The organism is Flavobacterium psychrolimnae, from assembly GCF_003312425.1.
GTDB lineage: Bacteria > Bacteroidota > Bacteroidia > Flavobacteriales > Flavobacteriaceae > Flavobacterium > Flavobacterium psychrolimnae.
This window is the reverse complement of record NZ_QNUX01000007.1, coordinates 115,343-173,013: the sequence shown is the minus strand read 5'-3', so window position 1 is coordinate 173,013 and position 57,671 is coordinate 115,343. Positions and strand designations below refer to the sequence as shown.

The following is a 57,671-nucleotide window of genomic DNA, read 5'->3' as shown; positions in this document are numbered from 1 at the left end:
ATTGATATCTTATGATGCGCCCGATGGACAACATTTACAGGGAATACTTTATTATCCAGCCGGATACGAGCCCACAAAGAAATACCCTTTGATTGTGCATATTTACCAAAAGCAATCGCACAATTACCATCAGTATCATAATCCTTCGACAGCCAATAATAGAGGCTTTAATATCACAGATTATACAGCGCGTGGCTATTTCGTTTTGCTAGCTGATATTGTTTATGAAAAAGGAAAAGTGGGGATGTCTGCAGTTGAATGTGTTAGCTCGGCAGTCAAAACTGCCCTTAAGGAAAAAGCGATAGACGCCGACCGTCTGGGATTGATTGGTCATTCCTTTGGAGGGTATGAGACGAATTATATCATCACACAAACCAATTTATTTGCCACAGCTGTTTCGGGAGCAGGCATAAGTGACCTGGTGAGCAGTTACCTGTCTTATAATACTAATAATAGTATGTCTAATATGTGGCGTCTGGAAAGTTTTCCCTACCAAATGGGCGGATCTCTTCATGAAATCACCAACGTTTATTTAGAAAGCTCACCTGTGCTGCATGCCAAGGATATTACAACACCTTTGTTGTCATGGTCTGGCGAAGCAGACAATCAGGTAAATGCATTTCAGTCTATTGCATTTTATAATGCTTTAAGGAGATTGGGAAAAAAGCATATCATGCTCCTTTACCCCAAAGAAGGGCATGTACTAATGAATAGCGGCAACAGGAAGGATTTGAGTACTAAAATAAGAGAATGGTTCGATTATTACTTAAATAACGCTTCTGCAGTTGACTGGATGGAACCTGATTTTACACCCAGATGAAAATAAAAAACAATGCAGTCCATGTTGGACTGCATTGCATTTGTTTAAAGAAACCGATTACTGGTTTTTAAACAAGCGAACTGTACATTTGTTTGCAGGATTTTTGCCAAAAACCTGTTCTGATCCTGTAGTACAGAGATCACCTTCGATGTTAGAACACATGATGGATTCATCACAGTCATCTTCTGTCAACACATGAACATAGCCTTGTACCGGCGCGGTATCAGCTTTTTTATTCATTGCGCTTGTTGACAAAGCAGAGCCGGTGGCAAGCAATACAACTGCTACAGGCATAATTAATTTTAAAAAATTTGTTTTCATAATAAATAAAATTAAAATTAGCGACCTACTCTTTTTTACAGGTTTTCGGTCTTCCCCTGGCGTCCGGCACGCACTAATTATGTTTGCTATTTCGCTTGAGAAATAATTTTATCACTAATCTTGTAACTGACGATATTGCTCCCGATAATACCATACAATTTGTTACCTCGTACTATAAAACTTCTGAGCTTGGAGCCATCCACATCATAAATGTAAAAACTAGAAATGTATGATCGCTTCTTTAGATTATACACATCAATAATACTAGCGTCATTCCACATTGATTCGGGTTCGTACCGCCCAATAAGTCCTGCATTTACAAAGAGAAGGCCATTATCCGCAGCACTTCCTTTATTGACTATCAGTGGTGGTTTAGACATTTTTTTCTCGCCCCGGCTTTTTACTTCTGCTATTGAAATTTGTGCCTTTGAGATAGTATCAATGGTATTTCCGCGATACTTGACTTTCATCATGCGATCTGCAACTGTATATTGGTTCCGATAGCGGTATAGGAATATGAATTGCTTTGTTTTTTGGTCGTAATGCAGAGATCCATCGCTGTCAAAATTGCCATCTATTTGTTGCTGCAATATGTTGTTCCCGTAATTGACAACATTAGTCTTGAAATTAAGGATACCAACTGTACTTTTCCCAGTATTGGTTTGTGATCTGAATGCGATTGTAGTAGAATCAACGATTTGCGGATGTGAAAAATAAGTGTTGCTTTTCCAAAGGAGCGAAGCTTTCCAATCGCTACTATTTCCTCGAAAAACACAAGGAACTGTTCCATCTATCACATAAAAATATGGTGGATTAATTTTTACGCTTACCGAACGAAAAGGCAGTGATGTATCTGTTAAAGTAATCCGTTTTGTTTTATGGATTTTAAGGGAGCTATCCATACTAATTCTTCGTTGTTTTTCTATGCTTTTTCTTTAAGGGCGGGGGTGAGGAGTGGTGAGAAGAAGATTTGATTTTCGTTTTACCCCGACCCTAAAGGGAGCCGAAAATTTGGAAGTTGTGTTATCAAGACATTATAATTTTCGTTGTACCCTAGCCCTAATGGGAGCTGAAAATTAAGAACGTGTATTTTAATTTTCATTTTACCCAAGTACCAAAAGGAGTCGAAAATTTAGAATTTAAATCGTGTATGAGAGATTAATGGATTAAATCAAAAGCAGATGAAAAAAGCTTCCTGTGTGTCAATGTTGTCGATTGATTGTTAATTATTGCTATTATTTATAAAGGAATAGTATATTCGCTGAAAAACAACTCTTATTGACAAATGGACTTCGCCTTACTACTGTTAGTTAGAGTCGCGAAGCGTATCCGGAACTTTCGTTTTTGGCCTTCGTAAATATTAATTGAAGAGGAAATTTGTCAACATAAATACAATACGACGTCATTTTTTAAGTAAATAAAAAGTACGAATTATTTATATTTGCGTCGAAATCAAAGCATTTAGCGACATGTTTGATAAAACACAACCAAAACTAGGATTTTAGCATAAACCAATGAACCAAGCCGAACAAACCAATATCACGTGGCTGTTTGAAATAACACCCAAAAATAAATTCTTCTCCCTTAACCTCAAAGAAGTTTGGCAATATCGTGATTTGCTGGTGCTTTTTGTGAAAAGAGATGTGGTAACGGTGTATAAGCAAACCGTTTTAGGACCATTGTGGTACTTGATTCAGCCTTTGTTTACCTCCATTACTTTTACGATTATTTTTAATAATTTAGCGGGAATTGATACTGGGACAGTGCCTCCATTTTTGTTTAATTTGGCGGGAATCACGGTTTGGAACTATTTTACGGCTTGTCTTAACGGAACCTCAAATACCTTTGGTGCTAATGCTGGAATTTTTGGGAAGGTATATTTTCCAAGGATTATTGTGCCTATCTCCATAGTGATTTCTAATTTGATTAAATTTGGAATTCAATTTCTGATATTTATAGCCTTTTATATTTTTTATTATCTAAAAGGTGCTACTGTCGGGCTGAATGGTTCCGTTGTATTCTTTCCTTTTTTAATTGTACTGATGGGTGTTTTAGGATTGGGATTAGGGATGTTTATCTCTTCCTTGGTTACTAAATACCGGGATTTTAGTAATTTGATAGGTTTTGGTGTGCAATTGTTGATGTATCTCTCTGCGGTTATGTATCCCATGGTTTTGATCAAAGAAAAATTACCTTCATATGGGTGGTTGGTGCAATATAATCCATTGGCTTATATAATAGAAACTACCCGTTATATGTTATTGGAGGTAGGACAAATTTCCATTTGGGGATTGGGCTATACGTTTTTGGTAACTGTAATCGTATTTTTTGTAGGTGTACTGATTTTTAATAAGACAGAGAAGAATTTTATAGATACGGTTTAGTGATCAGTGTTCAGTAAAAAAAAAGTGGTCAGTATTCAGTGATCAGTATTCAGTGATCAGTATTCAGTTTTTAGTGATCAGAATCAGTTTTTAGATTAAAATTTATTATTATCTATTAATCGATTAGAAGATTAAGCGAATAAGCAATTACACTATTAAATTATTTCAACTTTGAAAAAAGATATTATATTAAAAGCCGAAAATATCTCGAAGCAATACCGATTGGGGCAGGTAGGTACGGGAACACTGAGTCATGACTTTAACCGTTGGTGGCATCAGATTCGCGGTAAGGAAAACCCATATTTGAAAATTGGAGATGCCAATGACCGCAGTACCAAAGGCGAGAGTGATTATGTATGGGCCTTGCAGGACATTAATTTTGAGGTGGAACGTGGTGAGATTTTGGGGATCATAGGTAAGAATGGAGCGGGGAAATCTACCTTATTAAAGATATTGTCACGGGTTACAGCTCCCACTACGGGAAGTATAAAGTTTGGGGGGCGCGTGGCTTCTTTACTTGAAGTGGGTACCGGTTTTAATGGTGAAATGACGGGTCGTGAAAATATATACCTGAATGGTGCCATTTTAGGAATGACGAAAAAAGAAATCACCTCTAAGATTGATGAAATCATTGATTTCTCTGGTTGCGAACGTTATATTGATACGCCTGTAAAGCGTTATAGTAGTGGAATGTATGTGCGTTTGGCTTTTGCTGTTGCCGCATTTCTCGAGCCTGACATCTTGATTGTCGATGAGGTTTTAGCGGTGGGCGATGCCGAGTTCCAAAAGAAAGCCATAGGCAAGATGCAGGCTATTTCTAGAACGGGAGGGAGAACCGTATTGTTCGTGAGTCATAATATGGCGGCGGTGAAAAGTTTATGTACAAGGGGAATCTTGCTAGAAAACGGTAAGATTAAAGATATAAATAACATTAACACTATAATTTCTAATTATTTATTATTGAATGCAGATTCTAGTGCTGAATGGAAAAGAGAAACTGAAACTGACAGCCAATTATTTTTTGATAGAATTTATGTTTCAAATTCAAATTCAAAAATTACCAATCAAATTGCCTCAGGGGAAGATTTTACAATAAATATTTTTTTGAATGCTCTCAACAGCATTAGTAATTCTACAGTTTCAATTAAGTTTGTAAATGCTGAGGGTATTGCTGTTTTTACAACTTCTTTACATGATTATGACAATGATTTTGAAGTTGTTGAAAAAGGTAAGTATAAATTAATTACTAACATATCAAAAAACATTCTTACACCCGGAAGTTATAATTTAGTTATTGCTTGTTTCGTTTCAAGAATAAAACTTTTTGATATTGTAGAAGATAAAATATCAATTAATATTGAGGATTTAGGTATTAAAAAAAGAGATTTAGACCGAGAAGGGTTTGTTGTGCCAAACTATAAATGGGATTTTTTAAAACTAGAATAACTTACAAATGAAAATTAATATCTATCATAGCCTAATTTATAATTTTTTATTAAAGACTTATAAATTAAGAGACAAGCAAGGTGTTTTGGGGAAATGGTGGTTGATGCTTTGGGAACATTCATCTGAAATTTTTGCAGGTGCAGTATCAACTACCATTCATGGTTTTGAAGTTAAAGTTAATAATGGAAATTCATATGCGCTTTATGCAAGATTGTTTCCAAATTATAACAATCCATTATTGCAACTTGTCGGTTCGGTTTATGAGTTATATAATCGAGAACTCACCATAATTGATATTGGCTCAGCTGTTGGTGATACTAATTTATTTTTGATAAAGAATTTGCCTGGTAAAATTGAAAAGTTTTACTGTGTCGAGGGTGATTTTGAGTTTTTTGAATATTTAGAAGATAATAAAAAATACTTCCCAAAAAGTCACTTGTTTAATGCCTTATTAAGTGAATCTGATCATAGCAAAATCAATAGTTTGGTTAAAACGCATTTAGGGACGGCTAGTGCCATTGGAGAAGAAAAAGTTAAATCAATAAGTTTAGATACACTTCTGTTTGATAAATTAGATGGAAGAGTTGACATAATAAAAATAGATGTTGATGGTTTAGACGGAATAATTTTAAAAGGGACAGAAAAATTATTACAATATCATAAACCTTTTGTTATTTTCGAATGGCATCCAATTATGATAAAAAAAACTCAAAATGATTTTCATGAACATTTTGAAATACTTAACAAATGTGGATATAATAGATTCTTATGGTTTAATAAATATGGCGATTTTAGTCATTTTAGTTTAAATGATGATTATCTAAATAGAGTGGAATTAAATAAAATATGTTTAAGAAATAAACATGATTTTGATTTTCATTATGACGTAATTGCAATTCATAAAGATTCAAATATAGATATTCTGAAACTCGCAGAATTGAAAGAGGCTAAAACAAAGCAGTCAAGTTACTAAATAAATGAAACATAAGAAAAATATAATATGGATTTCACACGGAAGTACTTTAAATGGTGCTGAAAGAGTATTGATAGAAGGAGTTAAAGGGCTTAAAAATTTAAATTATGAAGTAAATGTTGTTTTTCCTTCGAATGGAGAATTGTTGGAAAAATGTAACCAATATGCTGACAATATTTCAATCACAAATATTCCGTGGTGGATCGATAGAGGTGTAAGAATTAATTTTATTTCTAAAGTAATTTTACTTCTAAAAATTTTTAAATCAACTTTCAATATTTTAAAGGAAATTAGAAAATTAAAAAGTGATACAGTAATCTCAAATACTATTGCAATACCAAGTGGAGCAATAGCCGCTTTTATATTAAGAAAAAAACATATTTGGTATATTCATGAATTTGGAAAAGAGGATCATAATTTTAATTTCGTATTTAATGAATGGTTGTCATGTAAAGTAATTTCATTGTTATCAAATAAAGTGATTTTTAATTCTATTGCTGTTAAAAATAAATTTGAAAAATATATAAGTAATAAAAAAACTACTATTCTTTATAGTGCTGTTGATATTAATTCATTTTATAGAAAAACATATACTAATTTTATTTTTAATGAAAACAAACCTTTAAAAATTGCGATTATTGGGAGAGTGTCGAAATCTAAAGGACAATTTGAAGCAATAAAGGCAATCGAATATTTAATTCTAGAAAAAAAATATAATATTATTCTTAAAATTATTGGAGGATCAAACGATGAATATACTCTACAATTGATTAAATATGTTATCGATAATAAAATAGAAAAACAAATTGAAATTATAAACTTTATTTCTAATCCTATTGATTATATGAAGGAGAATGATGTATGTTTAAATTGTTCTAAACAAGAAGCATTTGGTCTGATTACATTAGAATCTATGAAATTAGGTATTCCAATTATAGCTTCAAATACTGGAGGAAATCTTGAATTAGTTGAAAATAATAAAAACGGAATGCTATATATTCAAGGGAATTATAAATCCTTAGGTGAAAAAATCGAATATTTATATTTAAATCCAAATGAAATAAAAAGAATGGGTAGTTATGCCTATGAATGGTCAAATAAAAATTTTAATATGACAAAATATCAAGATGAATTAAACAGAGTTATCTTGGATTTATATAAAAACATTTAGATGCAAAATAAAATAAAACCAATTGCAATTTATCTTCCACAATTTCATCCTATTCCGGAAAATGATAAGTGGTGGGGTAAAGGATTTACAGAGTGGACAAATGTAACCAAAGCCCAGCCACGATTCGAAGGGCATTACCAACCGCATTTGCCTGCTGATTTGGGGTTTTATGATTTGAGATTAGAGGAGGCAAGACTTGCTCAGGAAGCAATGGCCAAAGAATATGATATATATGGTTTTTGTTATTATCACTATTGGTTTAATGGTAAAAAAATTTTGCAGGAGCCGTTGGACAGAAAATTGAAAAACCCAAAAGAAGATTTTCCGTTTATGCTTTGTTGGGCAAACGAAAATTGGACAAAAGCGTGGGATGGTAATTTTGAAGATGTTCTTTTGAATCAAAAATACAGTTTAGAAGACGATTATAATCATATTCTAGAATTGATAACTTTTTTTAAGGATGATAGGTATATAAAAGTGAATGGAAAACCTGTTTTTATAATTTATAGACCAAAGTTTTTTCCGGATATCGAAAAAACAATTGAAATATGGAGGGAAGAAGCAAAAAAGGCTGGTTTTCCGGATTTGTACCTTGGTTTTTCTCAAAATTTTGAACATCAATTTGAACCAAAAACGAAAGGATTTGATTTTGCATTTGAATTCCAACCTAATTTTTCGAATACACCCGCGAATATACATTACCCAAGAACCTTTTTTGAGAAAGTAATCCGAAAGATTAAAAAGAGTATAAAAATTAAAGTAGTAGATTTAAATTATTATTTTGGATATTCTGGTTTTGTTGCCAAACAAATAAAGGTAGGGTTCAAAAAAGATGTCTATCCTGGAATAACTCCTATGTGGGATAACTCAGCTAGGCGTAAGGAAAATCCTTTTATCCTTCACGATTCTACTCCTGAAAAATATAAAAGCTGGTTAGAACATATAAAAAACAACTATCCATGGCAAGAAATGCCTGATGCTTTTTTATTTATCAATGCATGGAACGAATGGGCAGAGGGGAATCATTTAGAACCATGTCAAAAATGGGGAACGTCTTATTTGGAAGCTACAAAAGAAATACAAGAATAAATGCTGGCGATTGTTATACCATACTACAAACTCAATTTTTTTGAAGAAACGTTACAGTCGTTAGCCAATCAAACCAATAAAGAATTTAAAGTGTATATTGGAAATGATAGCAGTCCGCAAGATCCTTTGCCACTATTGGAAAAGTACAAAGATCAATTCGATTTTGAGTATTTTACATTTGAAGAAAATTTAGGGAGTATTTCCCTGGTACTACAATGGAAACGTTGCATCGATTTGACTGGAAGCGAAGAATGGTTAATGATTCTTGGAGATGATGATTATTTAGATTCCGCGGCTATTGAAAATTGGTATAAGAATTATAATCTTTTTTATAAAAAATCTGAAGTCATCCGGTTTGCTACAAAATTGATAGTTGAGGAAACACAAACGGTTTCGAAAGTTTATTCTCATTCTGTATGGGAACGCGCTACAGATTCGTTTTATAGAAAATTTGAATATTTAACAAGGAGCTCCTTGTCAGAGCATATTTTTTCCAGAACTGCTTATGTCAAATATGGCTTTTATGATTACCCTTTGGCCTGGAACAGTGATGATCGGGCCTGGCTAGAATTTTCGGATAATAAACCTATTTTCACCATTAATGAAAGCGTTGTTTTTATTAGGATTTCAACGATTAATATTTCAGGAAAAACAGATAATTTTTATGAAAAGGATTTAGCAACTCTTGAATTCTATAAATTTATAGTTTTAAAAAAATTAAAATTTTATAATAAACAGCAACGCCATAGATTGCTTAATAAATATGAAAATGTAGTCAAAAAAATCAGAAAGCTCTATTTGTCCGAATGGTTTTTACTTCTGTTTTCCTATGTGAAGTATTTTGATTGGTATTTGTTAAAAAAGGTTTTGAAAAGATTTATAAAAAGTATTTTAAATTATGAATAATCCTTTAGTCTCCATCATAGTTCCCTGTTACAACCAAGCTCAATACTTGGATCAGGCTTTACAATCAGTATTAAATCAAACATATGACAACTGGGAGTGTATTATAGTTAATGATGGGAGTCCAGATAATACAAAGGAGATTACGCATAAATGGATTGTTACTGACAATCGTTTTGTTTATTTATATCAAGAAAATTCAGGGGTTAGTAGCGCACGTAATTTAGGTATTGCTTTTTCAACAGGAACGTTTATCCTTCCTTTAGATGCAGATGATAAAATTTCACCAGACTATGTGGCATTAGCTGTCGAATCTTTTCAAGCTGAAAAATCTTTGAAAGTAGTTTATTGTAAAGCCGAAAAATTTGGAGATGAGGTAGGCATGTGGAATTTACCCTCCTTTACACTCAAAGAATTATCTTTGGATAATGTGATTTTTTGTACGGCTATGTTTAGAAAAGAAGACTGGAAATTAGTGGGAGGCTATGACAATAGGATGGTTTCTGGATGGGAAGACTGGGAATTTTGGATTGCCCTTTTAAAGGATGGTGGCAAAGTGAAGTGCCTGGAAACTGTTGGGTTTTATTATAGAATAAAAGATATATCTAGGCAAAAACAAATGATTTATGATAATATGAAACATTTGCTTGAATACCTGAGTGTAAAACATGCTGATTTTTTTGTTGCACAATACGGTTCATTCATTCATTTAAATAACATTATAAAACAGACCCAAAAAGAAAAATTTTATAAATTAAGAAGCAAAAAATTTGTTGTTGATGTTTTTTGCAAGACTTTTTTCGGATTTTCTATTTTCGGAATATATAAAAAAGATTTATAGTTATGCTAGCCATAGTTATTCCTTATTACAAACTCTCTTTTTTTGAAGCAGCACTAAAGTCTTTATCATTACAAACAGACAAACAATTTAAAGTGTATATCGGTGACGATGCTAGTCAGGAAAACCCAACCGATTTACTTGAAAAGTTTAGAGATAAATTTGAATTTGTATATCATCGGTTTGATAGTAATATTGGTCAAAAATGTTTAGTTAAACAATGGGGACGTTGTATTGCTTTAACAGAAGATGAAGAATGGATTATGATTTTGGGAGATGATGATGAGTTGAGTGAAAATTGTATTGAAGATTTTTACTCGAATTTACCAGAAATAAAACATTATGATTGTAATGTCGTGCGATACGCTACTATAATAAATGATGTGGTACACAAAAAATTATCTATAACTTATACTCATCCATCTTTAGAAAAATCGACTGATTTTTTTTACCGACGTTTTACTAATCAAACTAGGAGCTCACTTTCAGAATATATTTTTAAAAAAAGTGCTTGGAAAAAACACGGTTTTTATAATTATAATTTGGCTTGGCATGCAGATGATAGAGCCTGGCTTGAATTTTCGGAGTTCAAATATATCTATTCTATCAATTCATCTCATGTAATTTTCAGGCTGAGCAAAGAAAATATCTCGAGAGGTGGCTATAAAATCAAAGAAAAACAAAAGGTTACTTTGCAGTTTTATAAATTTTTTATAGTCAGACATCTTTATCGATTTAGTCGCTACCAGCGAAAAGATTTCCTGTTGTATTATGAGCAATTGATTTACAAGAATAATAAACGAACATTGTTCTTTTGGATTTTGCTCTTTTTATTATTTTTAGCTAACTTTTATATTGTTCAAAGTATAAAATTTACGAGAAGATTTTTAATCAATAGGAGAAGAGATGGAGAGTAAACCCAAAATAACAATTATAATACCGGTTTACAATCGTGCTCAATTGCTGTCCTATACCCTAAACAGTATTTTGGAACAAACTTTTATCGACTGGGAATGCATTCTCATTGACGATCAGAGTATCGACGATTCTTTCCTTGTTTTAAAGGCATATCAAAAAAAAGACCCGCGTTTCAAAGTCTTTAGGAGACCTGCAGAATTAAAAAAAGGAGCTAATTCATGTCGTAATTATGGATTTTTGCAGGCTATCGGTTCTTATATTAAATGGTTTGACAGTGATGATATTATGTTGCCGAAACATCTGGAAATAGCTTACCATACTATTCTTAAAAATAAATTGGATTTTGTGGTGACCGATACTCTAAATTTTAATCATGAAAATGGAGAAATAGTAAATAAACCCTACAAATTTGATAGAAAGGAAGCCATAATTACTGCTGAAAATTTTGCATTGAACCAAATAGGATGGATAACAGATGATTTTTTAGGGTCAAGAGAAATCGTAGAGAAAATAAAATTTAATGAGAAAATTATAGATGGTGACGAATATAATTTTTTTATAAAACTTATGCAATTACCTTTTAATGGTAATTTTATAGATGAAGTATTAACTTACAGAAGAATCCATGAAAATTCTGTAACAGTTAAAAATAAAAAAAACGAAACTAATTATCTATCGATAATTGCAACTTTAAAATACCAAACAGCACATGATTTAGTTATTTATAATAATGTTTGGTTAATTCGGTGGTTTTTATCGGGGTATATGCTATATTCTTTTAAACTTGCTGGTGAGAATGAGTCTGTTCCTTTTTGGCAACCAGCTTTTAAGCTTATTTGCATCTATTATTCATTCTCTAAAGGATGTGCTTTTATTGTAGCTTTGGTTACTGCTAAGTATTATAATAAAGGATACAATATTATGAAATATGCAAGAAAATAAAATAATTATGAAACAGCTTGTCTCAATCATCATTCCCTGTTATAACGATGGGCAATACATTGAGCAATCAGTAAATTCAGCATTAGCACAAATCTACTCAAATATAGAAGTGATTGTAGTTGATGATGGTTCAAATGCAGTAACTAAGGATGTTTTAAAAAAAATTGAGCCAACTATCACCAAATTAATTACTCAAAGTAATCAAGGGCAAAGTACTGCCAGAAATGTAGGGATCCGAGCAGCAAATGGAGAATATATTTTAGTATTAGACAGTGATGATTTTTTTGAACCTACTTTTTGCAGTAAGGCGATAGCAGTTTTTTTAAACAAAAAAGAGGTGAAAATTGTAACCTGTCAGGCAAATTTACTTTTGGAAAATGGCTCAAAAGTTGTTTATACTCCAAAAGGGGGGACAATCTCAAATTTTATGATTTCTAATAGCGCTTTAGGAACTTCAATGTTTAAAAAAAAGGATTGGAAAGTCTGTGGTGGTTATGATGAAAACATGAGAAAAGGTTTTGAGGATTGGGAATTTTTTATTCGGCTTTTAAAAAACGGTGGTGAAGCAGAAGTTATTGAAGAACCTTTATATAATTATAGGAAAAAAAATAACTCAACAACGGTAAAAGCTAATCAAATAAAATATGAGTTATTACAATATATTTATGTTAAACACATAGAATTATACAAAGAAAATTGCGAGTCATTAATTAGGCATTTTTTAAGAAAAATTGAGGGAGAAGAAATAGAGAAATTAAAAAATTTAAATAGAATTGAATATAAAATTGGATTTAATATTTTGAGACCATTTAGATTTATCAAAAGAAAATTTAAAATAATTAAAATAAAGTATGCAGCAAGTCATTTTAATTACTGCTTATAAAAATTATAATCACTTAGAAGAAATTATATTATTCTTTGATGTTGATTTTGAGATATATATTCATATTGATAAAAAAAGTAAAATTACAAAGGATGAATTAAATCAATTAAAAAAATATAGTCAGGTAAAACTCGTGTCACAAAAATATAAAGTCAATTGGGGAGGGTTTAACCATTTAAAAAGCATTCTTTTTTTGGCTGAAAAAGCATTAAAAAATTCACAAAATTATTATTTTCATTTGTTGAGCGGGCATGATTTTCCTATTAAAAAATTAACCGAATTTAAAGAGTATTTTGATAATAACAGAAAATTAGAATTTATAAATTACTTTGATGTTCCTAAAATCGGTTGGGTTGATAATGGAGGAATGGATCGAATAGAATATTATAATTTATATGATGCATTAGACGCGAAGATTCCAAAACAAAATGGTTTGATTAGACGCTTAATTGCCATTCAAAAAAGATTGACCTTTAAAAGACCAATTTCCTCTAAATTTCCAAAACTTTATGGAGGGTCGACATGGTGGAGTCTGAGTAGAGATTGCTTACAATATGTTGTCAATTTTACTAAAAACAATAATTTTGTTCTTAAAAGATTCAAGTACACATTGTGTTCAGAGGAATTTTATTTCCAAACCATAATTATGAATTCTCACTTTAGTTTAAAAGTAGCCAATAATAATTTAAGATATATCGACTGGGTTGCTAGAAATGGTAATAATCCAGCTATTTTAGATACGAGTGATTTTGAAAAACTAGTAGCAACTGATGCTTTTTTTGCACGTAAATTTGAATATCCTCTTTCTATTGATTTAATGAATCAGATTAAATCCATTACAAAATGAAACCAAAAATAACTATAATTATGGCGACCTATAATAGGGCTCATTTTATTATGGAAACCTTAGAATCTATACAAAATCAATCTTTTAAAAACTGGGAATGTCTTATTATTGATGATGGTGGAACCGATGATACAAAAAAAATTTTAGTTCCAATTCTGGAGCAAGATGATAGGTTTCAGTTTTTAAAACGTTCTTATAAATATAAAAAAGGTTTGCCGGGTTGTCGCAATTGTGGCTTGGATATAGCCAAAGGAGAATTTATTGTTTTTTTTGATGATGATGATCTGGTACATCCCGATAATTTAAAAATAAGTCTTGAAGTTATTGAAATCAATAATATCGACTTTTGTCATTATCAAAAAATGTCTTTTGTAGAGGAACGACCCATCATTAAAAGTAATCCAATTGCAATAGTAAAATCGCTAAGCAAATCGGATATAGAAAAAATAATTACTCAAGAAATAGGTTTGGCTTCTTGTACTGTATTGTGGAAAAAACAATGTTTTGATTTCATACGATTTAACGAAAGTCTTTTGTATGCTGAAGAATGGGAGTGTTATACTAGAATTATTGCAGAAAATTTCAAAGGAATAATAATTGATAATGTTTTATATTACAATAGAAAACATCCTGACTCCAATACTGGCGAGTTTTACAGGAATAATTCCATTAGGCGGGAGTCATACACTAAAGCTGTTTTGCTAGTGATTAAAAATCTCAAAGAAAAAGAATTGCTTTCGGCTTCCTTAAAGCGTTATTTTGTAACCCTTTCAAAAAATTTTACTGAATATAATTTATTTATTGCCATTTTAAATGTTCTAGATTTGACTATATTTGAAAAAATAAAATGGCAACTTTTTTATATATCCTATCCTATCCGTTTACCCATTTATAAAATCAAAAAAGCATTACAAAAGTAGCAAGCAATGAAAATTCTAATCGTTTTCGGTACACGTCCCGAAGCCATCAAAATGGCACCACTGTATCACGAACTATGTCAGTCAGAGCTTAGCTTGTTCCAATCCTATCAAGGGGTTGAAGACTCAAAAAACAAATTTGAAGTAAAGGTTTGTGTCACGGCACAACATCGCAAAATGCTAGATCAGGTATTAGATTTTTTTGAAATTGTCCCAGATTATGATCTCAATTTGATGCAACCTAATCAAACTCTAAATGGTTTGAGTGCTAATATTCTTCTTAAGATGGATGAAGTTTTGATCCAAGAAAAACCCGATTTAGTTTTGGTTCATGGTGATACAACTACTTCATCTATGGTAGCCTTGGCGGCTTTCCATCTAGGGATTAAAGTAGGTCATGTGGAGGCAGGATTACGTACCTTTAACAAGCATGCTCCATTTCCGGAAGAAATCAATCGCCAAATAACCAGTAGAATTGCCGATATTCATTTTACTCCTACTGAACAAGCTAACCGAAATTTGTTAAAGGAGGGAATACTTCAAAAAAATATTGTAGAAACTGGAAATACAGGTATTGATGCTTTATTCTGGACTCTAAACAAAATGGAGACTAAAAATTATACTAATCCTGAAATTGAACAATTAAAAAATAGTTTACCTACTAACAAAAAAATAGTGTTGGTGACAGGACATCGCCGAGAGAATTTTGGAGAAGGCTTTCAAAATCTTTGCCAAGCTCTTTTGAAAATTTCTGAAAGAGAGGATGTGGTAATTATATATCCTGTACATTTGAATCCTAATGTTAAGGAAATAGTATATGAATTATTGTCCAACAAGGTAAATATCCAACTTATTCCGCCAGTTTCTTATCCCACTTTTGTTTGGCTGATGCAACAATCTTATTTAATAGTTTCTGATTCAGGAGGTATACAGGAAGAAGCACCATCACTAGGAAAACCCGTTTTAGTCACCCGAAACGTTTCCGAAAGACCAGAGGGGGTGGCAGCAGGATTCTCTACCATAGTAGGTACTGACAAAAATGAAATTATAAAGAACATTCAGGATATCATGGATAATTTTGAAGGTTTTGGTTTACAAAAAAACCCCTATGGTGATGGGAATGCATCAAGAAAAATCATAGAATATTTATTAAATCAAGCTTAAAATGAAAATTCTTGTTGTAGTTGATTCTATTAATGTGAATGATAGTAGTGGCTCAAAAGCCAATGTATCACTAATTCATAATCTGGCAAAAGCGGGTTACGAAGTATTAGTATATCATTATTCAAGAAAAAATATCCAATTTCAGGGTGTTACTTGTGTGTCTATCAAAGAAAGAAAGTTTTCTTTATTTTATCTACTAAGTAGGTCACAACGAGAGATTTCAAGAATTACTAAAATTAATTTTAATTCAAAAATAGAATCTATTTTTGGTTTTTCTTTCACATTTTTTAATGATTCTAATAGCATTAAAGAGGGATTGAAAAAAGTTCAAAACTTTGAATCTGATTGGGTTTTAACGCTGAGTATGGCTTCAAGCTTCAGGCCGCACAAGGCACTTCTGGGTTTGCCTGAATGGCATTCTAAATGGTTAGCTTATATACACGATCCCTATCCGATGCATAGTTATCCAAGGCCTTATGATTGGGTAGAGCCGGGGCATCAATTCAAAAGAGATTTTTTCTTGGAAATAATCGAAAAAGCTAGATATGTGTTGTATCCAAGTAAATTCTTAGCGGATTGGATGCAAAGTTATTATCATAATCAAAAAGGAAAAGAGATAATTGTCCCGCATCAAATTGCTAAAGAAACAATAGATCTAAGTTTATTGCCAACTTACTTCAATCTGAATTATTTTAATATCTTGCATGCAGGTAATATGATGAGTGCAAGAAATCCAATAGCACTAATCGAAGCTTTTGAGAAATTTGTAGAACAAACGCCTAAAGCTAAAAATCATTCAAAACTTTACTTTATTGGAAGCCCTTCTTGTTTTGATGAACAAATAAAGGAAAAACAAAAAATGATGCCTCAACTTTTTTTAAGCAAGGAATATGTGCCTTTTCAAACTGTTTTGGCAATGCAATATTTGACCTCTGTTAATGTTATTTTGGAAGCATTGGGACCGCTAAGCCCCTTTTTACCCGGAAAGTTCACGCATTGTGTTCAAGCTAGAAAGCCTATTCTTTTGTTGGGGCCTTTTTTTAGTGAATCAAAACGATTGTTAGGAAATGATTACGCTTATTGGAGTGCAATAGATGATGTAGACCTTATTCATTCTCATATTAACGCGTTATATTATCTTTGGTTAGAAAATAAAAATCACCTAATAATGGATAGACCTGATTTGATGTATTATCTTTCTGAAGCGCATCTACAAAAAACTATAAATGAATTGAAACCGTAAACCATGATTACTCTCGTATTTACTTATCGTAATCGATCAATCCATATTGTAAAGAGATGTTTGCAATCGTTGAAAGAACAATCTAATTTGAACTTTCAAGTTGTTTTAGTCAATTATGGAAGTACTACGATTTATACCCAGCAAATTGAAAAATTACTCGAAAATTTTCATTTTGTAACTGCTATTAATTGTGAAGTTTCAAAACAGCTTTGGAACAAATCAAAAGCCATTAATATCGCTTTAAAAAAATGCGAAACATCACATTTTTTTGTTGGAGACATTGATATGATATTTCGTAATGATTTTATTGAAAAACTTAATTGGCTTAAAAGTGATAATGAAGCTATTTATTTTCAGGTTGGTTTTTTAAGTGAATCAGAATCTAAATTAGACAAATCATTTGATAACTATAAAATCAAACATAAAACCAATGAAGAAGCCACGGGAATGACTTTATATCCCACCAAACTTTTAAAAAAAATCAGTGGTTATGATGAATTTTATCACGGTTGGGGAGCAGAAGATACCGATGTTCATTGTAGATTGAGAAATGCGGGAATAAAAGTTAATTTTTTCGATAAGACAATATTATTATTGCATCAATGGCATCCTAGATCCTACCGTTCTATGGAAAGTATCGCCCCATTTCATTCCAGTTTGGAACAAATCAATCACCAATACATTCAGAAAATTGTTCAAAATAAAATGGTGTTGGCAAATACAATTTTTGATTGGGGTTTAATTCCCAATTCAATGGATTTTACTTCAAATGTGATACAATCTTTTCAAATGACAAATCAAGAAAGTGAAGTAAATGCAATGTTGTATGGATTATGGGATAATTATAAAGGACACTATTTGATTATAGACATAAAGCCTCATTCAGAATATAAAAGTGTAAAAAATAGTATAAAAAAAATTATAAAAAAAAAACATTTTGTTTTTTATGATTTTCAGAGTCTAAATGATTTAATACTAATTCATTTGATTACTCGATTTAGAAACCAGTACTATGAGTATGAATGGGATAAAGTTATAAACACAATTCAATTAAAAATAGTCTTGTAAGATGAAAATTTTAATGGTTTCCATGCCTTCTCTACATTTTTTCCGTTGGTCAGAACAGCTTCAGGATTACGGTCATGAGGTTTATTGGTTCGATATTACAGATGGTGGAGCAAAAGTAGAACGTTTGCACTGGGTAAATCAAATAGTGGGTTGGAAATTGTGTTGGGATTTTCCGGGAAGGATTTTTTTAAAAATAAATTTTCCAAAATTATATATTCTCATTCAAAAATTTAATGAAAGAAATATAACAAAAGTATTTGAGCAAAAAATGTTAGAAATTCGACCTGATATTGTACATAGTTTTGCTATACAAATTGCTTGCATTCCCATTCTTTCGGTGATGATGAAACATAAAAAAGTCAAGTGGGTTTATTCTTCTTGGGGAAGTGATATGTTTTATTTTATAAACCTGAACATTAAGGAAATTACTATGAATCAAGCTTTGAAGCGTATTGATTTTTTAATAACTGATTGTAATCGTGATTATGAAATTGCAAAAAAAATAGGTTTTAATAATAAATTTTCAGGTGTTTTTCCTGGAAATGGAGGTATTGATTTTCCGATAGAAAAAGAACAATTATTGATGCCCAAAGATAGAGATACTATTTTAATAAAAGCTTATAGTGACGAGATTGGAAAGGGTCTTGAAATAATAAAATCTTTTGATGAGGAATTAATTTCTTTGTTAATGGAATTTAAAATTGTGCTTTTTGGGGCAAATCAGGAAATTGTTGATTATATAAAAAACGATAACAAATTAAAACAATTGAATTTTATTGTCTATTTAAAAAACCGACCGATACGCAATGAAGAACTTTTAAAACTGATGAACCACAGCTATATTTATATAGCAAATAGCTTGTCTGATGGTTTACCTAACGCCCTTTTGGAAGCTATGGGAATGGGATGTTTTCCCATTCAATCTAATCCAGGAAACGTGATGAGTGAAATTATTGAACATAATAAAAATGGCTTTTTAATTACTAATCCTTTAGATTTAAACGAAATTAAAAAATGGCTTTTAATCGCATTACTGGATAAAAATTTAATAAATTATAGTTTTGAAGCCAATGTAGATACTATTAGAAAAAAGTGTAACAGAAAAGATTTAAAAGATCAAATTGGTAGTATTTATGAAGAAATATATAAAAATTAGATTGATACAATTGTTTGATTTTGCTTTTAAGAATAAAAAACAAAATTACTTGGAGGTCAAAACAATAGCATTGAAAGCACAAAAAAAATCCGATATTGAAAGATGGTCTGTAAATAATTCTTTATATGAAAACTGGAATCAAAGAACAGCGCTATTAGCTACTTTTTTATCTGAAACAGCTAAAATTATTGAGTTTGGTGCAGGAGCTATGTACTTAAAACAACTCATAAAGCCTACTCAGACTTATGTCGCTTCAGATATTGTTAAACGATTTCCTGAGACACTTGTTTTTGACTTAAACGGACAATTAGATATAGATTTGTCTTTATATGATACTATAATTTTTAGTGGTGTACTAGAATATATATATGATATTGAAAGGCTATTTGAAAAAATGAAAAAGGAAAAAATAAATCAAATAATCCTATCTTACTGTTGCTCTGATGTAATGAAAGTTTCAAGAGAGAAAAATGGATGGTTAAGTGATTACACCCAAATACAATTAGAATCGATTTTCAAGAAAAATAATTATAAAATTGTTAATCATCAGATTTGGGAAAAACAAACAATTTTTAATTTAATGTTTGATTAACATAGAAAAGATTTTTTTAACAATTTTAAATTTTATCTATGGCTATAAAATTATATAAAGTGGCTAGTTTTACCTATATTGCCTCCGATAATATTGATGATTTAGAGTATTTAAAAAACAACAACAGAGAAATCGCCAACACAATATTAGAGTCAGACATTATTATATCTCAAAATTACAAACACATAAAAAAAATACTTTTGGAGCGCTATTTTTAAAAAGAAGTTTCTGACATGGACTTTAGAACCATGATTTGATACTAATTTTACCACCGAAAATTTTTTTTTTTTTTGATTATTCAAATAGAATATAATGAATGTATTCACCAATGATGTTTTTGTTTCAAATATTACTTTTATAACGCATATAATTTCTAAAAAAATAGATTTAGTAGTTGACGATTATGAAACAAAATCTTGAAAAATAATTTAGTTGATGTCGTATTACAAATGGGTTAATGAACCAAAATTGTTAAGGCAAGGGGATAATGTTGATTTAATTGGTTTGCGTTCAAAAATTGCACTTGTGGAAAATAAATTAGGAATTTTGGATGTTTAAGACAAAGGTTGGCCTAACGGTGTTTCTAAAGAAGATTCAAGAGATGGAGATTAATTGCAATAAAGCTTTGTTAATCCTATTGAAAGATATTAGGGGAAATAATTTTATTATTAATCTAAAAAGGGCAAACACTCATTAATCCCTTTTGCAACGATTCAATAATTTCTGTTCGAATAAGAATACTTTTTTCATTAATCAAATCAATCAATTGAGCTTCTGATTTTTTATTGTCAAATAGAAAAGGTGTAGCATTGAAAACCCCAACTGATTCAAAATAATCTTCAAATTTGATATCATCACCAAAGAGTTTATCCGAAAATTTTACCCAAACGGCAGAAATTCCATAAGCATGTGAAACAATAATACCGTGCAAAGAAGAAGAAATAATGTGCTCACAGCTCCTAATTTCATCGATTACGGTTTCTACGGAGTTATTTAAAAGATTAATAATTTTAATTTCAGAACTGTTAATATACCAATCTGATACCAAAGGATAATCTACAAAGTGAGGGATAATTCCAATTTTATATTTTCTTGGTATTTTCGAACTGTAGTATTTGGGCAAAAGCAAAGCGGGATCTCCATATACTTCTGGAACATTATAGTTTTGGAGTATTAAATTTTTTCTGGTTTTTGGACCTCTTACTGCTAAGAAAGTTGCCCTGGCTACTTTTGTGTCATATTCAATTATACCACTTCCCCAAACAATACTTTTGTTGTCTACATGGGCTAAAATACTTCCTGCGGTAACATAAATAGTAGTGAAAAAATCATACCATTTCCTTTTATTTGGTTGTACAAATCGAACTTCTTTTCCGCATATTTTTTTAATTAAATAAGGACCAACGATATCTCCAAAATTTTCTAAATTATTTTTTCCAAATTTTTCGGATGCCCACCAAAAAAGTGGAATAGTTTTTTTAGAAGACATGTTTTTTTGTCAAATATAAACTTTTTTACAAATCTATTTTTAAGCGATTGTTAATATAAACAAAATAGGTGTCAACTGTATAATATTAATAAACAGAAATTATACCTATTTTTGTCTAAATAAAGAAATTTTAGCCATGTTTCTAAAAAAAACATCTCCATATTTAATAGCTGAAATTGGTCAGGCGCACGAAGGCAGTTTGGGCATTTTGTATTCCTATATTGAAGCCATTGCACTAACTGGTGTTGATGCCGTGAAGTTTCAACTGCATATAGCTGAGGCAGAAAGCAGTGAACACGAACCTTTCCGGGTGAAATTCTCTTTGGAGGATGATACCCGTTTTGACTATTGGAAACGAATGGGTTTTTCTTTAGCGGAGTGGAAAGGGATTAAGCAACATTGTGATAGTGTGGGGCTTGACTTTATATGCTCCCCTTTTAGCAATTTAGCAGTAGATTGGCTGGAGGAAATCGGAACTAAATATTATAAAATAGGCTCAGGTGAAGTTACTAATTTCTTGATTTTAGAGAAAATTGCACAAACTGGAAAACCTGTGATTTTGTCTTCAGGAATGAGCTCATATGCTGAATTAGATCAAACCGTCAATTTTCTGAAAGAAAGACAGGTTAATTTTTCTATTTTGCAATGTACGACTGCTTATCCCACTATCCCAGAGCAATATGGATTGAATGTGATTCAAGAATTAAAGGAGCGATATAAAGTTCCTGTTGGTTTTTCAGATCATTCTGCCCGAATTGAAACCTGCATCGCAGCAACGGCTTTGGGTGTCAGTATTTTGGAATTTCATGTTGTTTTTGACCGACAGCTTTTTGGCCCGGATGCGAAAGCGTCTTTGACTATGCAAGAGACTAAAGATTTAGTAGTAGCCGTTCGAAACATAAGTGTCGCTTTGTCGCATCCTATTGATAAAAACAACAATACTAATTTTTCGGAACTCAAACAGATTTTTGAAAAATCATTAGCAGTCAACAAAAAATTGCCTAAAAATCATGTTATTACTTTTGGTGACTTAGAAGCAAAAAAACCAAAAGGGTTTGGGGTCGATGCCCTGCGATTTCAAGAAGTAATCGGGAAGGTTTTGAATCGGGATTTGAATCAATGGGATTTTTTGACTGAGGGGGACTTCGACAAGCTGAGTCTGACGGAGTGAGGTCTTCGACTCTTCGATAAATACTCAGGGCATAAAGGGTCTTCGACGCTTCGATATAAACTCAGGTAAGGTTCTGCTCAGAAGGACAAGTGTAAGTTGAGGACTTCGACCCTTCGATAAAATACTGAGGGCAGGCTCTGCTCAGATTGACAATCATTTTTATAATTGTGTTTAGTGGTTTATCGAAAAGTCTTTAATAATCTTGTCAAAATTAATTGTTGTCGCGATGTCACACTGAGCCTGTCGAAGTGCTTTTATATTATTAATAACATGAAATTCTACTACGTCTATATCGTCAAGTGCTCAGATAACTCTTATTACACAGGAATGACCAATAACATCAATAGAAGAATATTTGAGCATAATTCTGGAAAGAATCAGGATTGTTATACTTATAATAAGAGACCTGTTGAATTAGTTTGGTTTGAAACTTTTTCAGAACCTACACAAGCAATTATGGTTGAGAAAAAAATTAAAGGCTGGAGTAGGAGAAAGAAAGAAGCTTTAATAAATGAAGATTGGGATAAACTAGTGAAGTATTCAAAAAATTATACTGAATTTGGAAAGGACGCCCTTCGACAAGCTCAGGATGACACGTCTTCTACAAGCTCAGTCTGACAAATTCAAGTTTTATAGAAGATCTGTGACTCTTCTATAAAAAATCAGGACATAAAAGGTCTTCGACAAGCTCAGACTGACAAGTGCTAATTAGTATGTATATTTTATAGAACTAGGTTTCCGCTTTGAAGAACTTACTCAGTCTAACATCAGAATGTTCTATTTGATAAAAATAACGTTTTCACCTGTCCGCTTTTTGCCTACTTTTAAACCCAATAATAATAAATTTAAAATGCCGAAAAGAAAAATAGTTGTAGTAATAACGGCGCGTCCTTCTTATAGTCGCGTAAAAACGGTTTTGTCTGCTATACAAAGGCATCCTGATTTGGAATTACAATTAGTGGTTGCCGCATCTGCCTTGTTAGATCGTTACGGTTCTGCTGTGAATTATATTGAGAAAGATGGTTTTACGATTGCTGCCAAAGTATTTAATGTATTGGAAGGAGAGAATCTGACTGCAGCGGCGAAAACAACAGGAATTGGAATATTGGAATTGTCGACCGTTTTTGATAATTTAAAACCGGATATCGTTGTGACCGTCGCGGATCGCTTTGAAACAATGGCCACTGCTATTGCGGCTTCTTATATGAATATTCCTTTAGCACACATACAAGGGGGAGAAGTAACCGGAAATATTGACGAAAAAGTACGTCATGCCATCACAAAATTGGCAGATTATCATTTTGTAGCCTCCGAAAATGCTAAAGAAAGAGTCATCAAATTGGGAGAGGATCCTGAAATGGTTTTTAACACCGGATGCCCTTCTATTGATTTGGCAGACGAAGTAGTATTGAGTGAAATGCTTCCTTTTGATCCATATGAGAAATATGGTGGAGTGGGAGCAAAACCAGATTTGGCTGATGGCTACTTAGTTGTTATGCAACATCCGGTAACTACTGAATATCTAGATTCCAGAAAACATATTGAAGCTACTCTGGAAGCAATTCATAAATTAAATAAGCCCACGCTTTGGTTTTGGCCGAATGTAGATGCCGGCGCAGATGGAACCTCTACAGGGATTCGTGCTTTTAGAGAGCAACACCAGTTACCCAATGTTCATTTTTTTAAGAATATGGAAGGCAAAGATTTTTTACAACTTCTGTACCACAGCGATTGTTTAATTGGAAATTCAAGCGTAGGTATTAGGGAATGTGCTTTCTTAGGGGTTCCTGTTGTTAACATAGGATCTCGACAAAATAGAAGAGATCGAGGCGGCAATAGTGCTGACGTTGATTATTGTCAAAATAGTATTGAAGAAGCCATTTTAGACTCCGTGCAAAGAGGTAAATCAATCTCTTCCTCTATTTATGGAGACGGAAAAGCAGGTACGCAAATAGCCGAATTATTGCTACATTTACCTTTGCAGTTTCATAAAACAATCATGTATTAAAGGCTTCGACTTTTCGATAAAAACTCAGTGCAGGCTCTGCTTAGTCTGACAGGACTTCGACAGGCTCAGTCTGACAATCCATTTTTACTGACAGTTGATGTTGTAATTTATCAAAAGACCAGAATAGTTAAGAAATGAAAAATAAATTTAAAATAAAACCTAGTTTTAGTATAAATAATACCAACATAAAATGCGAATTTTAGGCATCATACCTGCTCGTGGAGGTTCAAAAGGTATTCCTGGGAAAAACATTAAACTGTTGAACGGGAAACCGTTGTTGCAATATACAGCTGAAATTGCTTTGGGATCACAGTATTTAACAGCTGTGATTGTGTCCAGTGAGGATAACCAGATAATTACGGTGGCCAAAAGCTTGGGAATTCAAGTACCTTTTTTACGACCAGAGGAATTAGCCCAAGACACAACACCCACTATAGATGTCATTATTCATGCGTTGAAATGGTTCGAAAATCAGGCTATTTTCTTTGATGCCGTTTGCTTGTTGCAAGTAACCAGTCCTTTTAGAACCCTTGCTTTTTTAGATAAAGCCATCGAAAAATTTATAGCAAGTGGTAGTGATTCTTTGGTTTCGGTGCAAAAAGTACCCCATGAATACAATCCACATTGGACTTTTGAAGTTAATCCCGAAGGAAACTTAAAAATTGCCACCGGAGAAGAAAAAATCATCAGCAGAAGACAGGAGCTTCCTGAGGCCTATCATAGGGATGGAATTATTTACATAACGAAAACTAAAGTGCTGTTGGAACATCATTCTTTGTTTGGTAAAAGTATTTCATTCATTGAGTCTTCTCCTGAATTTTATGTAAATATAGATACGTTAGCCGATTGGGAAAAGGCGGAACAAATGATTAAAAACAATCAAAAATAATGTGTGGTATTGCAGGAATAATTGGAGCTTTCGAAACCTATCAGTTGGATGCCATGCTTTTGAGTCAGCACCATAGGGGTCCGGATGCCACGGGGAAATATATTGACAGGGATTTTGCTGCCTTAGGTCATAATCGATTGGCTATTATTGATTTGTCTCCAGCATCCAATCAACCTTTTTTGGATCCTTCTGGGCGGTATGTTTTGGTTTTTAATGGTGAAATCTATAATTATATAGAGTTAAAAACTGAAATGAAAGGACTGTATTCTTTTAAAACAGATTCAGATACCGAAGTTTTACTAGCTTCGTTTCTTGTTTACGGGCACGACTGTCTGCAAAAATTGAACGGGATGTTTTCTTTTGCTATTTGGGATAATCAAGACAAAAAGTTATTTGCTGCAAGAGACCGATTTGGTGTCAAACCTTTTTTTTACTGTACAGAAAAGGACTCGTTTTATTTTTCATCAGAAATAAAAGCGATTCACGCTGCGGGTATTTCACGGATTCCATTCGAGAAAGTCTGGGCTTCTTATTTTGCTTATGGTTCTTATGGAAATCCTGATGAAACTTTTTGGGAGGAGATCTTGCAATTGCCCGGCGGCCATTTTTTAGAATTTCAAAACCAGCAATTGGTCCTAAAAAAATGGTATTTTTTTGAAGACGAAGTTGCCAAGCAACCTAAGAATTTAACTTTTGAGCAAGCCAAAGAACATTATGTTGTTCTTTTAAAAGACAGCATTAATTTGCGTTTCAGGGCTGATGTCCCCATTGGTTTCAATATCAGTGGCGGGTTGGATAGTTCCGTATTATTGGCTTTAGTCAATGTTCAAGAGGATAATTCTAAAATAAATGGTTATACTTTTTATACGAATAATCCTGACTACGATGAATTGCCTTGGGTAGAAATGATGATTGCCAAAACCAAAAATCCTTTGACGAAAGTGCTGCTTCAAGTAGAAGACGTTCCTGATTTTGCACAAAAAATGGAAGGACAGCAAGATGAACCTTATGGAGGAATTCCCACTTTGGCGTATGCCAAAATTTTTGAACAAGCCAGAAAAGATAATGTGTTAGTATTGCTTGATGGACAGGGTATGGACGAACAATGGGCTGGGTATGATTACTATACTCAAGAAAATGATGCTACTATTCAAGGAGTTATGGATTCGCCATTCAAAATAAATTTGCTTTCAGATAGTTTTTTGGAAAAAGCCGAAAAACCAAACTATCCCAAACCCTTTGTCGATGCGATTTTAAATAAACAATACAGGGATTTATTTTATACCAAAATCCCACGAGCACTTCGATTTAATGATCGAATTTCCATGCTGTTTTCCACGGAATTACGGGAGCCTTTTTTGGATTATCGATTGGTGGAATTTGCTTTTTCATTACCGCTGGATTTTAAAATAAAGAACGGAACAACCAAATTTATGTTGCGAGAAATCGCCTCAGAATATTTGGCCAATGATTTAGCCTTTGCACCTAAAAGACCCTTACAGACCCCACAGCGGGAGTGGCTTGCAGAAGATTTGAAAAACTGGGTTAAGGAATGTTTTTCAACTGTTGAAAAATCAAAATATGGGGTGTGGTTTGATAAAGCAGCATTGGAAAAAGAGTTGGAATTGTACTTTGGGGGTACTATTCAATCCAGTTTTCATATTTGGCAATGTATAAGTTTGTACGAGATGATACAGAACATTAATTGATTTACCGTAAATTTAAATTAGAAAAAACGATATTTGGGAAATCTAAATATTATTGTATACAGAGAGAAGATGCAAATCAAGAAGAATAATATATTTAATGTCGCAAAATGCTGACCGTTAGTAATTACCATTATATTCGTGAGAATTTCGATGCGCCATTTTTAAGTATTTTTGGTGTAACTCCTAAATTATTCGAAAAGCAATTGTTATTGCTAAAGAAAACGGGTACATTTATTCACCCAAATGATTTAATCAGCAATCCTGATAAAATTATAAAATCCAAACAAAATTATATTCTAATTACTTTTGATGATGGATTGAAAGAACAGTTTGAATTAGCGAAACCAATTTTAGATCAATTAAAAATACCAGCTTTGTTTTTTGTTAATTCTATAAACCACATTGAAAAAAAGGTTTCTTTAGTGCACAAAATACATTTATTGCGTTCCCAAATGTCTCCATCAAAATTGTTAAGTACATTTGCTGCCGCAGGCCCAAAATTTATCATTGCATTATCTACGCTTGAAAAGAGAAAAGCGATATTGCATTATAATTATGATAATGAGGAAAGTGCTTATTTGAAATATATATTAAATTTCAAACTAAATATAGCCGAGCAGTCAAAATTAATAGATAGTATTTTTGATCATTTTTTTAATGAAAAAAAAGTAATAGAAACGCTTTATATGGCCGAAAACCAATTAACAATATTGGCTAAAGAAGGAATGTTAGGAAGTCATACGCACAGTCATATGGCGTTGGGATTATTAGAACCGGAATTAATTGAAGATGAGTTATCAAAAACAAAGCATTATTTAAAACAATTAACTAATACTAATATAGTTAGTATTAGTTATCCCTACGGTAGTATTGAGGCTTGTGCGAAGCCAGTTTCTGAACTAGCTCAATCATTGGAATATACTATTGGTTTTACAATGGAAAGAGGAATTAATACAGGAGATGAAAATAAATTACTTTTGAAGCGATTTGATTGTAACGATTTGCCAGGAGGAAAAAACGAAAAATTTTTTAAAGATGAATATAGCTTTATTTACAAGTAATCATTTACGACACAAGTATATTGCTACTGAAATAGCGAAGACGCTTTCTTTGAAATTGATTATTTGTGAAGAGAAAAATGAAGCTATTCAAGAGACTTCTTCATTTATTGATGCTGATGCAAAAGTGCTGGAAAATCATTTTACAAATAGAAGAGCTTCTGAACTGATTTTTTTTGAGAATTGCCAAGATTTTCCTCAAGATGTTGAATTAGTTGAAATTAATTATGGAGAAATAAATAGCCAAAAGTCGCTGAATTTATTAGAAAAATCAGAAATTGATTGCATTCTTCTTTTCGGGACATCGATGATTAAACCAATTATTCTTGAAAAATTTCCAAATAGAGTAATTAATTTACACTTGGGATTATCACCTTACTATAAAGGGTCTGGAACTAATTTTTTTCCAATTTTTAATAATGAATTTGAGTCTATTGGTGCAACAATTCATTTGGCCGATGATAAAGTAGACAGTGGGGTAATATTGCATCAGTTTCGTCCTGATTGTATTGATGAAAACGATAGTATTCACTCAATTGGAAATAAAGTAATACAGAAAGCAGGTTTTATTTTTCCCAAAATAGTTGAACAATATTTGCTAGGAAAAATTATATTACATCCACAAAAAGAAAGCGAAATAACAAAAGAGTTTCGATTAAAAGATTTTACTCCCAATTCTGTAAGAAAAGCAAACGAAATTATAAGAGATGGTGGGATATTAGACTATTTAACAAATAAAGCACAGCGACTGGCTTTAAAACCAATTGTTTCTAATTATGAAGAATAAAAAAATTTTTGTTTTATTACCTGATGGAGTTGGATTACGAAATTTTGCTTTTACCCAATTTTATGATATTGGGATTAGAGAAGGTTTGGATATTGTCTATTGGAATAATACTGTATTTGATTTATCCTCATTGGGATTTAAAGAGATTAGAATTCAGAATTCGAAGCTTCATTCTTTTACAGATTTTTTAAAGAATGTAAAAATACAAATTGGATTAAATCAGTTTATAAAGAAAACTAATGACAAGGTATATGATACTTATCGTTTTTCGTCTAGTAATGAAACAATAAAATCAAAATTAAAGTCTTTTTTTACAAATATTTTAATTAAATATTTTGATTCGGAAATTGGATTGAAAAAAATAAGTCAGCGTATAGAAAATTTGGAACGTAATACTCTTTATTACAAGGACTGTATGAAGACTTTAGAAAAAGAACGACCCTCTTTTGTCTTCTGTACCAATCAACGTCCCGTTGTTGCAATTGCTCCTTTATTGGCAGCTCAAGATTTAGGAATACCAACAGCAACATTCATATTTTCATGGGACAATTTGCCAAAAGCCACAATGATAGTTGGCGTTGATTTCTACTTTGTTTGGAGCGATTTTATGAAAAAAGAAACATTGTTTTACTATCCTTATATTAATGAAAATCAAGTTTTAGTTGTAGGTACACCCCAATTCGAACCTCATTTTGATAAATCTTTGATTTTGGGCAGGAGTGATTTCTTTAAAAAGTATGGTTTAGACCTAGATAGAAAATATATTTGTTTTTCTGGAGATGATATCACTACTAGTCCTCATGATGAACAGTATTTAGAAGATGTAGCACATTCGATTGAATCCTTAAATAAAAATGGACATAATTTAGGAATTATTTTCAGAAGGTGTCCAGTAGATTTTTCTAATCGATATTGCGGTACTTTAAAAAAATATCAAAATATAATTACCTCAATTAATCCTTTGTGGAATCAAAACGGAGATTCTTGGAACACTGTGATGCCTACGGCTGAAGATTTAAAATTGCAAGTAAATATAATTGCTAATTGTGAGATGGTTGTGAACATAGCTTCGTCTATGGTATTTGATTTTGTAGCATTTAAAAAACCTTGTTTGTATATCAACTATAATGCTGAAAACAAAAAAAAGGATGATTGGAGTTCTCAAACGATTTATAACTTTGTCCATTTTCGTTCGATGCCACATGAAGCAGCTGTAGTTTGGATAAACGATTCAAATGAAATTGCATCGAAAATTGAAATGATGCTTAAAGATTCTAAAATAACGGTTAATCATGCTAAAGAGTGGTTTAAAGTAATTAATAAACATCCACCCCAAGATGCGTCCAAACGAATTTGGGACAGCATTAAAACAATAATTTCATAAAATTTACTTATCAGCATGTTTTTCAATTCGTTTTCCTTTGCCATTTTCCTGCCTATTGTATTTGTGTTGTATTGGTTTGTTTTTAATAAAACCAAAAGCACTCAAAATGCAGTGCTCATTATAGCGAGCTATTATTTTTATTCTTGTTGGGACTGGCGCTTTTTGTTTTTGCTGATTTTCTCTACTTTTTTAGATTATTACACCGGTATTAGGATAGAAAAGACCAAGACGGAACTGGGACGAAAATTTTGGTTTTGGTTGAGTATTAGTGTGAATTTGGGTTTCTTAGGAATCTTTAAATATTATAATTTTTTTGCAGATTCGTTCTCGGAGTTGTTGAATGGGTTCGGGCTTCAAACAAGTCCTTTATTGCTGAACGTGATTCTGCCGGTGGGTATTTCTTTCTATACTTTTCATGGGTTATCGTACGTAATTGATATTTATTTAAAGCGTATAAAAGCAGAATATAACTTTATCGATTACTCTTTGTTTGTCAGTTATTTTCCATTGCTTGTCGCGGGTCCTATTGAAAGAGCGACACATTTATTGCCACAGGTAAAAGTGAAACGCAGTTTTGATTACCAAAAAGCCAAAGAAGGAATCTTTCAGTTTGTTTGGGGATTGGTCAAAAAAGTGGTAATTGCCGATACTTGTGCGACTTATGCCAATGCGATTTTTGATAATTATGAATCGATGAACTCTTTGTCACTGCTTCTTGGAGCGGTTTATTTCGCTTTTCAAATTTATGGGGATTTCTCCGGTTATTCGGATATGGCATTGGGAATGTCAAAACTGTTTGGAATCGATTTACTGCGCAATTTTAATTACCCGTATTTCTCCCGTGACATTGCCGAGTTTTGGCGTCGTTGGCACATTTCATTATCTTCTTGGTTTCGGGATTATTTATACATTCCATTGGGAGGGAGCAGTGGTGGTACGGCAATGAAAGTCCGCAATACGTTTATCATATTTTTAGTGAGTGGTTTTTGGCATGGCGCCAATTGGACTTTTATTGCCTGGGGTTTTATTAACGCTTTGTATTTTTTACCGTTATTGCTTTTGAAACGTAATCGGTCTAATATGGAAACAGTATCCTTGTATTGGGATTTGAACTCCGTTAAAGTTTTCTTTAGTATTGTCAGCACGTTTGCATTGACCTGCTTGGCCTGGATTTTCTTCCGAGTAAAATCGATAGGAGAAGCTTTTGAGTATATTGGGCGTATTTTTACCAATAGAATTTTTGAATCACAGTATTTGGAAAACGAGCGTTACAATTATGAAATCATTATTTTGATACTTGCTTTTATTATTGTGGAATGGAATAGCCGCACGAAAGTAGATCCCATTTCCGGGAAATATAGTTATTTGAAATTAACGTTCTGCCTTGCCGCGATTGTAGCATTGGGAACGTATTCCGATTATAAAGAATTTATTTATTTTCAGTTTTGATATCAGTATGGGAATCGATTAAGGCTTAATGGAGTCCTTCGTCTACGCTCAGGAAAGGCTATAGTCGAGTTGTCAAATCGAGTCCTTCGTCTACGCTCAGGACAGGCTATAGTCGAGATTAGTTTTGGAATATAAGGCGTCTCGACTGCGCTCGACGTGACAAAAGATCTCGAGTTGTGAAATCTAGTCCTTCGTCTACGCTCAGGAAAGGCTGTAGTGGAGTTGTCAAATCGAATCCTTCGTCTACGCTCAGGAAAGGCTGTAGTGTAGTTATCAAATCGAGTACTTCGTCTACGCTCAGGACAGGCTATAGTCGAGATTCGTTTAATTTTAAAAAAGCGATATGAAATTCTATTATGTATATATTCTTCTTTGTAACGATGATTCGCTTTATGTAGGAGTAACTTCTGATATTGACAGGAGAGTTATCGAGCACAATGTCGGTAAATATCCAGAAGCCTATACAAATAGTAGAAGACCTGTGACGTTAGTTTTTTATCAGGATTTTACAGATCCGAATCAGGCTATTGAGTTTGAAAAAAAATTAAAAAAATGGAGCAGGGTTAAAAAACAGGCATTAATTGATGGGAATTTTGATAAATTACAAGATTTATCAGAATGTAGAAATGCAACGCATCATAAATACAAATCGGATTTTGAAGATATAGAATAATAGTTTGACTAAGCGTCTCGACTGTACTTCGACTCCGCTCAGTATAAACTTCTGACGTGACAAAGAGTAGTTTAATTGTCAAATCGAGTCCTTCGTCTACGCTCAGGACAGGCTTTAGTCGAGATTAAATTGATTATTAAAGGCGTCTCGACTGCGCTCGACGTGACAAAAGATCTCGAGTAATCAAAACGAGTTTTTGGTCTACGCTCAGCACAGGCTGCAGCCGAATTGTCAAATCGAGCGCAGTCGAGATTCATTGAGACATAAAAGCGTCTCGACTGTACTTCGACTCCGCTCAGTGTAAACTTTCGACGTGACAAAGAGAGTAGTTTAATTGACAAATCGAGTCCTTCGTCTACGCTCAGGACAGGCTTTAGTCGAGATTCATTAAGACATAAAAGCGTCTCGACTGTACTTCGACTCCGCTCAGTATAAACTTCTGACGTGACAAAGAGAATAGTTTAATTGTCAAATCGAGCTGTCAAATACAATACATTAAAATACTAGAATAATAATACAGAATAAAACAATAATGAAGCAGTTTTTAATTTTTACCGTCAAAACCCTTGTGCTACTATTTTTACTGTTAGTGGTATTGGATTTTTTGTATACAACTGTTTATTTACAGTCTTCGAATAGAGGAAAAATTGATTATGTTTACAACTCAGTAGAGCGGGATTACGATGTGGTTATTTTAGGTTCTTCCAGGGCTAATAATCATTTTGTGGCTCCTATGTTTGCTGAAAAAGGATTGAAAACGTTTAATTATGGAATGAGCGGCGGCCATTTATTTGAAGCTTCATTGCTCTTAAAGCTTATGGTGGAACGAAAGTATACGATAAAGAATGTGATACTGGAGACTGATTTGAATTTGTCGAATGAGAAACGAGCAGAGGGAATTGCTGCAAAATTTTTACCATATATTCATAATTCGGAAATAACAAAAAATCATTTCTCTACAGAAAAAGACTTTAATGAATTGTATTATATTCCTTTTTACAGATATGTCGCATTTGAGACTCGAATTGGTTTTAGGGAGATGTTTTTTAATGCCATTCATAAAAAGACAAATCATTTACTGAATATGGGGTACTCGCCACTGGGAAATGGTAAGGGTAACATGAAAAATAACATTAGCAATTTAAAACCGTTGCGTAACAAATATTATGAAGAAATTAGACAACTTTGTAAGGACAATAATATCAATTTAATCTCAGTAATGACACCGATGTGCAGTAATACCAAAGGATTGAATTATTTTGATAAAGTGCAACAGCTTTATCCTGAAATTCATAATTATGAAAAAGCGGTAGAGGGAGATCAGTATTTTTCTTCCTGCGGACATCTAAATGATACTGGAGCACGACTGTTTACCAGTGTAATTATAAAAGATTTTTTTAATAAATAACCATGAAAATAGCTTTTTTAACGCCGGAATATCCACATCCAAAAACAGGAGGTTCGGGAGGAATAGGTACCAGTATTAAAAATCTGGCGATGGGACTTTTGGCGGAAGGCTGTTCGGTTCGGGTTTTAGTGTATGCCCAAAAAGAAGAAGGTGTTTTTTATGATAACGGTATTTGTATTCAACAAATCAGAAATATAAAATTTAAGGGATTGTCTTGGTATCTCACCCGAAAAAAACTTGAGAATAACATTAATACTTTATATGACAATAAAGAAATTGATTTGGTAGAAGCGCCAGATTGGACGGGAATTACGTCATTTATATCCCCTAAAAAATGCCCTGTTGTGATACGATTAAATGGTTCCGATACTTATTTTTGTCATTTGGATCAGCGCCCCGTAAAATGGGTAAATCGGTTTCATGAAAAAAGAGCTTTGAAAAATGCTGATGGGTTGCTTTCTGTGAGTCAGTTTACAGCTGATACTACAAATGAGGTATTTCATTTAGATAAAAAGTTCTCCATTATTCCGAATTGTATTGACATGGATGTGTTTAATAATAACAATATCAATTGCAATAGCAATAACAATGTCAATGAAAATTGCCATAATAATGGCACTGTCAATGGTAATAATATCAACAATAAAAACACCATACTGTATTTCGGGAGCTTAATCCGTAAGAAAGGACTATTGGAACTGCCATTTATTTTTAATGTGGTGGTCGCTAAAAAACCAGAGGCGAAATTAATTCTGATAGGAAAAGATGTTCCAGATATTATTTCGGGGCATTCTTCCACTTGGCAGATGATGCAAGGCTTATTCTCTCCAGCTGCCTTGCTGAATGTGACTTATTTAGGGGCTGTGCCGTATGATGAAATAAAAAATCAAATTAGCAGAGCGACGGTTTGTGTATTTCCTACTTTTGCTGAAGCCTTACCCGTTTCCTGGATTGAAGCCATGGCATTGGAGAAATCTATTGTAGCCTCGAATATTGGATGGGCACCGGAAGTTATTGATGATGGTGTCAATGGGTTTTTAGTGCATCCAAAAGATCATTTGCACTATGCTGCTAAAATTATTCATTTGATGGAAGATAGTGACTTACAAAAAGAGTTTGGATCAGCGGCAAAAAAGAAAGTTAGCGAAAAATTCAGTATCCAAAAAGTAGCACTACAGAGTTTAATTTTTTATCAATCTTTAATACAGTAACTTTTGATTGTAATCTATCATTTGGGGAATAAAATTACCGATGTAGTAAGCATGGATAATCAAAAAATTAAATTTGATTGTACAGGTACAATTTCGGCGGGCTTGATTCAGTTAGCGGCTGTATTTCCTGATGAAAAAATAGTTTGGTGTCATTCCAATTATAAAGAACATCTTGCTCTTGAAAAAATTAATACGCTTCATCATCATAATAAAATGATGCTTTCGTTTCGACCGGAATCAAATAATTTTTTTGATAATTCCATCGGATATGTAGAGGAATCTTTATTTATTAACGTTAATAAAATGGTGTCGTATCCCACGTGGCAAATGAGTAGTTATGTTGGGGTTATTCACGCTTCTGTTTTGAATGCAATAGGTGATAAAATAATTTGTGAACCCTATTTTGATTATTATTTGAGTTCACTGGCTAAGTTATGCATGCCGTTAGGATTATTATGCTATTCCGAACCACAGCTTTTGAAGTCGGTAGAAATAATGGATTCAACTGCTACAGCATCCAGCGTTACACTTTTTCGTTTTGTGAAGCAACATTATAAAACGCGATGGGTGTTTTTGTTAGCGTTGAATTTGCTTTTATATGAACGTAAAATTTTGTTTTATCCTTTTATTTCCGCACTTTTTTCTAAAAGAAGATTTAATAATAAAATAAATATAAATGATATTGTCGTTCAATCATCAAGAGTGATAGCAGATAAAGGAACCATAGATGTTATAATTCCAACAATTGGGAGGAAAAAATATTTATATGATGTGTTAAAAGATTTTTCAAAGCAAAGTCTTTTACCTCAGAAAATTATTATTGTGGAACAAAATCCAGAACCATTTAGTAAAAGTGAATTGGATTATATAGAAACTGAACAGTGGCCTTTTGAAATACAACATATTTTCACGCATCAGGCAGGAGCTTGCAGTGCCAGAAATGTGGCTCTAAAACAAATTAAAAACAAATGGGTTTTCTTTGCTGATGATGATATCAGAATTGGCGGAGACTTTATCGAAAAAACCTCTGAAAATATTGAAAAATTTGGAGTAAAAGCAGTTTCATTATCTTGTTTGCAGGAAAAAGAAGTGCCCACTTTTAATACTGTTTTTCAATGGGGAAGTTTCGGTTCTGGTTGTAGTTTTGTTGCAAGTGACATTTTAAAAAACCGTAGTTTTAATCTTGGTTATGAATTTGGTTATGGGGAAGACAGTGATTTTGGCATGCTATTGCGAAATCAAGGGTATGATGTTTTATTTTTGCCAGAACCTTCAATATTACATTTAAAAGCGCCAGTTGGAGGATTTAGAACGAAACCAATATTGAAGTGGCATGATGAACTTATTCAGCCAAAGCCTTCTCCTACAGTGATGCTGTATTTGATTACGCATAACACCAAACAACAAATCTTAGGGTATAAAACCGTTTTGTTTTTTAAGTATTATAAGCATCAAAAGAGTAGGGATCCTTTTCAATATTTCGCAGTTTTTAATAAGCAATGGAATCAAAGTGTCTATTGGGCTAATCAATTAAAAATAGATTCATGAAATTTTCATTAATAATTTGTACGTACATGCGTGCTGAGCCTTTATTACAACTATTAAAGTCTGTGAAAGAGCAAACAATATATCCAGATGAAATTTTAATTATCGATGGCTCCACTAATCAGGATACGACGTTAATTTTAGAGAATAATCCATTTGATCATTTAAATTATTACTCCGTTCCACCAGAATATCGTGGTTTAACAAAACAACGTAACTATGGAATTGAAAGAGTTGCAGCTGATTCAGAAGTTGTATGCTTTTTAGACGATGATATCGTTTTAATAGCTACTTATTTTGAAGAACTATTAAAAACATATCAAATATTTCCAGAGACTTTAGGTGTTGGAGGGTATATTATTGATGAAACTAAAATTGAATTTGTTGGAGAGAAATATCAGCCAAAAATGGATGAGTTTTATTTTGACGGATGGAAAAGAAAAGATGGTAGCCGATTTGTGTTGAGAAAAAAATTGGGATTGGATAGTGATTGTCCGCCTGGATATTCTTCCTTATATTCACATGGTCGCAGCGTGGGGTTTTTGCCTCCCAGCGGGAAAACGTATGAAGTAGAGATGTTGATGGGTGGAGTCTCTTCGTTTAGAAAAAAAGTATTTGATACGTTGCATTTTTCAACTTATTTTGAAGGCTATGGGCTGTATGAAGATGCTGATTTTACTTTAAGAGTTGCTAAAATGGGTACATTATACTTGAATACCGCTGCAACATTGTACCATTATCACGATGCATCAGGTAGACCTAATAAATATCAATACGGAAAAATGGTCGTGCGTAACGGTTGGTATGTATGGAGGACTAAAAATCCTAAGCCAACATTTATACATCAACTAAAATGGCATGCTATTACTTTGCTTTTGACCGGTATTCGATTTAGTAATACTTTAACTGGGAGTAGTAAAAAAGAAGCTTTTACGGAGGCAGTAGGCAGAACTGTAGGTTGGTGGAGTTTGTGGTTAAATAGCCCCAAAAAAAATATATAAATTGAATTTTAAATATGAAGTTTGTTATCATCACCCATGTTCCTCACATAAAAGAAGAGAACAAATATTATGCATATGCTCCTTATGTTCGTGAAATGAATGTTTGGGGAAACTACGTAGAAGAGGTTTTGATAGTAGCACCAATAGCATCAAAAGATAAAACCGCTATCGATTGTGCTTATAATCATCCTCATATCAAATTTAATGCGATTACTAATTTTGATATACTGAACTTTAAAAGCATCTTCAATGCTTTTTTTAAAATTCCGGGGATTTGTTGGCATATTTTTATTGCTATGAAAAATGCCGATCACATTCATTTGCGTTGTCCAGGAAATATCGGGTTGTTGGGATGTATAGTTCAAATTTTATTTTCCAATACTCCCAAAACGGCCAAATACGCCGGGAATTGGGACCCTAAATCGAAGCAACCTTGGACGTATCGACTTCAAAAATGGATATTGAGTAATTCCTTTTTGACCCGAAATATGCAGGTTTTAGTTTATGGCGAATGGGAGGGTAGTTCCCGAAATATCAAACCTTTTTTCACTGCTACGTATTCGGATTACGAAAAAATGGCGCTAACGCCAAAAGCGTTGGCAGGCAGAATTGATTTTGTCTTTGTGGGTACTTTAGTCAAAGGAAAACAGCCGTTGTATGCCATTCAGTTGATTGAAAGACTGCATAAAAAAGGTTATTTGGTTCGTTTGCGTATGTATGGCGAAGGAGTTCAGAGGAAAATACTTGAGGATTATATTATAGCGCACAAGTTGGAGTCCATTATTACTTTAGAAGGGAATCAATCCAAGACTACCGTACAGCAAGCCTATCAAGACAGTCATTTCGTAGTATTGCCCTCCGATAGTGAAGGGTGGCCAAAAGTGATTGCCGAAGGAATGTTTTGGGGTTGCGTTCCTATTGCTACTTCAGTTTCGTGTGTCCCTTTTATGCTGGATTATGGGAGTAGAGGGGTTTTGCTGGGAATGAATTTAGAGCATGATAGTCTACTAATAGAGGCTGTTTTACAGAATCAAACGGATTTTGACAGTAAACTAAATAAGGCTGCGGACTGGTCTAGAAGTTATACGCTGGAAGTATTTCATACGGAGATTAAAAAATTGATTTTACCATGAGAGTATTACAACTAATAGATTCACTTGAAGTTGGTGGTGCTGAGCGACTAGCCTTAAACTATGCCAATGCCCTTTCTGAAAGTATAACTCTATCTGCTTTAGTGGTTACAAGAAGAGAAGGTGCTCTAAAAAAGCAACTTAACGATAAAGTTTCCTATTTATTATTAAAAAAAAAAAACGTTTTAGACTTTAGGGCACTTTTGAAATTAAAATCATTCGTAAAGCGTTATAAAATAACAATAGTGCATGCGCACGGAACCTCATTTTTCACTGGGGTATTATTAAAGTTGATGTATCCCAAAATTAAACTAATATGGCATGAGCATTATGGGGCAAGGGCTGAAGAATCTATATGGAATAATTTGATATTATTATTTTGTTCCAGTTTTTTCTCTTGTACATTTGTTGTTAATCATCAATTAGAAGTTTGGGCTACTAAAAACTTATGGACCAAAAAAAACTATTATATTCCTAATTTTGCTGTTTTTGACGATACTATTTTAAAGGAAACTTTTTTAAAAGGAGAAAAGGATAAACGAATTGTATGTTTGGCAAATCTAAAAGAACCTAAAAATCATATAACTATATTGCGGGCCTTCGCAAAAATGAATTTAAAGGAACTAGGATGGAGTTTACACTTTATAGGCAAAGATTATAAAGATGATTATTCTGTTGTTTTGAAGGAATTTATAAGTAAAAATAATTTAGATAAATTTATTTTTATTTATGATTCAAGGAATGATATACAGCACATACTTTCTCAAGCAACAATTGGCTTATTAGCATCAACATCCGAAGGATTTCCTGTAACATTATTAGAATATGGTTTGGCAAAATTACCGGTATTATCAACAAATGTAGGGTATTGTCCATCGTTCATAAAAGATGATTTTAGCGGATTATTGTTTAATCCATTAGATGTTTTTCAGCTTCAGCTTCAATTGTACAAAATGATTTCTGGAGAATCTTTAAGAATTAGTTTTGCACTACATTTGCAGGAATTAGTTTTAGATAATTATTCAAAAGAAAAAGTGATTGATCTATTAATTATGAATTACAAAACACTTTCTAATTCAACATAGTTACAAATGAAAAACGAGAATCAATCCTATCTCTATTTAATTCTTTTCCATGTGGTGGTTGGTGCATTGGGCTTTTTGTTGCCTTTTACAGCTAAGATTTACGGGTATTCGATTTTTATTTTTGGAATTTATTACATCATCAAAAAACAAAATAGAAATAATGAAGCGTTAATTGCCGCGGCATACGTAGTAGGGAGTGAAGTTTTTTTGAGGATGACCGGTGGGAATCCATTGTATGAGATTTCTAAGTATGGGGTGATGGTCTTTATTTTTATTGGAATGTATTACAGCGGATTTTCTAAAGGAGCAGTGCCTTATTGGATATTTCTACTGTTATTAGTCCCCAGTGTTATTATTTCGACGTTTACATTAAACTTTGATACGGATATTCGGAAGGCCATTGCGTTTAATATTTCCGGTCCCGTTTGTTTGGGGCTTGCTTCCTTGTATACGTTTCGCCGAAAGATTGCTTTAGCAGAAATCAATAGTGTATTGCTGAGTCTGGGATTGCCTATCATTACTTGTATGGTGTACCTTACTTTTTATACGCCCAATGTTCAGGAGGTTATTACCGGAACCGAATCTAATTTTCAAACTTCCGGTGGTTATGGACCCAATCAGGTGGCTACGATTTTAGGTTTGGGAATGTTTATCTTTTTCTCCCGAGTGATATTGGATTCTAAGACAAAATTTCAAATTATCCTTAATCTGATAGTTGCATTAAATATCACGTATCGCGGGATGCTTACCTTTTCCAGAGGTGGAATGATTACTGGATTTCTGATGATTGTTTTGCTTCTGGTGTTTCTATATTTTAAATCCAATTATGGTGGCAGGGTCAAATTGAATTATATCATTGTGCTATTAGTGTTTGCCATGTTCGCCACTTGGACGTATACTTCTTTTCAGACAGGTGGTTTGATTAATAAACGGTATTCCAATCAAGATGCTGCCGGAAGGGTGAAAAAAAGTCAGTTTACTGGTAGGGAGGATGTGGCCCAAAACGAGATCGATACGTTTTTGAAGAATCCTATTTTTGGGGTAGGTGTTGGAAAAGGGACCGAAGTTCGTGAGGAAGAGACAGGAATTTCTGTTTTGTCTCATGATGAAATTACGAGAATGTTAGCGGAACATGGCTCTTTAGGTGTAGTAGCATTGCTGATTTTGTTTTTTACACCGTTGGTTTTGTATTTAGAAAATAAGTTCAATATGTTTTTGTTATGCTTTGTTGCCTTTTGGTTTTTAACCATTAATCATGCTGCCATGCGTACAGCCGCACCTGCCTTTGTGTATTCGTTGTCGTTACTCAATGTGCAGTTGGGATTTTCCAGAAAAAAGATTCTGGGAGAGGGAGAGTAAGGAATATAGATTATAGAAAAGAGAATATAGAGTGAAGAATATAGAATATAGAGACAAGAATATAGAGACAAGAATATTGATAAAAGAATCAAGATGCAAGAATCAAGATGCAAGAATCAAGAGATAATTGCTCTATTCTTCGTTTTATTCGAGCCCTAAAGGGAGCCTAAAATTACTGTAATTGCTGAATGTTGTCATTTTAGTCCAATAACAAGATTCCAGAGGTCTTTGTATATAAAAAATGTCTAAATTTTGTTTGTGAAGCATTTCATTAATACTAATTGATTGTAAATAAAAATTACTTTGCTAAAAAGGAAAATTTGTTAAAAAAATTAACATATCTTAATTTTATTTTGGTACAAAAGCACTAAATTGCGCCTATAATACTAAATACCACCCATGTTTTCAGTTGACAAAATGCATTTTGAAATATCAGAACGAAAGTCGATTCTTCGGCTTTTTGATGTTCTGTTTGTTTTGACGGCATTGTATCTGACTGGTAATGTGTTTGATTTTGATTATTTCGCATTATCAGCAACTAATTATTACTGGACAATTGTTCTGGCCGTTTATCTGAATGTATTTGGCACTATTTTCGAAATGTACAATCTTCAGGTAGCCAGCAACCAATTTCAAGTGTTGAAAAGCACTTTGATTACCGTTTCGACCACTGTTTTAGTATATTTACTTACTCCGTTTTTTTCACCGCAACTGCCTTCCAACCGATTTCAAATTTTGCTGTTTTTTGTGGTTATATTTGTTTCATTGTTTACTTGGCGCATGCTGTATGTTGCCTTTTTGGCTTCTACTAGATTTTTTCAGAAAGCTATCTTAATTTGTGATCAGGAACAGGTACAAGAATTGATTCTTGGCTTGGAAAATATAGATCCTCATTACAAAATAGTTGGTTTTGTTAACACAGATGGCGTCGAAGAAGAAATGGAAGAATTCCATTATGTGCAACACATCAAAAGAGATGATCTGTTCTCCTTTGTAAAAGAAAATGGGATTTCTGAAATTGTGATTGCTTCTCAAAAAACAGAAGGAATTACCGCTGATTTATACCAACAATTGTTGCATTTATTAGAGTCGGGAAATATTATACGAGAGTATACTCAGGTTTATGAAAGTAAAACACAAAGAATTCCCGTGCAGTATATGTCGCGAGATTTTTATCGTTTTTTCCCCTTCAGTCGAAGCAATCAGAATAAGTTATACCTGTTAACCGTCCGTGTTTTTGAGATTGTAGTTTCCTTATTTGGTCTTGTTGTAGGGTTTGTTCTTTTTCCAATTATATTGGTTGGAAATGCAATAGGAAACAGGGGACGTTTGTTTTATTCCCAGGAGCGCGTTGGAAAAGATGGTGTTGTTTTTGAAATTTTGAAATTCCGCACGATGGTGAAAAATGCCGAATCGAATGGTGCGGTTTTTACTGCTACAAATGATACTCGTGTGACTGTTTTTGGCAAATTTTTGCGTAAAACCAGAATGGATGAGTTTCCGCAGTTTATAAATATTTTAAAAGGAGAAATGGCTGTTATCGGTCCACGTCCGGAGCGTCCGGTTTTTGTTCATGAAATTGCCGAAATAATGCCTTTTTATGAGACGAGACACATCATTAAGCCGGGACTTACCGGTTGGGCACAAGTTAATTATTCGTACGGGGAAACGATTGATGATAGTTTAATCAAGCTACAGTATGACTTGTATTACATCAAGCACCGCAGTATTTATCTGGATTTGAACATTGCTTTCAAAACTATAACTACCGTATTGTTTTATAGGGGGCAGTAATTATTATTATTATTATTATTAATTGTTATGGCAATGCTTTATTTCTTTGCCACAGATTTGCACAGATTTAAACGGATTATAGAATGAGTTTTTTTAATTTAGGACATTTTGTAACGACCAATAAATAATTATTTTAGCTACGAATTACACAAGTAATACCTTTAAAAAATTAGCTAATTAGCGGTTAAAAGGCTTAATGTCAAGAGTAATTTAAGTTAAAGTAATAGAAGAAGTCCTTATATTATGATTGGAATTCTTTTTTTGTTTTGAATGGCCAGTCTCACTAAAACAACCCCGCTGCAAACTACCAATGGCAGTACTAATACTAAATGTGCTTTGTTGATTATAAAAAAGAAATAAACCACTACTGATAGTATATTGAATAGCGCCAAATTGTAAATTACTTTTTTGTTTTTCGTCCAATAAAAATAAAGTAAGCCTATTAAGGTTGGATTGAATAATAAAATATTGTAGTTGTATCCTAATTCCAGATGTAACGAATAAAATCCTGCAAACGAAAAGAAAATCCCAATTATGGCCATGATGCTGAGGTAGAACAAATCGATGCTTTTTTTGTTTATAAACACGATGAAACTAAGCACTATGAAGTACGTATAAGGATTATTCCACCAAGACATAGGAACTTCATTTTTGAATTCGATTATGGTTTTGTTTTCAAGTGCCAGCGGACGGTTTTGAAAAGAAACTTTCTCGAGGCTTTTTTGTAATTCAAATGGTAGAAAAATTTGCGTGCCTAATTGATCTACTTTTTTACCGAAGATAATGCTGGTGCCTAATTTTTCATAAAAATGACCGTCAAAATACGGGTACAATATGGTTCTGTAGGTGATGTCTGTATCGGTATTTTTTACGATGGCAATTGTGTCCAGCGTTTTATTGATGATGTCAACTACCATCGATGTACAATTTTTGTCGATGAATTTGTAGGTATAATGACTTTCTCCCGAAGCCAAAGAAATATTCAGGTTGTCAAATAATTTTTGTTTTAAATCAACCGGAATGTTTAATTCCTGCTCATAAACGGATCTTTTTTCATACTGATATTGACTGATAAAATCAGCATAGGAATGCGCAACAGCAAAGTATTGCAAATCTCCTTTTATGAATTTCATTACAAAATTTGGCGTATTGAAGTCAAATGCGCCATAATTATAAACTACATCAATGGCGTTAGTTGTATCCTGTACTCGTATTGCCGTGTGTCCAAAAAGCGAATACGATTCATTACCCGTTCCACAAGTGATTACGCTAACATGCGTGTTTTTTGATAATTGTATGTTTTGCCCGAAACTAAAATTTACCGTTGAAAATACGAGGAGGAGTAGCGCTATTTTTTTGAAAAATGATGTATGCATTCGTTTGCTGTTAAAAGGGTATAAAATGTGATTTTGTTTTAAAAAAAAACTCCTTTTCGATTTCATTGATTAAATTTGTCTGACAAAGATACTCAAAGAAAGAAAAATGGCGCACAAAGTTTTTCTGTTAAAGAAAGGGTTGTTATTTAAACGGTTTGATACAACTTGGAATGAACTTCGGAAAAGTGGACAGTAATTCCATTATGCTATTTGATTTTAAATCTCCTCCTCTATTAATTTCTAAACATTCCTAAATCCACCTTTACCGAAAAAATATTGGAATATAAAGCAGCGCTTTGATTCCCTAAATCGGTTAACGCATAATCAATCTGAATCCCTTTGTATTTGAATCCCAAACCAATATTTGGTTGGAAACCTACTTTTTCGGTGCTGTCTAATTGCTGTACATTCTGAAAATTTCCTACTCCGGCACGAACGAAAACCAAATCAGTGTATCCAAATTCCAATCCCAAAGCTGGGTCGATACTGACAAAATCGGTAGCAATTACATCATTGGTTCTGGCAAAACGCATGTTTACATTGGCTGCAGCCTGAATGCTGTAATCGTAACGGATGATGAACTTTTTAGCAATACCCAGCTGTGCTTTTGGAGCTGTGATCTCAGTGCTTTCCGGTAAGTCTTGATTTTCACCGGGTATAGCGTTTGCAATTTTCTGATATTCATCTTCGTCAATATTCCACACATTATAGGTAGTGGTGATGTCGCGGAGCATTAATCCAAATTGCCAGTTGTTTTTTTCGAATTGGATTCCGGCATCAAAACCAAATCCCCAAGAATTGGCAAACTTCCCAATAATGCGTCGGATGATTTTTGCATTCACACCGTATTGAAATCCAGGAACCGGTAATTTTCGCGCATAAGAAAAAGTAAATCCGTAATCAGCAGTCGAAAAAAGGCTGATTCGGTTGTAGTCTATATTTCCTTGACTGTCGATTAGTTCGGTAGTGTTTAGGATATCATCTACCCCAAAACGGATTAGTGAAATTCCCCAAGCACTGCGATCATCTATTGGACTGGCATATGCCAAGTAATCGTATTGTGCAATATTCGCAAAATAATTAGCATGCATGAAAGACACTTGGTGGTCTTCCATACGGATAAGTCCCGCAGGATTCCAATATCCGGAATTGACATCATTGGTGGAAGCCACGACAGTATTTGACATACCCAATGCAGCCGCATCTACGCCGATATTCATAAACTCATTTGAATATTTCCTAACGGCCTGGCTGTACATCAGGGTACATACGAAAAGTGTTGCTACTAAAAAGCTTTTTTTCAAGGGTGTTGTTTTTACAAACGTAATGTAAGTTTAATTTTTATCAAAAATATAATTTTTAATTGAGGTTATTTCATTTTGCTATTGAATTTAGTGAGAGGGACTAATTCTTTAGTTTAAAGAAACGTTAGGATATTACTAATAGAACGCGGATGAGACTGATGAGACTGATTTTCGCTGATTTTTCGGATAGTTATTTTATTCCTTAAATAAATCGAGAGTGTAATGTGTGCAAAAGATAAGGAATGTAGTTTGAATTCGTGATGTTGTTTATAGGACAGCCCTATCAGGGTTCAAAACCCTGACAGGGCTACATAGAAACTATCTCTAAAAATCTCTATTGAAAAATATCCATAGCAACCATTTATTATGTTAAATTTGCCAACTTTGATTCCTTAAACTGTATTATGATGACTATTAAAAAACATATTCCGAATTTAATTACGCTCCTTAATCTTTTTTGTGGTTGTATCGCGTTGGTTTTTGCATTCAATCAAGATTTTGAAATGGCCTTTTATTTTGTTTGTCTGGGTATATTTTTGGATTTTTTTGATGGTTTTTTTGCCCGATTGCTCAACGTTTCCAGTCCGCTTGGATTGCAGTTGGATTCTTTGGCCGACATGGTGACAAGTGGTGTTGTTCCGGGTTTAGTAATGTTTCAAATGATGATTAGCCATGCTTCAACCGCAGCGGCAGGTCATTTGCAGTTTTTCCCTTATTTAGGTTTTATAATTGCGCTGGGGTCTTGTTATCGTCTGGCAAATTTTAATATTGATACTCGTCAAACGGATTCTTTCATTGGTTTGCCAACACCTGCGAATGCACTATTTATCCTAAGTCTGCCTTTGGTTTTGAAATATACGGATTCATTAATATTAATCGAATTATTGACTAACCCTTGGTTTTTATTGGTGGTGACATTATTGAGTGCTTATATGCTGAATGCTGAAATTCCGTTATTCTCTTTGAAAATCAAGAAGTTTAGTTTTAAAGAAAATGCGCTTCAAGTTATCTTTCTGACTTGTTCGCTTTTGTTATTGGTCTTCTTTCGCTATTTAGGAATTCCGTTGTTGATACTATTTTATGTTTTATTGTCGGTTCTGAATAATAAAGTACTCAAAAAGTAATCTTTTGAATGAGAAAACAACCCGTTCGAAGAAAGTCAAACGCAGTTCGTAAACCCAAAAAGAAAGCTACTTTTTTCTCTGGGAACTTTTTACGCTATTCGATTGTTACTTTTTTTATTGTATTGATTTTAGGATTTGGTTATCATTATCGAAATGGTTTATCCTATTATTTGGGTTTTAAATCGGATAAAATCAGCAGTGTGGAAAGAAATGCGAAACGTATTTCGGATGTTCGAAATTTCCAAGTTCTGGAAAAACATGAGGGAAAAAGTATTGGTATTGATGTTTCAGAGTATCAGGGAAAAATCAGTTGGTCGTATGTGGATACTTTAGAACAAAAATATCCATTGCATTATGTTTTTATCCGCGCTACGGTTGGGAAAGATCGAAAAGATCGAAAATTTGAACGGAACTGGCTTGGCGCCAAAGAAAATAAAATGATTCGGGGAGCCTATCACTATTACCGACCAAACGAGAATTCATTGGAGCAAGCCGAACTTTTTATTAAAACCGTCACGCTTGAAAAAGGGGATTTACCACCCGTTTTAGATATTGAAAAACTTCCTAAAAATCAGTCTGTTGCCAATCTTAAATTAGGACTTAAGCGATGGTTGAAAGCTATAGAATCTCATTACGGAGTCAAACCGATTATTTATACCGGTGAGCGTTATTATGATGATTTTTTAAAAGAAGAATTCGGTGATTATCTTTTTTGGATTGCGAATTATAATTTTTACCGAGAAGAAATTGGTGAAGATTGGCTGTTTTGGCAATTCACAGAGAAAGCAGCTGTACCCGGGATAAAAGGGAAAGTGGATGTCAATATTTACAATGGTGATTTACAGCAATTGCAGTTTATTACTGTGGAGTAGTTTTAGTGATCAGTATTCAGTATTCAGTGATCAGAGATTAATGTTCAGTATTCAGAGATTAGTGATCAGATATCAGTATTCAGTTGACAGTGATTAGTTGATATTTCTAAACGCTAACTCCGAATTTTTGAGGATTTAAAATCATGTAATTTATTAGTTTACCAACTTCATTACTTTCATTTAATAACTCATTATGGGTATTTTCATTGATATAATTACATTTCAGCGCAAATTCCAGCCAAACTTGAGTTTCTGAGTTTTCAGCATCGGAATCGGTTGATTTACTATGAAAATGTTTAGGATAAACTCTTTTTCTATAGGCTTCTGCAATATTAGCTGGTACACTTTTAGAAGAACGTCTGATTTGGTCTGTCAAAGAATACATTTCTTCTTTTGGGAATGATTTTGTTATTTCAAAGATTTTCATTGCTAAAGAAAATGATTTCTGATACGCTAATAAGTCTTGGAATTTCATAATTATTGTTTTTAAAAATAAACGTTGAGTACTGACCACTGTATTTAAGACTGACCACTGACCACTTTTTTAAAAACTGACCACTTTTTCTAAAACTCCAATTTCTTTTTTCTCAACTCGAAATTTTGTCCAAGATAGACGCGACGCACCATTTCATCTTCAACAAGTTCTTCCGGAATGCCCGCTTTTAAAATTCCGCCTTCAAACATCAGATAGGTTTTGTCCGTAATCGCCAAGGTTTCCTGTACGTTGTGATCGGTGATAAGAATACCGATATTTTTATTTTTTAGCTGGGCTACAATTCTCTGAATATCCTCTACGGCAACTGGATCGACACCCGCAAAAGGTTCATCCAGTAAAATAAATTTTGGATCGGTGGCCAGGCAACGTGCAATTTCAGTACGACGACGTTCTCCACCGGAAAGTAAATCACCTCTGTTAGTACGAATGTGTTCTAAGCTAAACTCGGCAATTAAGCTTTCCATTTTTGCTTCTTGCTCGGCTTTGGATAGTTTTGTTAATTGTAGGACACTGAGGATATTGTCTTCAATACTTAGTTTTCTGAAAACAGAAGCTTCTTGAGCCAAATACCCAATTCCCTGTTGTGCTCTTTTGTACATCGGGTAATCGGTGATGTTCAAATCATCCAAGAATATATTGCCTGAATTTGGCTTAACCAATCCTACAATCATATAAAAAGAAGTTGTTTTTCCGGCACCGTTTGGTCCTAAAAGTCCAACGATTTCGCCTTGATTCACTTCAACCGAAATGCCTTTGACAACACTACGTCCTTTATAGGTTTTAATCAGATTTTCGGCTCTTAATTTCATTTTTTTTGGTTTAATCGTTTAACTGTAAAACTGCTTATTCGTTTAATTGTTTACTCGTGTCAAATAAACGAATAAACAATTAAACGATTGAACTTCTTAACAAATTATTTGGTTGCAGTTTCTTCTAATGCTTCCCAGAATTCATAGGCTCTACGTAAATGTGGCACTACGATTGTTCCGCCCACAAGGGTTGCGATTCCCATTGCTTCCATCATTTCCTCTTTGGTAACACCTTCTTTGTGGCTGGTTTCCAAATGGTATTTTACGCAGTCATCGCATCTTAAAACTGCCGAAGCCACTAATCCCAGTAATTCTTTCGTTTTTACATCCAAGGCACCTGCAGCATAAGCATTAGTGTCTAAATTAAAGATACGTTTTACTATTTTATTATTGTCTGCCAATAATTTTTCGTTCATTCTTGAACGGTACTCGTTGAATTCTTCTATTATATCAGCCATTTACTTTTTTTTGATTTTTTACTACTATTTTTGAAATCAGGATACTTGCTTCATAAATTAATAACATCGGAATGGTTACAATGATTTGGCTAACCACATCCGGCGGTGTTACAATTGCCGCAACTATCAGAATGATAATTACAGCATATTTCCAGTATTTCCTTAAGAAATCTGGCGTTACTAAGCCTAGTTTGGTTAGGAAATAGATGATTATTGGTAATTCGAAGAACAAGCCACAAGCGATAACACTTGTTTTTACCAGTCCTATATACGAATCAATACTAAACTGGTTCTTAACAACATCACTGATGGTGAATGTCGCGAAAAAGTTGACGGACATGGGTACAATTACATAATAGCCAAAAAGTACACCTAGAAAGAAAAGTAACGAAGACGAAAAAATAAAAAGTTTCGCATGTTTTTTCTCTGAATCGTATAATGCAGGGCTTATGAATTTCCAAACTTCCCACAGTATAAAGGGAAAGCCCAAGATGAAACCTGCGGTGATACAGGTCCAAATCAAAACGTTGATTTGGCCTTCCATATTTGTGTTTTGGATAATAAAAGGCATGTCTGTCACGCAGATGCTTTCAGCAAAACCCAATTGATTGGAAAGGTCGCAAAAGAAGCGATAGGTTATGAAATTAGCATTTGTAGGACCAAAAATAACAACATCAAAAATGTAATCACTCACAAAAAATGTGACGGTGGCCAAGATTAATATTGCAACTGTGCTTCTAACTAATAGCCATCTTAATTCTTCAAGATGATCTAAAAACGACATTTCGTTTAAGTTCTTTTTTGTCATTATACTATTCCTTCTTTTAAAATATCGTGTAAGTGCAATACGCCTTTATATTCGCTTTCGTCAACAACTACTAATTGTGTAATGGAAAAATCTTCCATTATATTCAATGCATCTACTACCATAGCGCTGGAAGTTGTCATCTTTGGATTTTTAGTCATGATGTCTTTGGCGGTTAAATCGGCAAAAGTGTCTCTGTCGCTTAACATTCTTCGAATATCACCATCGGTAATAATTCCGATTACTTTGTTGTTTTCAACTACTGCGGTCACGCCAAGACGTTTTTCGGAAATTTCGAAAATAACTTTCTTGATGGACGCATCCGGAGCAACCATAGGTTTTAGGCTGTGTTCCAACATGTCTTTGACACGCAACAGTAATTTCTTGCCTAATGCTCCTCCAGGATGGTAGACGGCAAAATCTTCGGGTTTGAAATTGCGCATTTCCATCAGGCAAACGGCCAAAGCATCACCCATTACAAGTTGTGCTGTGGTAGAGTTTGTAGGGGCCAGATTGTTGGGACAAGACTCTGCATCTACCGTGGTGTTCAGAACAAAATCAGAGCCTTTAGCCAAAAAAGAGGTCATGTTACCGGTGATTGCAATTAAGGTGTTTCCAAAACGTTTTAATAGCGGAACCAGTACTTTTATTTCAGGGCTGTTGCCACTTTTTGAAATGCAAATGATCACATCTTCGTTTTGAATCATGCCTAAATCACCGTGAATGGCTTCAGCGGCATGCAGAAAAAGTGACGGTGTTCCGGTAGAATTAAAAGAAGCTACCATTTTTTGGGCAATAATAGCACTTTTTCCAATTCCTGTCACTACTAATCGTCCTTTAGAATTATAGATTTTTTGTGTCGCTTCGATAAAGTTTTCATCCAGAAAATCAGTTAGTTTAGCTATAGATTGGCTTTCCGATAAGATAGTTTTTTTGGCACTAGCCAATATATTTTCTTTAGTGATCAAAACAGAATGATTAAAATTTGTATGTGTAAAAGAAATTTGTACCTTTAGGTGTTGCAAATTTATACAAAATACCACATAATAAAGAATGAATCCAAACGAAATTGACATACACAAAGAATTAAAGAAGTATTTTGGCTTTAGCCAATTTAAAGGATTGCAGGAGCAAGTCATAAAAAGCATCCTGAATCAACAGAATACATTTGTGATCATGCCCACTGGCGGAGGAAAATCACTTTGTTATCAATTGCCTGCTTTAATTCAGGAAGGAACTGCCATTGTGGTTTCTCCTTTGATTGCTTTAATGAAAAATCAGGTGGATGCCATCAGAAGTTTGTCTTCTGAAAATGGTGTGGCTCATGTTTTAAACTCTTCTCTTACCAAAACTGAAATTGCCCAAGTAAAAAAAGATATTACTTCCGGACTGACCAAGTTGCTTTATGTAGCGCCAGAGTCATTGACCAAAGAGGAATATGTGAATTTCCTGAAAAACGTCACAATATCTTTCGTGGCCATTGATGAAGCACACTGTATTTCAGAGTGGGGACATGATTTTAGACCGGAATACCGCAATCTAAAACACATAATCAAGCAATTGGGTGATGTTCCTATTATTGGTTTAACTGCCACAGCAACACCAAAAGTGCAGGAAGATATTCTGAAAAACTTAGATATGACTGATGCAACTACTTTTAAAGCATCATTCAACAGACCTAATTTATACTACGAAGTACGTACTAAAACGAAAAATATCGAATCGGATATTATTCGCTTTATCAAACAACATAAAGGAAAATCCGGTATTATTTATTGCCTGAGCCGCAAAAAAGTGGAGGCAATTGCCGAAGTTTTGCAGGTAAACGGAATCAGTGCAGTGCCGTATCATGCGGGATTGGATGCTAAAACTCGAGCCAAACATCAAGACATGTTTCTTATGGAAGATGTTGATGTGGTGGTCGCGACCATCGCTTTTGGGATGGGAATTGATAAACCGGATGTGCGTTTTGTAATTCATCATGATATTCCTAAATCACTTGAAAGTTACTATCAGGAAACGGGTCGTGCCGGTCGTGATGGTGGCGAAGGACATTGTCTGGCCTATTACTCCTATAAAGATGTAGAGAAATTAGAAAAATTCATGTCGGGGAAACCCGTTGCCGAACAAGAAATAGGATTTGCTTTATTGCAGGAAGTAGTGGCTTATGCCGAGACTTCGATGTCCAGAAGAAAGTTTCTGTTGCATTATTTCGGGGAGGAATTTGATGATGTTACCGGTGAAGGAGCCGATATGGATGACAACGTGAGAAATCCGAAAACAAAAATTGAGGCTAAAGATCAAGTCGTGCAACTGTTGCAAGTAGTACGGGATACCAAACATTTATACAAATCAAAAGAAGTTGTTTTTACATTGATTGGTCGCGTCAATGCGGTTATCAAAGCACATAGAACGGATGCTCAGTCGTTTTTTGGATGTGGTTCCGATCATGACGAAAAATACTGGATGGCCTTATTGCGACAAGTACTCGTTGCCGGATTTTTATCGAAAGATATTGAGACGTATGGCATTGTAAAAATTACAGATAAAGGACTGGATTTTATAAAAAATCCACAATCGTTTATGATGTCTGAGGATCATGAGTACAATGAATCAGTGGATGAAGCGATAGTTACGGCTTCAAAATCTACTGGAGTTGCAGATGAAGTTCTGATGAGCATGTTGCGTGATTTACGTAAAAAAGTGGCTAAAAAAGCTGGCGTTCCCCCTTTTGTGGTATTTCAAGATCCATCGCTGGAAGATATGGCCTTGAAGTATCCTGTTTCTCAGGAAGAATTAATCAATATTCACGGTGTTGGTGAAGGAAAAGCTAAAAAATACGGAAAAGAATTTTTAGAATTAATCAGCCAATACGTAGAAGATAATGATATCATTCGTCCAGAAGATTTAGTAGTAAAATCGACGGGAGTCAATTCAGTCAATAAGCTGTATATCATTCAAAACATTGACAGAAAATTATCTCTTGATGATATTGCTTCCGCCAAAGGAATCAATATGGATGCGCTAATTAAAGAAATGGAACAAATTGTTTATTCAGGAACTAAACTGAATATCAAATACTGGATTGATGATATGCTTGATGATGATCAACAGGAAGAAATTCATGATTATTTTATGGAATCAGAATCCGATAATATTGAATCTGCCTTAAAAGAATTTGATGGAGATTATGATTTGGACGAATTGCGTCTGATGCGTATCAAATTTATCAGCGAAGTTGCTAATTAAAAAAAGTGATCAGTAATCAGTGTTCAGGGTTTCTGCAATCTGAATACTGATTACTGCGAACTAAAAAAGTTCTGCTCGATGCGGTTTCAAAGCATCGCGAACCTGAATCATGTTTTCATCGGTGACAACCATAAAAGCAATGGCTTGCATTTCGCCTTGAATTTCAAAACCAGTAATGTTTAACGGTAATTTTTCAATTGCGATATATTCTTTTAAGTGAATTTCATGATGTTCGGCTGTTTTTGCGGAAGCCGGTCCACGAAAATCCCAAATCAATTTTATTTTTCTAGACATTTTTTTCTAAGATTAATCAGTTAACGGTTTAAACGGTTAGCTGTTTTAAAGGACAAAGTTACAAAGTCTAAATTGAAAACAAGCTAATTTGAAGAGTTGAACAACGGAATCTACTTTCGATAACAAGAATTCACTACAAAATACTACTTTTGTACCAAGATTGTTGGGCGGTTTATCAAAGTCTAATAATCTAAAAATCGAATAATTTAGAAAATGCCTCAAGAACTCTTATTACAAGTATCCCCGGAAATTGCAGCAAACGATTTGTTGTTAAAAAATCATTTATCCAAACAAATTAGCGTTTCTGTAAATGAAATTCAGCATGTTTCTATCCTAAAGAGATCGATTGATGCCCGCCAAAAAGCCATTAAAATCAATCTTAAGGTTTTGATTTTCATGAAGGGAGAACCTTTTCAAGAGCAAAAACTACAACTTCCAGAGTATAAAAACGTTACTTCGGCTCAAGAAGTAATTGTTGTTGGCGCAGGACCTGCGGGACTTTTTGCTGCATTACAATTGATAGAGTTAGGGTTGAAACCAATCGTTATTGAACGTGGGAAAGATGTTCGTGGCAGACGTCGAGATTTGAAAGCCATCAATGTGGATCATCTTGTGAACGAAGATTCTAATTATTGTTTTGGCGAAGGCGGAGCAGGAACCTATTCGGACGGAAAGCTTTATACGCGTTCTAAAAAAAGAGGCGATGTAACTAGAATTTTGGAATTATTTGTTGCTTTTGGAGCTTCAGCCGATATTCTTATTGAAGCACATCCTCACATTGGAACTAATAAATTACCTCAAATTATTCAGGATATTCGGGAGAAAATAATCGAATTTGGCGGACAAGTTTTGTTCGAAACCCGCTTGACAGATATTTTATTAAAAAATAATGAAGTGCAAGGTGTTGTTACCCAAAAAGGCGATACGATTCTTGCTAATAAAATTATTTTGGCCACCGGACATTCAGCTCGGGATATTTTCGAATTATTGGATCGAAAAAAGATTTTTATAGAAGCCAAACCTTTTGCCTTGGGCGTACGGGCAGAGCATCCACAATCATTAATTGACAGTATTCAATACAGTTGTGATTATCGTGGGGAATTTTTACCTCCGGCTCCGTATTCTATTGTGAAACAAGTAGGAGGAAGGGGAATGTATTCGTTTTGTATGTGTCCCGGCGGCGTAATTGCACCTTGTGCAACGAGTCCCGGCGAAGTGGTTACGAATGGTTGGTCGCCATCCAAAAGGGATCAGGCTACTGCCAATTCCGGAATTGTAATTGAATTGCAATTGGAGGATTTTAAACCTTTTGCGAAATTTGGTGCTTTGGCCGGAATGGAATTCCAAAAAAGTATCGAACAGCGCGCTTGGCATTTGGCAGGAGAAAGCCAAAAAGTTCCCGCACAACGCATGATTGATTTTACGCAAAATAGGGTTTCATCAGATATTCCCAAAACATCTTATGTTCCCGGAACGACTTCAGTAGAAATGGGACAAGTTTTTCCTGAATTTCTAACACAAATATTGCGAGAAGGATTCACTGAATTTGGAAAATCGATGCGTGGTTATCTGACCAATGAAGCGATACTTCATGCTCCGGAATCCAGAACATCTTCGCCAGTTCGTATTCCCAGAGATCCATTGACTTACGAGCATGTTCAAATAAAAGGACTTTATCCTTGTGGAGAAGGCGCGGGTTATGCAGGTGGGATTATATCTGCTGCTATTGATGGTGAGAAATGTGCGTTGATGATCGGTGAGATTTTGAACAAATAAAATATATTTTTCGATTCTTCAAAATATAGAAATCGCTTTTAATATTTCTGTAATCAATGGTCATAACTAATTACTCTCGCTATTTTCCATTGATTGTCTTTTTTCTTCCAAATCATTAGAAATTTGAAGGTTCCAATTTCTTCTTTCCCGTTTTCCATGTGGCGGAATTCGTGAACGCCAATTTCAATCGCTCCGTAGTCTTTTACAGGATGGACTTCCAGCGTTCCTTTGACTAGTTTTCGCCTTAGTTTGTTTTCGTTTTTAAACATATTTGAAAAATTGTTAAAAACAGTTTCATACGACAGTAATCCACCATTATCCTGAAACCATTCTAAATCTTCAGTAAATAAAGATTTGAATTTTTCGAAATCTTTTTTGTTAAACGCTTCAAACATAATCTCGTCCATTTTTTCGATTTCCTTGTATAGTTCGGCTGATGTCGGCGCTACTTTCTTTTCTTGCGCAGTCGCAGTGTTCATTACAACTAACGCAAGAATTAGATTTAAAAAGAACGTAAATTTGAATCGATTTTGTTTCATTGTAAATTATATTTTTTGGGTTTGTTTGTACGTGAGATTAATATTTATTTTTTAACAGCAACGGCAATTTTTGAATCAGCAGTTCCATAATACAGAAACCATTGTTTTTTGAAATAAACCAATCCTTCTACAAAACAAACCTCATTTACTTCGCCTGTTTTTTCATAAGGCTTGTCAGGATGAATAAAATAATTCTCCATTCGGTCTATTAATTTATAGGGTTTTTCTTTGTCAAATAGTGCTTGACTTGCCGCATAGGTGAATTTAGGTAAATTTGGATCGTTGAAATTGGCGGCATTACTTCCGTTATAAATTAGTACAATACCTTCTTTTTGAACTAAAGCAAAAGGACCAGGTTCAACCAAACGACTATCAAAATAACCCATTCGAGGATGTAAAACGGCAATCATTTTTTTGTTTTCTTCGTTTTCGGCTACTTCCCAATGGATAAGATCTTCGGAGGTTGCAAGGTATAAATCAGTATCTCCAAAATACATCCAGTATTTGCCTTTAATTTTTGTCGCTGTGATTTTTTCACCGCTTTGTTTACAAACGATGGCTCCGGATTTTGACCACAAATCTTTGTATTTTTCCTCCTTTAAAACTAAACCGTGTTTTGTCCATATTTTTAAATCTTTTGAGCTGGCTAAACAAAGTCGTGCTATTTTGCCATCATAGGAAGTATAGGTCATGATATACGTTCCGTTTTCACTTTCAATTATTCTTGGATCCTCAACGCCACCTTTCCATTCGTACTGTTTCATCGTGTCGTTATCTGGATAAAAAATGGGTGCCGGTTGTTTTTTAAAATGCAGTCCGTCTTCGCTGATGGCCAGACCTAATCTGGAGGTCATTTCCTTGTCCTGTGCTCTGTATATAAGATACACTTTTCCGTCTTTGACAATTGCAGATGGATTAAGTACATTCCGTTCTTCCCAATGTACTTGTTTGTTGCTTAATGGGGATTGAAAAACTTGATTTAATTGAGGTTCTAAAATTGGGTTAATGCTATCTACTTTTACAAAGTTGAGCATTGCCCAATCTTTGCTTTTCGTTTCGGATTTATATGCAGAATTACTGCTACAACCAATTAAAGTAAATAATAATAGCGTAAAGATTTGTTTCATACTGTTCAAAATATTTAAGAAGGAATATTATTCCTTTAGTTAATTAACATTCAATTGTTTAAAATATTTATAAAAAAGTCTTGCAAGGTAAAGTTGCATTTATTTTATGAAATAACAATTCTCTTTTTAAACTTAACACCGCCTTGATATTTTTAAGATGCTTTCTTTCTTTTGAATTTGTCTTATAGGATGGGATTGTTTTTTTTAAATGTAGGATAGCAACTTCGAAATCGTGCCATTCTCCAAGCATATCCGATAATAGCGTTTGAGTTGAAATCAGTTTGCTTGATTGGGCAACGGGGAATATTTTCTCATTGTATTGGTACACTTTTAATCGTTTCCGAAAATTGTGGATTTCATTCTTTTTAAAAGCATCTTTAGAGATTTGTTTTTTTATCTCTTTTCTCGTTTTGTTCCGGTAGCGATTTACTTTTTTTTTGCCTGTTTTTGCAAGAAAATCGATGATTATGAGGTGTTTTTCATTTAACTTTTTGATCAAGCTTTTATTTGTAAACAAGAAAAATTTTTGTATTTCTTTGATCTCAAGCTTTTTTAGTTGATTCGGATATTTTTTTAGTAAACTAAAATATGGCTGCTCCTCAAGAATGGTTTGTTGC

General features: G+C 33.6%; 55 protein-coding genes (2 of these 55 running past the window's edge). 41 read left to right on the top strand and 14 right to left on the bottom strand.

Annotation, left to right across the window (positions count from 1 at the left end; translation table 11 throughout):
* Nucleotides 1-820: the 3' end of a S9 family peptidase gene (locus DR980_RS09400; protein WP_113635402.1), read on the top strand. The gene continues 1,796 nt to the left of window position 1, outside the view; the window shows 820 of its 2,616 coding nt (coding positions 1,797-2,616); its start codon lies beyond the left edge, outside the window; it ends in the stop codon at nucleotides 818-820.
* 57 nt (nucleotides 821-877) lie between these two features.
* Here DR980_RS09400 and DR980_RS09395 read toward each other — a convergent pair whose 3' ends face one another.
* Nucleotides 878-1,141, bottom strand: a complete 264-nt coding sequence (locus DR980_RS09395; RefSeq protein ID WP_113635400.1) for a DUF6520 family protein — start codon at nucleotides 1,139-1,141, stop codon at nucleotides 878-880.
* Nucleotides 1,142-1,227: 86 nt separating this feature from the next.
* Complete coding sequence (locus DR980_RS09390; RefSeq protein ID WP_113635398.1) at nucleotides 1,228-2,043, bottom strand: hypothetical protein; 816 nt, start codon at nucleotides 2,041-2,043, stop codon at nucleotides 1,228-1,230.
* Between the two features lie 612 nt (nucleotides 2,044-2,655).
* Between DR980_RS09390 and DR980_RS09385 the strand changes: the two genes are divergently transcribed.
* The 18 genes from DR980_RS09385 to DR980_RS09300 all read left to right on the top strand — a co-directional run bounded on the left by DR980_RS09385 (nucleotide 2,656) and on the right by DR980_RS09300 (nucleotide 19,893).
* Complete coding sequence (locus DR980_RS09385; RefSeq protein WP_113635396.1) at nucleotides 2,656-3,525, top strand: ABC transporter permease; 870 nt, start codon at nucleotides 2,656-2,658, stop codon at nucleotides 3,523-3,525.
* Between the two features lie 171 nt (nucleotides 3,526-3,696).
* Complete coding sequence (locus tag DR980_RS09380) at nucleotides 3,697-4,971, top strand: ABC transporter ATP-binding protein (protein ID WP_113635394.1); 1,275 nt, start codon at nucleotides 3,697-3,699, stop codon at nucleotides 4,969-4,971.
* 7 nt (nucleotides 4,972-4,978) lie between these two features.
* On the top strand, nucleotides 4,979-5,944 hold the full coding sequence (locus DR980_RS09375; RefSeq protein ID WP_113635392.1) for an FkbM family methyltransferase: 966 nt from the start codon (nucleotides 4,979-4,981) through the stop codon (nucleotides 5,942-5,944).
* A 4-nt stretch (nucleotides 5,945-5,948) separates the two neighbouring features.
* On the top strand, nucleotides 5,949-7,115 hold the full coding sequence (locus tag DR980_RS09370) for a glycosyltransferase family 4 protein (RefSeq protein ID WP_113635390.1): 1,167 nt from the start codon (nucleotides 5,949-5,951) through the stop codon (nucleotides 7,113-7,115).
* Entirely contained in the window at nucleotides 7,116-8,204 is a 1,089-nt protein-coding gene (locus tag DR980_RS09365) for a glycosyltransferase WbsX family protein (protein WP_113635388.1), read from the top strand.
* The gene (locus DR980_RS09360; RefSeq protein WP_113635386.1) at nucleotides 8,205-9,110 is read left to right on the top strand and encodes a glycosyltransferase family 2 protein; all 906 of its coding nucleotides are present in this window, start codon (nucleotides 8,205-8,207) and stop codon (nucleotides 9,108-9,110) included.
* Nucleotides 9,103-9,948: a glycosyltransferase family 2 protein gene (locus DR980_RS09355; RefSeq protein WP_113635384.1), complete on the top strand. Its 846-nt coding sequence runs from the start codon at nucleotides 9,103-9,105 to the stop codon at nucleotides 9,946-9,948. The genes DR980_RS09360 and DR980_RS09355 overlap by 8 nt, the downstream gene beginning before the upstream one ends.
* Before the next feature lie 2 nt (nucleotides 9,949-9,950).
* Nucleotides 9,951-10,862, top strand: a complete 912-nt coding sequence (locus DR980_RS09350; protein ID WP_113635382.1) for a glycosyltransferase family A protein — start codon at nucleotides 9,951-9,953, stop codon at nucleotides 10,860-10,862.
* Nucleotides 10,852-11,805, top strand: a complete 954-nt coding sequence (locus tag DR980_RS09345; RefSeq protein WP_113635379.1) for a glycosyltransferase family 2 protein — start codon at nucleotides 10,852-10,854, stop codon at nucleotides 11,803-11,805. The genes DR980_RS09350 and DR980_RS09345 overlap by 11 nt, the downstream gene beginning before the upstream one ends.
* Nucleotides 11,792-12,688, top strand: coding sequence for a glycosyltransferase (locus DR980_RS09340; protein WP_244199287.1), 897 nt, complete (start codon nucleotides 11,792-11,794; stop codon nucleotides 12,686-12,688). Before DR980_RS09345 ends, DR980_RS09340 begins: the two co-directional genes overlap by 14 nt.
* Nucleotides 12,657-13,535, top strand: a complete 879-nt coding sequence (locus DR980_RS09335) for a beta-1,6-N-acetylglucosaminyltransferase (RefSeq protein WP_113635377.1) — start codon at nucleotides 12,657-12,659, stop codon at nucleotides 13,533-13,535. The genes DR980_RS09340 and DR980_RS09335 overlap by 32 nt, the downstream gene beginning before the upstream one ends.
* Complete coding sequence (locus DR980_RS09330; RefSeq protein ID WP_113635375.1) at nucleotides 13,532-14,455, top strand: glycosyltransferase family 2 protein; 924 nt, start codon at nucleotides 13,532-13,534, stop codon at nucleotides 14,453-14,455. The genes DR980_RS09335 and DR980_RS09330 overlap by 4 nt, the downstream gene beginning before the upstream one ends.
* Nucleotides 14,456-14,461: 6 nt before the next feature.
* Nucleotides 14,462-15,616, top strand: a complete 1,155-nt coding sequence (gene wecB, locus DR980_RS09325; RefSeq protein ID WP_113635373.1) for a non-hydrolyzing UDP-N-acetylglucosamine 2-epimerase — start codon at nucleotides 14,462-14,464, stop codon at nucleotides 15,614-15,616.
* A 1-nt stretch (nucleotide 15,617) separates the two neighbouring features.
* The gene (locus tag DR980_RS09320) at nucleotides 15,618-16,859 is read left to right on the top strand and encodes a glycosyltransferase family protein (RefSeq protein ID WP_113635371.1); all 1,242 of its coding nucleotides are present in this window, start codon (nucleotides 15,618-15,620) and stop codon (nucleotides 16,857-16,859) included.
* A gap of 3 nt (nucleotides 16,860-16,862) precedes the next feature.
* Entirely contained in the window at nucleotides 16,863-17,927 is a 1,065-nt protein-coding gene (locus tag DR980_RS09315; protein ID WP_113635368.1) for a glycosyltransferase family 2 protein, read from the top strand.
* A 1-nt stretch (nucleotide 17,928) separates the two neighbouring features.
* Nucleotides 17,929-19,083 (top strand): glycosyltransferase, encoded by a 1,155-nt coding sequence (locus tag DR980_RS09310; RefSeq protein WP_244199286.1) that lies wholly within the window; start codon nucleotides 17,929-17,931, stop codon nucleotides 19,081-19,083.
* Entirely contained in the window at nucleotides 19,061-19,675 is a 615-nt protein-coding gene (locus DR980_RS09305; RefSeq protein ID WP_113635366.1) for a methyltransferase domain-containing protein, read from the top strand. Before DR980_RS09310 ends, DR980_RS09305 begins: the two co-directional genes overlap by 23 nt.
* A gap of 38 nt (nucleotides 19,676-19,713) precedes the next feature.
* Entirely contained in the window at nucleotides 19,714-19,893 is a 180-nt protein-coding gene (locus tag DR980_RS09300) for a hypothetical protein (protein WP_113635364.1), read from the top strand.
* A gap of 455 nt (nucleotides 19,894-20,348) precedes the next feature.
* On the opposite strand, the gene DR980_RS09295 is transcribed toward DR980_RS09300, so the two are convergent.
* Nucleotides 20,349-21,164: a polysaccharide pyruvyl transferase family protein gene (locus DR980_RS09295; RefSeq protein WP_113635362.1), complete on the bottom strand. Its 816-nt coding sequence runs from the start codon at nucleotides 21,162-21,164 to the stop codon at nucleotides 20,349-20,351.
* A 136-nt stretch (nucleotides 21,165-21,300) separates the two neighbouring features.
* Between DR980_RS09295 and DR980_RS09290 the strand changes: the two genes are divergently transcribed.
* From DR980_RS09290 to DR980_RS09205, 18 genes are all read left to right on the top strand, one after another.
* Nucleotides 21,301-22,335 carry an N-acetylneuraminate synthase family protein gene (locus DR980_RS09290; RefSeq protein ID WP_113635359.1) on the top strand — a complete coding sequence of 345 codons (1,035 nt, stop codon included), beginning with the start codon at nucleotides 21,301-21,303 and terminating at the stop codon, nucleotides 22,333-22,335.
* Between the two features lie 270 nt (nucleotides 22,336-22,605).
* The gene (locus tag DR980_RS09285; protein ID WP_113635356.1) at nucleotides 22,606-22,953 is read left to right on the top strand and encodes a GIY-YIG nuclease family protein; all 348 of its coding nucleotides are present in this window, start codon (nucleotides 22,606-22,608) and stop codon (nucleotides 22,951-22,953) included.
* A gap of 232 nt (nucleotides 22,954-23,185) precedes the next feature.
* On the top strand, nucleotides 23,186-24,343 hold the full coding sequence (gene neuC, locus DR980_RS09280; RefSeq protein ID WP_113635459.1) for a UDP-N-acetylglucosamine 2-epimerase: 1,158 nt from the start codon (nucleotides 23,186-23,188) through the stop codon (nucleotides 24,341-24,343).
* 190 nt (nucleotides 24,344-24,533) lie between these two features.
* Entirely contained in the window at nucleotides 24,534-25,232 is a 699-nt protein-coding gene (locus DR980_RS09275) for an acylneuraminate cytidylyltransferase family protein (RefSeq protein WP_113635354.1), read from the top strand.
* The gene (gene asnB, locus DR980_RS09270; RefSeq protein WP_113635352.1) at nucleotides 25,232-26,941 is read left to right on the top strand and encodes an asparagine synthase (glutamine-hydrolyzing); all 1,710 of its coding nucleotides are present in this window, start codon (nucleotides 25,232-25,234) and stop codon (nucleotides 26,939-26,941) included. The genes DR980_RS09275 and asnB overlap by 1 nt, the downstream gene beginning before the upstream one ends.
* Nucleotides 26,942-27,048: 107 nt before the next feature.
* Entirely contained in the window at nucleotides 27,049-28,002 is a 954-nt protein-coding gene (locus DR980_RS09265; RefSeq protein WP_113635350.1) for a polysaccharide deacetylase family protein, read from the top strand.
* Nucleotides 27,977-28,786 carry a formyltransferase family protein gene (locus tag DR980_RS09260; protein ID WP_113635348.1) on the top strand — a complete coding sequence of 270 codons (810 nt, stop codon included), beginning with the start codon at nucleotides 27,977-27,979 and terminating at the stop codon, nucleotides 28,784-28,786. Before DR980_RS09265 ends, DR980_RS09260 begins: the two co-directional genes overlap by 26 nt.
* Nucleotides 28,776-30,170 (top strand): glycosyltransferase family 28 protein, encoded by a 1,395-nt coding sequence (locus DR980_RS09255; protein ID WP_113635346.1) that lies wholly within the window; start codon nucleotides 28,776-28,778, stop codon nucleotides 30,168-30,170. Before DR980_RS09260 ends, DR980_RS09255 begins: the two co-directional genes overlap by 11 nt.
* Nucleotides 30,171-30,185: 15 nt before the next feature.
* A complete protein-coding gene (locus DR980_RS09250; protein ID WP_113635344.1) occupies nucleotides 30,186-31,619 on the top strand; it encodes an MBOAT family O-acyltransferase in 1,434 nt (477 codons plus the stop codon).
* 343 nt (nucleotides 31,620-31,962) lie between these two features.
* A complete protein-coding gene (locus tag DR980_RS09245; RefSeq protein ID WP_113635341.1) occupies nucleotides 31,963-32,292 on the top strand; it encodes a GIY-YIG nuclease family protein in 330 nt (109 codons plus the stop codon).
* A 532-nt stretch (nucleotides 32,293-32,824) separates the two neighbouring features.
* Nucleotides 32,825-33,700 (top strand): hypothetical protein, encoded by an 876-nt coding sequence (locus DR980_RS09240; RefSeq protein ID WP_113635338.1) that lies wholly within the window; start codon nucleotides 32,825-32,827, stop codon nucleotides 33,698-33,700.
* Between the two features lie 2 nt (nucleotides 33,701-33,702).
* A complete protein-coding gene (locus DR980_RS09235) occupies nucleotides 33,703-34,911 on the top strand; it encodes a glycosyltransferase family 4 protein (protein ID WP_113635335.1) in 1,209 nt (402 codons plus the stop codon).
* A 3-nt stretch (nucleotides 34,912-34,914) separates the two neighbouring features.
* Nucleotides 34,915-36,459, top strand: coding sequence for a glycosyltransferase family 2 protein (locus DR980_RS09230; protein ID WP_113635333.1), 1,545 nt, complete (start codon nucleotides 34,915-34,917; stop codon nucleotides 36,457-36,459).
* The gene (locus DR980_RS09225; RefSeq protein WP_113635331.1) at nucleotides 36,456-37,457 is read left to right on the top strand and encodes a glycosyltransferase family 2 protein; all 1,002 of its coding nucleotides are present in this window, start codon (nucleotides 36,456-36,458) and stop codon (nucleotides 37,455-37,457) included. Before DR980_RS09230 ends, DR980_RS09225 begins: the two co-directional genes overlap by 4 nt.
* Before the next feature lie 14 nt (nucleotides 37,458-37,471).
* A complete protein-coding gene (locus DR980_RS09220; RefSeq protein WP_113635328.1) occupies nucleotides 37,472-38,590 on the top strand; it encodes a glycosyltransferase in 1,119 nt (372 codons plus the stop codon).
* The gene (locus DR980_RS09215) at nucleotides 38,587-39,672 is read left to right on the top strand and encodes a glycosyltransferase (protein ID WP_113635325.1); all 1,086 of its coding nucleotides are present in this window, start codon (nucleotides 38,587-38,589) and stop codon (nucleotides 39,670-39,672) included. Before DR980_RS09220 ends, DR980_RS09215 begins: the two co-directional genes overlap by 4 nt.
* 6 nt (nucleotides 39,673-39,678) lie before the next feature.
* Complete coding sequence (locus DR980_RS09210) at nucleotides 39,679-41,031, top strand: O-antigen ligase family protein (protein WP_113635322.1); 1,353 nt, start codon at nucleotides 39,679-39,681, stop codon at nucleotides 41,029-41,031.
* Nucleotides 41,032-41,430: 399 nt separating this feature from the next.
* Nucleotides 41,431-42,825 (top strand): exopolysaccharide biosynthesis polyprenyl glycosylphosphotransferase, encoded by a 1,395-nt coding sequence (locus DR980_RS09205; RefSeq protein ID WP_113635319.1) that lies wholly within the window; start codon nucleotides 41,431-41,433, stop codon nucleotides 42,823-42,825.
* Nucleotides 42,826-43,061: 236 nt separating this feature from the next.
* Here DR980_RS09205 and DR980_RS09200 read toward each other — a convergent pair whose 3' ends face one another.
* A complete protein-coding gene (locus tag DR980_RS09200; protein ID WP_113635457.1) occupies nucleotides 43,062-44,201 on the bottom strand; it encodes a lipoprotein N-acyltransferase Lnb domain-containing protein in 1,140 nt (379 codons plus the stop codon).
* A gap of 233 nt (nucleotides 44,202-44,434) precedes the next feature.
* On the bottom strand, nucleotides 44,435-45,505 hold the full coding sequence (locus DR980_RS09195) for a putative type IX sorting system protein PorV2 (protein WP_449404194.1): 1,071 nt from the start codon (nucleotides 45,503-45,505) through the stop codon (nucleotides 44,435-44,437).
* Nucleotides 45,506-45,912: 407 nt separating this feature from the next.
* Between DR980_RS09195 and DR980_RS09190 the strand changes: the two genes are divergently transcribed.
* Both DR980_RS09190 and DR980_RS09185 read left to right on the top strand, forming a co-directional pair.
* Nucleotides 45,913-46,629 (top strand): CDP-alcohol phosphatidyltransferase family protein, encoded by a 717-nt coding sequence (locus DR980_RS09190; protein WP_113635453.1) that lies wholly within the window; start codon nucleotides 45,913-45,915, stop codon nucleotides 46,627-46,629.
* 8 nt (nucleotides 46,630-46,637) lie between these two features.
* A complete protein-coding gene (locus DR980_RS09185) occupies nucleotides 46,638-47,501 on the top strand; it encodes a glycoside hydrolase family 25 protein (protein WP_113635317.1) in 864 nt (287 codons plus the stop codon).
* A gap of 106 nt (nucleotides 47,502-47,607) precedes the next feature.
* Here DR980_RS09185 and DR980_RS09180 read toward each other — a convergent pair whose 3' ends face one another.
* The 5 genes from DR980_RS09180 to DR980_RS09160 all read right to left on the bottom strand — a co-directional run bounded on the left by DR980_RS09180 (nucleotide 47,608) and on the right by DR980_RS09160 (nucleotide 51,037).
* Nucleotides 47,608-47,976 (bottom strand): four helix bundle protein, encoded by a 369-nt coding sequence (locus DR980_RS09180; RefSeq protein ID WP_113635314.1) that lies wholly within the window; start codon nucleotides 47,974-47,976, stop codon nucleotides 47,608-47,610.
* An 89-nt stretch (nucleotides 47,977-48,065) separates the two neighbouring features.
* Entirely contained in the window at nucleotides 48,066-48,806 is a 741-nt protein-coding gene (gene lptB / locus DR980_RS09175; protein WP_113635311.1) for an LPS export ABC transporter ATP-binding protein, read from the bottom strand.
* Between the two features lie 104 nt (nucleotides 48,807-48,910).
* On the bottom strand, nucleotides 48,911-49,264 hold the full coding sequence (locus DR980_RS09170) for a carboxymuconolactone decarboxylase family protein (RefSeq protein ID WP_113635309.1): 354 nt from the start codon (nucleotides 49,262-49,264) through the stop codon (nucleotides 48,911-48,913).
* On the bottom strand, nucleotides 49,257-50,072 hold the full coding sequence (tatC, locus tag DR980_RS09165; RefSeq protein WP_113635307.1) for a twin-arginine translocase subunit TatC: 816 nt from the start codon (nucleotides 50,070-50,072) through the stop codon (nucleotides 49,257-49,259). Before tatC ends, DR980_RS09170 begins: the two co-directional genes overlap by 8 nt.
* Nucleotides 50,072-51,037: a KpsF/GutQ family sugar-phosphate isomerase gene (locus tag DR980_RS09160; protein ID WP_167400553.1), complete on the bottom strand. Its 966-nt coding sequence runs from the start codon at nucleotides 51,035-51,037 to the stop codon at nucleotides 50,072-50,074. The genes tatC and DR980_RS09160 overlap by 1 nt, the downstream gene beginning before the upstream one ends.
* Before the next feature lie 85 nt (nucleotides 51,038-51,122).
* Here DR980_RS09160 and recQ point away from each other — a divergent pair, with 85 nt between their 5' ends.
* Nucleotides 51,123-53,318, top strand: coding sequence for a DNA helicase RecQ (gene recQ / locus DR980_RS09155; RefSeq protein ID WP_113635304.1), 2,196 nt, complete (start codon nucleotides 51,123-51,125; stop codon nucleotides 53,316-53,318).
* Nucleotides 53,319-53,378: 60 nt separating this feature from the next.
* Here the strand turns inward: recQ and DR980_RS09150 are convergent, their stop codons facing one another.
* A complete protein-coding gene (locus tag DR980_RS09150; RefSeq protein ID WP_113635302.1) occupies nucleotides 53,379-53,612 on the bottom strand; it encodes a hypothetical protein in 234 nt (77 codons plus the stop codon).
* A 213-nt stretch (nucleotides 53,613-53,825) separates the two neighbouring features.
* Here DR980_RS09150 and DR980_RS09145 point away from each other — a divergent pair, with 213 nt between their 5' ends.
* Nucleotides 53,826-55,388, top strand: a complete 1,563-nt coding sequence (locus tag DR980_RS09145; RefSeq protein ID WP_113635299.1) for an NAD(P)/FAD-dependent oxidoreductase — start codon at nucleotides 53,826-53,828, stop codon at nucleotides 55,386-55,388.
* Nucleotides 55,389-55,441: 53 nt separating this feature from the next.
* Here DR980_RS09145 and DR980_RS09140 read toward each other — a convergent pair whose 3' ends face one another.
* The 3 genes from DR980_RS09140 to DR980_RS09130 all read right to left on the bottom strand — a co-directional run.
* Nucleotides 55,442-55,927, bottom strand: a complete 486-nt coding sequence (locus DR980_RS09140; protein WP_113635297.1) for a nuclear transport factor 2 family protein — start codon at nucleotides 55,925-55,927, stop codon at nucleotides 55,442-55,444.
* Between the two features lie 44 nt (nucleotides 55,928-55,971).
* On the bottom strand, nucleotides 55,972-57,054 hold the full coding sequence (locus DR980_RS09135) for a glycoside hydrolase family 130 protein (protein ID WP_113635295.1): 1,083 nt from the start codon (nucleotides 57,052-57,054) through the stop codon (nucleotides 55,972-55,974).
* Nucleotides 57,055-57,121: 67 nt separating this feature from the next.
* A protein-coding gene (locus tag DR980_RS09130; protein WP_113635294.1) for a CHAD domain-containing protein crosses the window boundary here: on the bottom strand, nucleotides 57,122-57,671 show its 3' portion. It continues 236 nt past the right edge of the window; 550 of the gene's 786 nt are visible here — the last part of the coding sequence; the start codon falls outside the window, past its right edge — the gene reads right to left on this strand; its stop codon occupies nucleotides 57,122-57,124.

Bases quoted from the DNA above. Each gene is read 5' to 3' on its own strand.
- DR980_RS09395 (WP_113635400.1), bottom strand. From the start codon at position 1,141: ATGAAAACAAATTTTTTAAAATTAATTATGCCTGTAGCAGTTGTATTG.
- DR980_RS09390 (WP_113635398.1), bottom strand. From the start codon at position 2,043: ATGGATAGCTCCCTTAAAATCCATAAAACAAAACGGATTACTTTAACA.
- DR980_RS09385 (WP_113635396.1), top strand. From the start codon at position 2,656: ATGAACCAAGCCGAACAAACCAATATCACGTGGCTGTTTGAAATAACA.
- DR980_RS09375 (WP_113635392.1), top strand. From the start codon at position 4,979: ATGAAAATTAATATCTATCATAGCCTAATTTATAATTTTTTATTAAAG.
- DR980_RS09370 (WP_113635390.1), top strand. From the start codon at position 5,949: ATGAAACATAAGAAAAATATAATATGGATTTCACACGGAAGTACTTTA.
- DR980_RS09365 (WP_113635388.1), top strand. From the start codon at position 7,116: ATGCAAAATAAAATAAAACCAATTGCAATTTATCTTCCACAATTTCAT.
- DR980_RS09360 (WP_113635386.1), top strand. From the start codon at position 8,205: ATGCTGGCGATTGTTATACCATACTACAAACTCAATTTTTTTGAAGAA.
- DR980_RS09355 (WP_113635384.1), top strand. From the start codon at position 9,103: ATGAATAATCCTTTAGTCTCCATCATAGTTCCCTGTTACAACCAAGCT.
- DR980_RS09350 (WP_113635382.1), top strand. From the start codon at position 9,951: ATGCTAGCCATAGTTATTCCTTATTACAAACTCTCTTTTTTTGAAGCA.
- DR980_RS09345 (WP_113635379.1), top strand. From the start codon at position 10,852: ATGGAGAGTAAACCCAAAATAACAATTATAATACCGGTTTACAATCGT.
- DR980_RS09340 (WP_244199287.1), top strand. From the start codon at position 11,792: ATGCAAGAAAATAAAATAATTATGAAACAGCTTGTCTCAATCATCATT.
- DR980_RS09335 (WP_113635377.1), top strand. From the start codon at position 12,657: ATGCAGCAAGTCATTTTAATTACTGCTTATAAAAATTATAATCACTTA.
- DR980_RS09330 (WP_113635375.1), top strand. From the start codon at position 13,532: ATGAAACCAAAAATAACTATAATTATGGCGACCTATAATAGGGCTCAT.
- wecB (WP_113635373.1), top strand. From the start codon at position 14,462: ATGAAAATTCTAATCGTTTTCGGTACACGTCCCGAAGCCATCAAAATG.
- DR980_RS09320 (WP_113635371.1), top strand. From the start codon at position 15,618: ATGAAAATTCTTGTTGTAGTTGATTCTATTAATGTGAATGATAGTAGT.
- DR980_RS09315 (WP_113635368.1), top strand. From the start codon at position 16,863: ATGATTACTCTCGTATTTACTTATCGTAATCGATCAATCCATATTGTA.
- DR980_RS09310 (WP_244199286.1), top strand. From the start codon at position 17,929: ATGAAAATTTTAATGGTTTCCATGCCTTCTCTACATTTTTTCCGTTGG.
- DR980_RS09305 (WP_113635366.1), top strand. From the start codon at position 19,061: ATGAAGAAATATATAAAAATTAGATTGATACAATTGTTTGATTTTGCT.
- DR980_RS09300 (WP_113635364.1), top strand. From the start codon at position 19,714: ATGGCTATAAAATTATATAAAGTGGCTAGTTTTACCTATATTGCCTCC.
- DR980_RS09295 (WP_113635362.1), bottom strand. From the start codon at position 21,164: ATGTCTTCTAAAAAAACTATTCCACTTTTTTGGTGGGCATCCGAAAAA.
- DR980_RS09290 (WP_113635359.1), top strand. From the start codon at position 21,301: ATGTTTCTAAAAAAAACATCTCCATATTTAATAGCTGAAATTGGTCAG.
- DR980_RS09285 (WP_113635356.1), top strand. From the start codon at position 22,606: ATGAAATTCTACTACGTCTATATCGTCAAGTGCTCAGATAACTCTTAT.
- neuC (WP_113635459.1), top strand. From the start codon at position 23,186: ATGCCGAAAAGAAAAATAGTTGTAGTAATAACGGCGCGTCCTTCTTAT.
- DR980_RS09275 (WP_113635354.1), top strand. From the start codon at position 24,534: ATGCGAATTTTAGGCATCATACCTGCTCGTGGAGGTTCAAAAGGTATT.
- asnB (WP_113635352.1), top strand. From the start codon at position 25,232: ATGTGTGGTATTGCAGGAATAATTGGAGCTTTCGAAACCTATCAGTTG.
- DR980_RS09265 (WP_113635350.1), top strand. From the start codon at position 27,049: ATGCTGACCGTTAGTAATTACCATTATATTCGTGAGAATTTCGATGCG.
- DR980_RS09260 (WP_113635348.1), top strand. From the start codon at position 27,977: ATGAATATAGCTTTATTTACAAGTAATCATTTACGACACAAGTATATT.
- DR980_RS09255 (WP_113635346.1), top strand. From the start codon at position 28,776: ATGAAGAATAAAAAAATTTTTGTTTTATTACCTGATGGAGTTGGATTA.
- DR980_RS09250 (WP_113635344.1), top strand. From the start codon at position 30,186: ATGTTTTTCAATTCGTTTTCCTTTGCCATTTTCCTGCCTATTGTATTT.
- DR980_RS09245 (WP_113635341.1), top strand. From the start codon at position 31,963: ATGAAATTCTATTATGTATATATTCTTCTTTGTAACGATGATTCGCTT.
- DR980_RS09240 (WP_113635338.1), top strand. From the start codon at position 32,825: ATGAAGCAGTTTTTAATTTTTACCGTCAAAACCCTTGTGCTACTATTT.
- DR980_RS09235 (WP_113635335.1), top strand. From the start codon at position 33,703: ATGAAAATAGCTTTTTTAACGCCGGAATATCCACATCCAAAAACAGGA.
- DR980_RS09225 (WP_113635331.1), top strand. From the start codon at position 36,456: ATGAAATTTTCATTAATAATTTGTACGTACATGCGTGCTGAGCCTTTA.
- DR980_RS09220 (WP_113635328.1), top strand. From the start codon at position 37,472: ATGAAGTTTGTTATCATCACCCATGTTCCTCACATAAAAGAAGAGAAC.
- DR980_RS09215 (WP_113635325.1), top strand. From the start codon at position 38,587: ATGAGAGTATTACAACTAATAGATTCACTTGAAGTTGGTGGTGCTGAG.
- DR980_RS09210 (WP_113635322.1), top strand. From the start codon at position 39,679: ATGAAAAACGAGAATCAATCCTATCTCTATTTAATTCTTTTCCATGTG.
- DR980_RS09205 (WP_113635319.1), top strand. From the start codon at position 41,431: ATGTTTTCAGTTGACAAAATGCATTTTGAAATATCAGAACGAAAGTCG.
- DR980_RS09200 (WP_113635457.1), bottom strand. From the start codon at position 44,201: ATGCATACATCATTTTTCAAAAAAATAGCGCTACTCCTCCTCGTATTT.
- DR980_RS09190 (WP_113635453.1), top strand. From the start codon at position 45,913: ATGACTATTAAAAAACATATTCCGAATTTAATTACGCTCCTTAATCTT.
- DR980_RS09185 (WP_113635317.1), top strand. From the start codon at position 46,638: ATGAGAAAACAACCCGTTCGAAGAAAGTCAAACGCAGTTCGTAAACCC.
- DR980_RS09180 (WP_113635314.1), bottom strand. From the start codon at position 47,976: ATGAAATTCCAAGACTTATTAGCGTATCAGAAATCATTTTCTTTAGCA.
- lptB (WP_113635311.1), bottom strand. From the start codon at position 48,806: ATGAAATTAAGAGCCGAAAATCTGATTAAAACCTATAAAGGACGTAGT.
- DR980_RS09170 (WP_113635309.1), bottom strand. From the start codon at position 49,264: ATGGCTGATATAATAGAAGAATTCAACGAGTACCGTTCAAGAATGAAC.
- tatC (WP_113635307.1), bottom strand. From the start codon at position 50,072: ATGACAAAAAAGAACTTAAACGAAATGTCGTTTTTAGATCATCTTGAA.
- recQ (WP_113635304.1), top strand. From the start codon at position 51,123: ATGAATCCAAACGAAATTGACATACACAAAGAATTAAAGAAGTATTTT.
- DR980_RS09150 (WP_113635302.1), bottom strand. From the start codon at position 53,612: ATGTCTAGAAAAATAAAATTGATTTGGGATTTTCGTGGACCGGCTTCC.
- DR980_RS09145 (WP_113635299.1), top strand. From the start codon at position 53,826: ATGCCTCAAGAACTCTTATTACAAGTATCCCCGGAAATTGCAGCAAAC.
- DR980_RS09140 (WP_113635297.1), bottom strand. From the start codon at position 55,927: ATGAAACAAAATCGATTCAAATTTACGTTCTTTTTAAATCTAATTCTT.
- DR980_RS09135 (WP_113635295.1), bottom strand. From the start codon at position 57,054: ATGAAACAAATCTTTACGCTATTATTATTTACTTTAATTGGTTGTAGC.